44 protein-coding genes (1 of these 44 only partly in view) are annotated in these 52,957 nt (G+C 64.5%); 13 read left to right on the plus strand and 31 right to left on the minus strand.

What is annotated here, in order from left to right; translation table 11 throughout:
- Together QP997_RS01090 and galE are read left to right on the plus strand one after the other, a co-directional pair.
- Positions 1-407: the 3' portion of an iron-dependent transcriptional repressor DtxR gene (locus QP997_RS01090; protein WP_070760723.1), read on the plus strand. 313 nt of this gene lie to the left of the window's left edge; 407 of the gene's 720 nt are visible here — the last part of the coding sequence; its start codon lies off the left edge, out of view; its stop codon occupies positions 405-407.
- A gap of 62 nt (positions 408-469) precedes the next feature.
- The gene (gene galE / locus QP997_RS01095; RefSeq protein ID WP_284845938.1) at positions 470-1,486 is read left to right on the plus strand and encodes a UDP-glucose 4-epimerase GalE; all 1,017 of its coding nucleotides are present in this window, start codon (positions 470-472) and stop codon (positions 1,484-1,486) included.
- Here the strand turns inward: galE and QP997_RS01100 are convergent.
- Positions 1,483-2,799, minus strand: a complete 1,317-nt coding sequence (locus QP997_RS01100; protein WP_284845939.1) for a DUF4192 family protein — start codon at positions 2,797-2,799, stop codon at positions 1,483-1,485. The genes galE and QP997_RS01100 overlap by 4 nt on opposite strands.
- 213 nt (positions 2,800-3,012) lie before the next feature.
- On the opposite strand from QP997_RS01100, the gene QP997_RS01105 reads away from it, so the two are divergent.
- Positions 3,013-4,047: a PAC2 family protein gene (locus QP997_RS01105; protein WP_502870415.1), complete on the plus strand. Its 1,035-nt coding sequence runs from the start codon at positions 3,013-3,015 to the stop codon at positions 4,045-4,047.
- A complete protein-coding gene (locus tag QP997_RS01110) occupies positions 4,047-6,605 on the plus strand; it encodes a DEAD/DEAH box helicase (RefSeq protein ID WP_284845941.1) in 2,559 nt (852 codons plus the stop codon). The genes QP997_RS01105 and QP997_RS01110 overlap by 1 nt, the downstream gene beginning before the upstream one ends.
- Here the strand turns inward: QP997_RS01110 and QP997_RS01115 are convergent.
- Entirely contained in the window at positions 6,589-7,557 is a 969-nt protein-coding gene (locus QP997_RS01115; RefSeq protein WP_284845942.1) for a hydrogen peroxide-inducible genes activator, read from the minus strand. The genes QP997_RS01110 and QP997_RS01115 overlap by 17 nt on opposite strands.
- Before the next feature lie 130 nt (positions 7,558-7,687).
- On the opposite strand from QP997_RS01115, the gene hrpA reads away from it, so the two are divergent.
- Positions 7,688-11,806 (plus strand): ATP-dependent RNA helicase HrpA, encoded by a 4,119-nt coding sequence (hrpA, locus tag QP997_RS01120; protein WP_284845943.1) that lies wholly within the window; start codon positions 7,688-7,690, stop codon positions 11,804-11,806.
- 52 nt (positions 11,807-11,858) lie between these two features.
- On the opposite strand, the gene nrdR is transcribed toward hrpA, so the two are convergent.
- Positions 11,859-12,332 carry a transcriptional regulator NrdR gene (gene nrdR / locus QP997_RS01125; protein WP_070760735.1) on the minus strand — a complete coding sequence of 158 codons (474 nt, stop codon included), beginning with the start codon at positions 12,330-12,332 and terminating at the stop codon, positions 11,859-11,861.
- A 106-nt stretch (positions 12,333-12,438) separates the two neighbouring features.
- A complete protein-coding gene (locus QP997_RS01130; protein ID WP_070760737.1) occupies positions 12,439-12,888 on the minus strand; it encodes a cell wall hydrolase in 450 nt (149 codons plus the stop codon).
- 338 nt (positions 12,889-13,226) lie between these two features.
- Here QP997_RS01130 and lexA point away from each other — a divergent pair, with 338 nt between their 5' ends.
- Together lexA and QP997_RS01140 are read left to right on the plus strand one after the other, a co-directional pair.
- On the plus strand, positions 13,227-13,976 hold the full coding sequence (gene lexA / locus QP997_RS01135) for a transcriptional repressor LexA (RefSeq protein WP_070759013.1): 750 nt from the start codon (positions 13,227-13,229) through the stop codon (positions 13,974-13,976).
- A 32-nt stretch (positions 13,977-14,008) separates the two neighbouring features.
- A complete protein-coding gene (locus QP997_RS01140; RefSeq protein ID WP_284845944.1) occupies positions 14,009-14,809 on the plus strand; it encodes a DeoR/GlpR family DNA-binding transcription regulator in 801 nt (266 codons plus the stop codon).
- Positions 14,810-14,941: 132 nt separating this feature from the next.
- Here QP997_RS01140 and QP997_RS01145 read toward each other — a convergent pair whose 3' ends face one another.
- Together QP997_RS01145 and hflX are read right to left on the minus strand one after the other, a co-directional pair.
- Entirely contained in the window at positions 14,942-16,318 is a 1,377-nt protein-coding gene (locus tag QP997_RS01145) for a uracil-xanthine permease family protein (protein WP_284845945.1), read from the minus strand.
- Between the two features lie 63 nt (positions 16,319-16,381).
- Positions 16,382-17,902: a GTPase HflX gene (hflX, locus tag QP997_RS01150; RefSeq protein ID WP_284845946.1), complete on the minus strand. Its 1,521-nt coding sequence runs from the start codon at positions 17,900-17,902 to the stop codon at positions 16,382-16,384.
- Between the two features lie 179 nt (positions 17,903-18,081).
- Here hflX and QP997_RS01155 point away from each other — a divergent pair, with 179 nt between their 5' ends.
- Positions 18,082-18,906: a hypothetical protein gene (locus tag QP997_RS01155; protein ID WP_284845947.1), complete on the plus strand. Its 825-nt coding sequence runs from the start codon at positions 18,082-18,084 to the stop codon at positions 18,904-18,906.
- Between the two features lie 2 nt (positions 18,907-18,908).
- Here QP997_RS01155 and miaA read toward each other — a convergent pair whose 3' ends face one another.
- On the minus strand, positions 18,909-19,895 hold the full coding sequence (gene miaA, locus QP997_RS01160; protein ID WP_070759018.1) for a tRNA (adenosine(37)-N6)-dimethylallyltransferase MiaA: 987 nt from the start codon (positions 19,893-19,895) through the stop codon (positions 18,909-18,911).
- Positions 19,896-20,036: 141 nt separating this feature from the next.
- Between miaA and QP997_RS01165 the strand changes: the two genes are divergently transcribed.
- Positions 20,037-21,431 (plus strand): DUF349 domain-containing protein, encoded by a 1,395-nt coding sequence (locus tag QP997_RS01165; RefSeq protein ID WP_284845948.1) that lies wholly within the window; start codon positions 20,037-20,039, stop codon positions 21,429-21,431.
- Positions 21,432-21,488: 57 nt separating this feature from the next.
- Here the strand turns inward: QP997_RS01165 and QP997_RS01170 are convergent, their stop codons facing one another.
- From QP997_RS01170 to QP997_RS01190, 5 genes are all read right to left on the minus strand, one after another.
- Entirely contained in the window at positions 21,489-22,253 is a 765-nt protein-coding gene (locus QP997_RS01170) for an Rv2732c family membrane protein (protein WP_284845949.1), read from the minus strand.
- Complete coding sequence (miaB, locus tag QP997_RS01175) at positions 22,246-23,799, minus strand: tRNA (N6-isopentenyl adenosine(37)-C2)-methylthiotransferase MiaB (RefSeq protein ID WP_502870416.1); 1,554 nt, start codon at positions 23,797-23,799, stop codon at positions 22,246-22,248. Before miaB ends, QP997_RS01170 begins: the two co-directional genes overlap by 8 nt.
- 81 nt (positions 23,800-23,880) lie before the next feature.
- Positions 23,881-24,522, minus strand: coding sequence for a recombination regulator RecX (gene recX / locus QP997_RS01180; protein WP_284845950.1), 642 nt, complete (start codon positions 24,520-24,522; stop codon positions 23,881-23,883).
- An 8-nt stretch (positions 24,523-24,530) separates the two neighbouring features.
- Positions 24,531-25,646 (minus strand): recombinase RecA, encoded by a 1,116-nt coding sequence (gene recA / locus QP997_RS01185; RefSeq protein ID WP_284845951.1) that lies wholly within the window; start codon positions 25,644-25,646, stop codon positions 24,531-24,533.
- Between the two features lie 410 nt (positions 25,647-26,056).
- Positions 26,057-26,263, minus strand: coding sequence for a DUF3046 domain-containing protein (locus QP997_RS01190; protein WP_070760753.1), 207 nt, complete (start codon positions 26,261-26,263; stop codon positions 26,057-26,059).
- A 43-nt stretch (positions 26,264-26,306) separates the two neighbouring features.
- Between QP997_RS01190 and QP997_RS01195 the strand changes: the two genes are divergently transcribed.
- From QP997_RS01195 to QP997_RS01205, 3 genes are read left to right on the plus strand one after another with little or no spacing between them, the layout of a single operon-like run.
- Complete coding sequence (locus QP997_RS01195; RefSeq protein WP_070760755.1) at positions 26,307-26,939, plus strand: biotin transporter BioY; 633 nt, start codon at positions 26,307-26,309, stop codon at positions 26,937-26,939.
- Positions 26,940-26,952: 13 nt separating this feature from the next.
- On the plus strand, positions 26,953-27,660 hold the full coding sequence (locus QP997_RS01200) for an energy-coupling factor ABC transporter ATP-binding protein (RefSeq protein ID WP_148811661.1): 708 nt from the start codon (positions 26,953-26,955) through the stop codon (positions 27,658-27,660).
- Positions 27,657-28,283 (plus strand): energy-coupling factor transporter transmembrane component T family protein, encoded by a 627-nt coding sequence (locus QP997_RS01205; protein ID WP_284845952.1) that lies wholly within the window; start codon positions 27,657-27,659, stop codon positions 28,281-28,283. Before QP997_RS01200 ends, QP997_RS01205 begins: the two co-directional genes overlap by 4 nt.
- A gap of 18 nt (positions 28,284-28,301) precedes the next feature.
- Here the strand turns inward: QP997_RS01205 and QP997_RS01210 are convergent, their stop codons facing one another.
- From QP997_RS01210 to QP997_RS01270, 13 genes are all read right to left on the minus strand, one after another.
- Complete coding sequence (locus QP997_RS01210; RefSeq protein WP_070759028.1) at positions 28,302-29,168, minus strand: PspA/IM30 family protein; 867 nt, start codon at positions 29,166-29,168, stop codon at positions 28,302-28,304.
- 107 nt (positions 29,169-29,275) lie between these two features.
- Positions 29,276-29,572 carry a helix-turn-helix domain-containing protein gene (locus QP997_RS01215; RefSeq protein ID WP_371260070.1) on the minus strand — a complete coding sequence of 99 codons (297 nt, stop codon included), beginning with the start codon at positions 29,570-29,572 and terminating at the stop codon, positions 29,276-29,278.
- 166 nt (positions 29,573-29,738) lie between these two features.
- Positions 29,739-30,275, minus strand: a complete 537-nt coding sequence (locus QP997_RS01220) for a CinA family protein (RefSeq protein ID WP_284780295.1) — start codon at positions 30,273-30,275, stop codon at positions 29,739-29,741.
- A gap of 21 nt (positions 30,276-30,296) precedes the next feature.
- On the minus strand, positions 30,297-30,911 hold the full coding sequence (gene pgsA, locus QP997_RS01225) for a CDP-diacylglycerol--glycerol-3-phosphate 3-phosphatidyltransferase (protein WP_070759031.1): 615 nt from the start codon (positions 30,909-30,911) through the stop codon (positions 30,297-30,299).
- 10 nt (positions 30,912-30,921) lie between these two features.
- Complete coding sequence (locus QP997_RS01230; protein WP_148811655.1) at positions 30,922-32,037, minus strand: TerC family protein; 1,116 nt, start codon at positions 32,035-32,037, stop codon at positions 30,922-30,924.
- A gap of 243 nt (positions 32,038-32,280) precedes the next feature.
- Positions 32,281-35,559, minus strand: a complete 3,279-nt coding sequence (locus QP997_RS01235; RefSeq protein ID WP_284846014.1) for a DNA translocase FtsK — start codon at positions 35,557-35,559, stop codon at positions 32,281-32,283.
- A gap of 204 nt (positions 35,560-35,763) precedes the next feature.
- A complete protein-coding gene (locus QP997_RS01240) occupies positions 35,764-37,983 on the minus strand; it encodes a ribonuclease J (protein ID WP_284845953.1) in 2,220 nt (739 codons plus the stop codon).
- Positions 37,984-37,992: 9 nt separating this feature from the next.
- Positions 37,993-38,895 carry a 4-hydroxy-tetrahydrodipicolinate synthase gene (gene dapA / locus QP997_RS01245; RefSeq protein ID WP_070759035.1) on the minus strand — a complete coding sequence of 301 codons (903 nt, stop codon included), beginning with the start codon at positions 38,893-38,895 and terminating at the stop codon, positions 37,993-37,995.
- 107 nt (positions 38,896-39,002) lie between these two features.
- Complete coding sequence (gene thyX / locus QP997_RS01250) at positions 39,003-39,767, minus strand: FAD-dependent thymidylate synthase (RefSeq protein ID WP_070759036.1); 765 nt, start codon at positions 39,765-39,767, stop codon at positions 39,003-39,005.
- A gap of 19 nt (positions 39,768-39,786) precedes the next feature.
- Positions 39,787-40,533 (minus strand): 4-hydroxy-tetrahydrodipicolinate reductase, encoded by a 747-nt coding sequence (gene dapB / locus QP997_RS01255; protein WP_070759037.1) that lies wholly within the window; start codon positions 40,531-40,533, stop codon positions 39,787-39,789.
- 139 nt (positions 40,534-40,672) lie between these two features.
- Entirely contained in the window at positions 40,673-42,946 is a 2,274-nt protein-coding gene (locus QP997_RS01260; RefSeq protein ID WP_187441024.1) for a polyribonucleotide nucleotidyltransferase, read from the minus strand.
- A 210-nt stretch (positions 42,947-43,156) separates the two neighbouring features.
- Complete coding sequence (gene rpsO, locus QP997_RS01265; RefSeq protein ID WP_070759039.1) at positions 43,157-43,426, minus strand: 30S ribosomal protein S15; 270 nt, start codon at positions 43,424-43,426, stop codon at positions 43,157-43,159.
- A 96-nt stretch (positions 43,427-43,522) separates the two neighbouring features.
- Positions 43,523-44,551, minus strand: coding sequence for a bifunctional riboflavin kinase/FAD synthetase (locus tag QP997_RS01270; RefSeq protein WP_148791875.1), 1,029 nt, complete (start codon positions 44,549-44,551; stop codon positions 43,523-43,525).
- On the opposite strand from QP997_RS01270, the gene truB reads away from it, so the two are divergent.
- Positions 44,543-45,553 (plus strand): tRNA pseudouridine(55) synthase TruB, encoded by a 1,011-nt coding sequence (gene truB, locus QP997_RS01275; protein ID WP_070759041.1) that lies wholly within the window; start codon positions 44,543-44,545, stop codon positions 45,551-45,553. The two genes, QP997_RS01270 and truB, sit on opposite strands and share 9 nt — an antisense overlap.
- Here the strand turns inward: truB and QP997_RS01280 are convergent.
- The 6 genes from QP997_RS01280 to QP997_RS01305 form a co-directional block, all read right to left on the minus strand.
- Positions 45,550-46,296 (minus strand): 4'-phosphopantetheinyl transferase family protein, encoded by a 747-nt coding sequence (locus QP997_RS01280; protein ID WP_070759042.1) that lies wholly within the window; start codon positions 46,294-46,296, stop codon positions 45,550-45,552. The genes truB and QP997_RS01280 overlap by 4 nt on opposite strands.
- 3 nt (positions 46,297-46,299) lie before the next feature.
- Positions 46,300-47,244, minus strand: coding sequence for a metallophosphoesterase family protein (locus QP997_RS01285; RefSeq protein ID WP_284845954.1), 945 nt, complete (start codon positions 47,242-47,244; stop codon positions 46,300-46,302).
- Positions 47,245-47,411: 167 nt separating this feature from the next.
- On the minus strand, positions 47,412-48,782 hold the full coding sequence (locus QP997_RS01290) for an MATE family efflux transporter (RefSeq protein ID WP_015381565.1): 1,371 nt from the start codon (positions 48,780-48,782) through the stop codon (positions 47,412-47,414).
- 89 nt (positions 48,783-48,871) lie between these two features.
- The gene (gene rbfA, locus QP997_RS01295) at positions 48,872-49,303 is read right to left on the minus strand and encodes a 30S ribosome-binding factor RbfA (RefSeq protein WP_012360101.1); all 432 of its coding nucleotides are present in this window, start codon (positions 49,301-49,303) and stop codon (positions 48,872-48,874) included.
- A 149-nt stretch (positions 49,304-49,452) separates the two neighbouring features.
- Positions 49,453-52,248 (minus strand): translation initiation factor IF-2, encoded by a 2,796-nt coding sequence (infB, locus tag QP997_RS01300; RefSeq protein ID WP_284845955.1) that lies wholly within the window; start codon positions 52,246-52,248, stop codon positions 49,453-49,455.
- A 188-nt stretch (positions 52,249-52,436) separates the two neighbouring features.
- Positions 52,437-52,796, minus strand: coding sequence for a YlxR family protein (locus QP997_RS01305; protein ID WP_148811648.1), 360 nt, complete (start codon positions 52,794-52,796; stop codon positions 52,437-52,439).
- Between the last annotated feature and the right edge of the window lie 161 nt (positions 52,797-52,957).

The raw sequence follows: 52,957 nt of genomic DNA on the forward strand, positions 1-52,957 counted from the left end.
AGCACGTCATGAGTGACGAGGTCGAGCAGCGCCTCGTTGAGGTTCTCGACGAGCACGACACCTCCCCCTTCGGCAACCCCATCCCGGGGCTGAATTTCCTGACCGAACAGGCGGCGGACGGCACGGATATCTCCCAGACGGCCGTGGCGGAAGACCCGAATTCGGTCCGCGCCGCCGACCTGGCCACCGGCGAGGAACACGAGGCCGTGGTCACCAGCTTTAACGAGATCGTGCAGGTCGAGGGCTCGTTGATGAAGCGGCTGCGCGAGGCGGGCATTCTCCCAGGTGTCGCCGTCTCCGTCATCCCGACTGAGGATCACCTCATTCTGCGTGGCGAATCCGCTGAGGTCGTCATCCCCAGCGAGCTGGCGCACGCGGTCCGCGTACGCAACGTGTCGAACGCTTAACCGCCTCGACGCCTCCTGACCCCGCCAGACCTCGCATTCCTCGATTGAAGAAAGCCCCCACAGTGACTGAATACAACGCAATTGAACCTGGCAGCAACGTCCTCGTCACCGGTGGTGCGGGCTACGTGGGTAGCGTGTGCACGGCTGTCCTCGTTGAAAACGGATTCCACGTCACCGTCGTGGATAACTTGAGCACCGGCAATCGGTCCGCGATCCACCCGAAGGCGAACTTCGTGGAAGGCGACATTGCCGATGTGGCCAGCGAGGTTTTGGCGGATGGCAATTTCGCCGCCGTCTTCCACTTCGCCGCGCGATCTCTCGTGGGCGAATCCGTGGAGCAGCCGGATGCCTACTGGCACCACAATGTCGTCACAACCCTCACGCTGCTGGACGCGATGCGCGAAGCAGGCGTGAAGAACATCGTCTTCTCCTCCACCGCTGCCTGCTACGGCGAACCGGAGCAGGTGCCCATCACGGAGGACATGCCCACGGCCCCGACGAACCCCTACGGCGCCTCGAAGCTGACGATCGACTACATGCTCTCCTCCTACGCCAAGGCTTACGGCCTGGCGGCGACGAGCCTGCGCTACTTCAACGTCGCGGGCGCCTATCAGCAGTTCGGTGAGAACCGTGAGGTGGAGACGCACCTGATCCCGATCGTCCTGCAGGTCGCTCTGGGGCACCGCGAGTCGATCAGCATCTTCGGCTCCGATTGGCCCACCAAGGACGGCACAGCAGTGCGCGACTACATCCACATCAAGGACCTCGCGGATGCGCACGTGCTGGCTGCGACGTCCAACGTGGCCGGCGAGCACCGGATCTTCAACCTTGGTAGCGGTGACGGGTTCAGTGTCCGGGAGGTCATCGACACCTGCCGGGAGGTCACCGGGGCCAACATTCCGGCGATCGAGGCGCCTCGGCGCGCCGGAGATCCAGCAGTGCTCATCGCCTCGAGCGCGAAGGCTATCGCTGAGCTGGGATGGGAGCCGAAACTCTCGGATCTGAAGACGGTGGTGTCGGACGCTTGGCGGTTTACCTCCGCCCTGGGCGATGCGGCCCACTCCGCTCCCCGTCCTTAAGGTTTCGCGAGCTCACCTCCCTCGGTGTCGAGGTGACGTAGGTGTTCAACGGCGTCCCAGTCAAGCACCCGCATGAGGGCCTCCCGCGTGTCGGCCGGGACGTGTTCACGCGGGTTCTTCCCGTTCAGGACCTCTGTGGCGATTGCGACCTTATCCTTGACGATCTGGAGCGCGAGGCCGGTTTTCAGGGCTATGACGAGCACCTGGTTATCTTTCCATCCCATGGTGCTGGTCGCCTCGCAGACTGCCCGGCGCGCGGTGTGGAATGCGACCACTCCTTCCCCATTCCCGACGAGTACCTGGGTGAGCACGTAGAGCACATTGCTTCTCACGTCGCCGGCTGTGTGGCGCGCAGTTGCCGCGAGCAGTGAACGGATGACGGGCGAGGGCATGCCGATTGATGTGGTGATGAGAAAGGCCTGGCTGCGGGGCTCGCCACAGAGCTCGGCGATCGCGGTCAGCAGCGCCAGGTCTGCCATTGCATGCTCCACCGTGGTGAGCCCATCGAGTATCTCTTCTGTTTTGGCCAACAGGTGACGGAGGGCAGCATCCAGGCACCGCGGGTTCGGCGGCCCTGCCAGGGATGGGTTCTGTTGGTCCAGCCAGCATTCCATGTCCCCGCGAGCTGCGAAGTTCAGGGCATTGGTCACCCCCGCGTGGAGGGCTACTGGGTTGGCGCTTTGTACCGGGATGGTCCCCTCGTCCACCCATAGTTGGGTGTGGAGGTCGTATGTCGCCCACTCTTGGTGGTCTGCGATCTCCTGAGCCCAGTGGCTGGTGTGCACGGGGATTCCGGCCAGGGCGAGTTGGGTGCGTGTGTCAGTGAATACGTCGACGGCGCGGGCCGGGGTGCCACCGATAACGAGGATGATCGCCTGCGGGCATTGATCCGTCGGCACGGTGTCCGAGATGGGAGCCCCCAGTGCGGCACAGAAGGTGTCGAGGGCCTCCACGGTGCTATCGCCGTCCAGGTCGGCTCTCACGACGGGGCCTACCTGAAAGGTGACGGTGGCGTGTGTGGTGGCGCGGTCACCCGGGTTGCTGCCTCGAGGTGGCCCGTCCTTGCTGACCGGTTGGAGTCCGATGAGCACCAAGGAGTCCTGCGGTGTGAAACCGAGCATGGCTGGTAGGCCTGCGAGCAGAGCCCCGGGGTCGGCTCCCAGGGAGATGCTGCGATGCCCAGCTGGTGCTGTGCTGTGCCCTTGGCAGCCCCGTAGCCTGTTGTCGGATGGTGGGGCCTGCGCGGCGGTTGTCTCGTGGGGAATATTGCGATGGTCGTTGTGGTTGGAATGACGTGAATCGTGTGATCTCATGAGCAAAGTGTGCTCGATCACCCGGTCAGCCCCAGCGCAGCAGCGTTGGTCTGCGGAGGAGAACCGCCAGGGCCCTGTGGACACGCAGTGGACTGTGGATAACTTCCCCACGCCGGAGCCCGCCACGTGTTTTGGCTGGCCTGAACTCGGTTAATGCCGAGATCTCCGGCCCGCTGCCCCGCAGTCGTTGTAAAGAAAGGGAGCGCAAAGACGATGCCTCAGGACAATTCTTTTAGCCGCCGTCCCCGGAACACCATGTATGAGATGGAATATCCCGTTCCGCTGGAGGCGGATTCGCCGGACGAAGGTATTCCGATGCTGATCGCGCTCCAGGGCTATGCCGATGCGGGCCAGGCCATCGCAGTCAGTGGAAATCACCTCCTGGAGGCTCTGGATAGCTCGGTTGTCGCCAGCTTCAACCTCGATGATCTACTGGATTACCGCGCACGGCGCCCCAGCATCACGATCGACCAGAATCGTATCACCAAGTCCGACAAGCTCAGCCTGGACGTGCGCATCGTCAAGGACGTCAACGACCAGCCGTTCCTGCTGGTCGCCGGCCCAGAGCCGGACCTGAAGTGGGAGGCATTCGGGCACGCGATCATGGAGTTGGCGCAGCGAGCGAATGTCTCCCGGGCGATTTCCTTCTATGCTGCCCCGATGACGGTGCCGCACACCCGCCCGCTGGTGATTTCCGCGCACGCTTCGGACCCGTCCCTGGTGCGGGATTACCACACGTGGGACGCACGGCTGGTGATCCCGGGGGCCGCTGCGCTCGAGACCGAGATGCAGCTGTCTGCCGCGGGATTCGACGCCATTGGGCTCACGGCCCATGTGCCGCACTACATCGCGGGTTCAGAGTACCCGGAGGCCAGCTACGCGCTGCTGAAGGCCTTCGGCGACCTTGCCGACCGCGAGCTGCCGTTGAAGGCGCTGGAGAAGGATATGTCGCGCGTACAGCAGCAGCTCGCACAGCAGACGGAGGAGTCCCACGAGATCGCTACCGTCGTTGGGGCCCTCGAGCAGCAGTACGACAAGGAAGTCCGTAGGCTTCGAAAGAAGAAGAGTTCGTTGCTCGAGCCAGGACAGGACATCCCTACTGGCGAGGAGCTGGGCGCCGAGTTCGAGGCATTCCTGGCCCGCATGAATGACGCGGCGGATACCGATTCCGCGGCCGGCGGGGAGGATCCGGCGGATCCCACCCATAGCAACGACCCACACGACGACGATGAAGGAGACTCACAGTAGTGGGAATCGCTGCCCAGCTGGCCGACCTACTCCCCGACCTCGACGAGGTCCCTGAAGGGCTCGTTGACGACGCCGTGTTGGCGTCCTTCCTGCGGTGGACGGAAGACCGCGGGATCAGCCTCTACGAGGCGCAGAAGGAGGCAGCCACGGCGTTGGTCGCCCAGGACCACGTCATCCTGGCGACCCCCACGGGGTCCGGGAAGTCGATGGTGGCCCTGGCGGCCCACTTCGTGGCGCTGGCGCGCGGGCAGCGCAGTTTCTACACCGCCCCAATCAAAGCCCTGGTCAGCGAGAAATTCTTCGACCTCTGCGCAACCTTTGGCCCTGAGAATGTGGGCATGATGACCGGTGATGCGACCGTCAATGGTGGTGCCCCCATCATCTGCGCCACCGCCGAGATCCTCGCCAATATCGCGTTGCGCGACGGGAAGGACGCGCAGGTCGACCAGGTGGTCATGGATGAGTTCCACTACTACTCCGAGCCCGACCGTGGCTGGGCCTGGCAGGTGCCCCTCCTGGAACTCCCCCACGCCCAGTTCCTGCTGATGAGCGCCACGCTGGGAGACACTGCGTGGCTGGAGAAGGATCTGACCGACCGCACCGGCAGGCCCTGCACCCACGTTTCTGGCTCCGTCCGCCCGGTTCCGCTGAGCTTCGACTACGTCTACACCCCGGTACACGAGACGATCGAGGAGCTGGTCAAGGACGGCAAGGCCCCGGTCTACGTCGTACACTTCACCCAGCGCGAGGCCATCGAGCGCGCTCAGGCGCTGACGAGCCTGAGCTTGGTCAGCGAAGAGAAGAAGAAGGCGATCGCCGAGGCGATCGGGAACTTCAAGTTCACCACCAGCTTCGGCAAGACACTATCCAAACTGCTGCGCCGCGGGATTGGTGTCCACCACGCCGGCCTGCTGCCGAAATACCGGCGCCTGGTGGAACAGCTCGCCCAGCAGGGCCTGCTGACCGTCATCTGCGGCACCGACACCCTGGGCGTGGGAATCAACGTCCCGATCCGCTCTGTGCTCATGACGGAGCTAGCGAAGTTCGACGGCGAACGCCACCGCATCCTGAAGTCCCGGGAGTTCCACCAGATCGCCGGACGAGCAGGACGCGCAGGCTACGACACGGAAGGCACCGTCGTCGTCCAGGCGCCGGAACACGAGATCGAGAACTTCCGGCTCCGCCAGCGCGCTGGGACGGACCCGAAGAAACTCAAGCGGCTGCGCAAGAAGTCCGCACCACAGGGCCGAACCACCTGGTCCGAGTCCACGTACGAACGCCTGCTCACCGCGGAGCCAGAGGAGCTGGTCAGCCAGTTCACGATGAGCAACTCGATGCTGCTGAACATCGTCGCTCGCAAGGAATGGACCTTTGCTGCCCTCAAGCGTCTGCTCCGCAGCAGCCACGAGACCCGCGCGAAGCAGAACACTCACATCCGCACCACGATCGAGCTCTACCGTGGCCTGCTTCGGTCCGAGGTGGTCGAGGAGTTCGCGGCGGACACGCCGTCCGGGAAGGACGCCCGACTAACCCAGGAACTGCAGCGAGACTTCGCGCTCAACCAACCGCTGGCCCCGTTCGCGCTGGCTGCTCTAGACCTGCTCGACCCGGAGTCCCCGGAGTTCACCCTGGACGTGATCTCCACCTTCGAGGCGGTTCTCGACGACCCCCGTCAGGTACTCAGCGGCCAGCAACGCGCAGCCCGCGATGAGGAGCTCGCCGCGCTCAAGGCGGAGGGCGTCGACTACACCGAGCGGATGAACATCCTCGAGGACGTCACCTACCCGCAGCCGCTGGCCGAATCCCTCGACAATGCCTTCGACATCTTCTGCGAATCCAACCCCTGGGCGAAGGACTTCGACATCTCCCCGAAGTCCGTTCTGCGCGACATGATCGAAAAGGGCATGACCTTCTCGGACATCATCGCCACCTACCGTTTGGGGCGTTCCGAGGGCGTGGTGCTGCGCTACCTCACCGACGCGTGGCGCACCCTGGACCATTCGGTGCCACAGAGCTACCGCACGGAGGAGCTCGAGGACATCATCGAGTGGCTGGGCGAGCTCATCCGCCAGGTGGACTCCTCCCTGCTGGATGAGTGGGCCACCCTCTCCGACCCGGATGCTCCGCTGACCGAGGAGCAGGTCACGGAGCATGCCTTCGGGGTCACCGATAGTTCCGCGCTCTCGGCCAACAAGCGAGCACTGCGGCGGATGGTACGCAACCACATGTTCCGCCACGTGGAGCTCTTCGCCTTCGAGAAGGAGGAGCAGCTGGCGGAGCTGGATTCCTACCTGGAGGACGCCCCCGATTGGCCCGCCGCCATGGACGATTACTTCGAGGAGTATGCGGACCTGGGGGTTGACGCCGACGCGCGTTCCAACTCAATGGTGCTCATCGACGAGAACCCGGAGGCTGCGCCCGGCCAATGGCGGGTGCGCCAGATTCTGGATGACCCGGAGAAGGACCACGGCTGGGCCTTCGAGGGCATGGTGGACCTGGCCGCTACCGACGAAGCCGGAGAGGTGCGCCTAGCCAGCCTGGTTATTCACCAAGGCTAGCGGCCAGCTCCGCCCGGGCGGTTTCCTGCACCGCTGCAAAGGACTCAGAGAGGATGCGGCCGAGCTCCTCATAATCCTCGGTACGCACGCTGCTGGAGCGGTGGGCAATCCCCACCGTGCGGCCAGCCGCCTTCTCCTCGGGGTGGAAGGTCGCCAAGCCGATGCCCGGGCGCTGGCACTCACTGGGCACCGCACTCAGCGGAACAAGGGTCGCGCCCTGCCCGGCGGCAACGAGGTGAACCACGGTGGACAGACTCGTTGCCCGGGTCACCGCCAGCCGGGGGTCATGGCTCATATTCACCCTGCGGCACAGGTCCATCACCTGGTCCCGCAAACAGTGCCCCTCGTCGAGAAGCAGGAGGTCGAGTTTTTCGAGGTCGGCGCCGCGCAGGTCGCGGCGACCGGCCATCGGATGGCCTTCTGGGACGACCACCACGAACTCCTCCTCGTAGAGGGGAATCGTGGTCAGCCCGGCGTCCTCAAACGGAAGCCCCAACACCGCGACGTCGATGCGCCCCTGCCGAAGGGCATCCACCAGGTGGTGGGTCTTCTCCTCCACGATGCGGGGGGCATCCCCAGCCTGCGGTTCGTCGAGGGCGCGCAAGAAATCCGGGAGCAGGAATGGGGCGATCGTCGGGATCATGCCCACGACCAGGGCACTGCCCAACCCTCCTTTCACAGAATTGGCGTGATCAACGAGGGCGTCCACGCTCTCCAGCGTGGCGTGGGCGAAAGGCAGCAGCGAGCGCCCCATCGGCGTCACGATGACTTTTCGGGTGGAGCGCTCGATCAGCTGCACTCCGAGCCCCTGCTCGAGGGTCGCGAGAGCCTGCGAGAGCGATGGCTGGGAAATGCCCAGGTGCGCCGCGGCGGTGCCGAAGTGGCCGTGTTCCGCGATCGTCGCGAAGGTCCGGACCTGCGCAATGGTCGGCCGATACTCTTTGTGGGTCACAGCTACCTATCAATGTTTCAACAATGCTGAAGCCTTATCCTACGCGAGCTGGCCGGGTGGTTTTAGCCAAAAGCTATGAATGGCTCCCGGCTACAGGTGCCAGCCACAGAGTTGTTAAGCTGGAGCCCTAATGAGCAGGGAAAATAGCGATAAGAGCACGCAAAAATCAGCGCAACAGCCGTCGCGGCACGCCAGAAACGGGCGTCACCGCAACCGCGGGGGCAAGTCGCGCCGCCGGGGACGCAGCGGCCGACAGCGCCGGGAGCGCACGGCCGGCGTCAATCTGCCCCAGCAGGACCGGGTCTTCCCTCAGATCCACTTCCCTAGCGAGCTGCCCGTCTCGGAGCGCCAGGCGGATATCGAAAAGGCTATCGCTGAAAATCAGGTCGTCATCATCGCCGGTGAGACTGGCTCCGGTAAGACCACGCAGATCCCGAAGATGTGCCTGAACCTGGGTCGCGGCAAGCGGCAGCGCATCGGGCACACCCAGCCCCGGCGCATCGCCGCCCGCAGCGTGGCGGACCGCATCGCCGAGGAGCTCGGATCGAGCACGGATAAGCCGGATTCCCTGGTCGGTTACAAGATCCGCTTCGACGATAAGACCAGCGAGAACACCGCGGTCAAGCTCATGACCGACGGTGTGCTTCTCAACGAGATCCAGCGCGACCGGCTACTCCGCGAATACGACACGATCATCATCGATGAGGCGCACGAGCGCAGCCTGAACATCGACTTCCTGCTGGGCTACCTGAAGAATCTGCTGCCGAAGCGCCCGGATCTGAAGCTGATCATCACCTCCGCGACGATCGATCCCGAAAGCTTCGCGGAGCACTTCGCCAGCGCCGATGGCACACCCGCGCCGATCGTCGAGGTCTCGGGGCGAACCTACCCGGTCGAGATCCTGTACCGCCCGCTGGAGCGAAGCTATACCGACCCGGACAGTGGGGAGATCACCACCCACGTGACGGACCCGTTGGACGGGCTCATCGAGGCCGTCGACGAGCTGTGGAGCTTCGGCAGCGGCGACATCCTGTGCTTCTTCTCCGGGGAACGCGAGATCCGCGACGCCGCCGAGGCGCTGGATAAGCATCTGAACCGCGACCGGCGCGGGGCACGCGTCGACATCCTCCCCCTGTTTGGGCGACTGTCGAATGCGGAACAGCACCGCGTGTTCAACCCTGGCCAACGCCGCCGGATCGTGTTGGCCACGAATATCGCCGAGACGTCCCTGACCGTGCCTGGCATCCGCTTCGTCGTGGATACCGGCTATGCGCGCATCTCCCGCTACTCCAATCGCACGAAGGTACAGCGACTGCCGGTCGAGGAGATCAGCCAGGCCTCCGCGAAGCAGCGTTCGGGCCGTTGTGGCCGTGTCGCCGACGGTATTGCGATCCGGCTGTATTCGGAAGAAAACTTCGAAGCCCGACCGGAGTTCACCGACCCCGAAATTCTGCGCACCCACCTGGCCAGCGTCATCCTGGCGATGCTTGCTCTTGGCCTCGGTGATATCCAGAAGTTCCCCTTCCTGCAGGCCCCTGACTCTCGCGCGGTGCGCGACGGCGTGGCCCTGCTCAGCGAGCTGGGCGCGATCTCCGGAGGCGACCGGCACGCGTTGACGGACGTGGGACGGGACATGTCTCGCATCCCGACCGACCCCCGCTTGGCGCGCATGATGGTCGCCGCCCACCGGCTGAACATCCTGGATCAGGTCACCGTCATCGTCGCTGCGCTATCCATCCAGGACGTCCGGGAACGGCCGCTGGAGAAGCAGCAGCAGGCCGATGAGCTCCACGCGCGTTTCAAGGCGAACTCGGACTTCATCTCCACCTTGAAGCTGTGGAGCTACCTGCAACAGCAGCGCGCCGAGCTCAGCGGTAACCAGTTCCGCAAGCTCTGCCAGCGGGAGTTCATCCACTACTTGCGTGTCCTGGAGTGGGCGGATCTGGTTCGTCAGCTGCTCAATATCGCCAAGGAGCTGCGCTGGTCCGTGCCGAATATTCGGCATGTCCGGCAGCTGACCTTCGACGGCGAGCCCATCGCCGAAGATGATGTCCACCGAGCCCTGCTGGCCGGGCTGATCAGCCACATCGGCATGCGGGAGGGCGAGAGCCGCCAGTTCACCGGCCCCCGCAATTCGCACTTTGTGGTACACCCGAGCTCCCATGTGGCGAAGAAACCACCGCAGTGGATCATGGCCGCGGAGCTGGTCGAGACATCCCGGATTTTCGCCCGAACGGTGGGGCCGATCCGCCCGGAGTGGGTGGAATCAATCGCGCCCCACATGGTGAAGTACACCCACTCGGAGCCGCACTGGTCATCGAAGCGGGGTGCGGCGATGGTCTACGAAAAGGCCCTCCTGCTTGGACTCCCCATCGTCACGGAGCGACGCGTCAACCTGGGTCGTATCGACCCGGAGCTGGCGCGGGATATGTTCATCCGCAAGGCGCTGGTCGAGGGCGACTGGGAGACGCGCCACAAGTTCTACCGCCACAATCAGGAGCTTCTTGAGCAAGCCGAGAAGCTGGAGGATAAGGCCCGTCGCCGGGACATCGTGATCGACGATGATGCCCTGTTTTCTTTTTACGACGCCCGCCTGCCCGCAGACATCATCTCCAGCCGACATTTTGATTCCTGGTGGAAGAAGGCACGCCACAAGAAGCCAGACCTGCTGGATTTTTCGCTCGACGCGCTCATCGATTCGCACGAAGGGGCCGCGGAGGCCAATGAGTTCCCGGATACCTGGCGGCAGGGCAGCCTGGAGTTCGACCTGGAGTATGTCTTCGACCCCACCGATCCGCGCGACGGCATCACCATGCAGGTTCCACTGCCCCTGCTGGCGAACATCGACCCCGAAATCACGCAGTGGTTGGTTCCGGGCATGCGTCACGAGCTAGCGGTGGCGCTCATCCGTTCCCTGCCCAAGGCGATCCGCAAGTCGGTGGTCCCGGCAACGGATTTCGCAGCACGGGCGCTGGAGGCCATGACGCCCTACGACGGGGCGATCGATGAGTCGCTGGCCGATGCGCTGCGCTCGCTGGGCGGTCGGGGCATCAACGCCACGGACTTCGACTGGACCAAGGTGCCCGACCACCTGCGCATGAATTTTGCGGTTATTGACCGCCGCGGCAATGTGGTGCGCACCGGCCGGGACATCGTCGCACTCCAGCGGGAGCTGGCCGGTGATGTCCGCCAGGCAATTGCGGCGGCGAGTGCTCGGTCCCTGCGTGGTGGCCAGGGTTCTACGGCTGCCAGCCCGCTGGACGCCAAGGTGCACCAGAAGGGTGCGGGCGCAGCTGGCAAGAAGGGCCGTGGCACTGGCGGGAAGCAGAAGGCACCTCAGGGCGGGGCCGGCGTGGGTGGCGTGCTTCAGCACGCTGACGAGTGGTCGGCCGAAAGCATCGGCGATATCCCTGAGTCCATCGAGACCGTCGTCGACGGCCAGGCCGTGAACGCTTTCCCCGCACTGGTTGCCAGCTTCTCCGCTGGCAAGACGGGTCACCGCAGCACGCGTTTCGAGCTCAAGGCCTTCCCCACCGAGCACGCGGCGAAGGCTCAGCAGTTCTCGACGGTGCTAAGCCTGATGGCCGAGGCCACCCCGATTTCCGCCGGACAGATGCTCAAGGGGCTGCCGTTGCGCCAGCGCGTGGCGCTGGAGAACTATCCGAACGGTGGTATTGAGGCGTTGGTGGACGATGCGCGCACGGCGGCGTGCCGCCAGCTTCTGGAGAAGGTTGGCCCGGTGATCAGAACCCCTGACGAGTGCGAACGGGCCTGCCAGACGGCCCGCCAGCAGGCTCCTGGTCTGGTGCGCCAGATCCTGGTTGCATTCGCCCCTGCTGCATTAGCCATCCAGGACATCTCCTCGGAGCTGGAGCAGTGGGATGGTCCCGCGATTGCGGAGATGAAAAAGCAGGTGCAGTTGTACGCCGCGGACCACAGTCTGGTCACGTGGGGCATTCAGCGCCTCCGGCACGTCCCCCGGTACGTCGAGGCTATGAAGGAGAGGCTGGCACTGCTGGAGCGGGATCCTGATCGCGAGGCGGAGCTGGCGGAGGAGCTGGCGGAAGCGATGAAGATTTATCAGCAGACGGTGGATCGCCTGCCCAGCGCCCGGCAGGCTTCGCCCCAGGTCAAGGACCTGCGTTGGCTGATCGAGGAGCTCATGGTGGCTCTGTTTGCCCAGAATTTGGGCACTGCACGCAGCGCATCACTGCAGCGGGTTCGCAAGGCTGCCGGTCAGATCCGCTAGTCCGTGGTGCACCGGGAGCGTGAGCGCCGGGGACGGCGCTATGGTCTCGGTTTTAGTTGCCCGGGTGCGGAGGGTTGCCCTGGTGCTGGCTGCGCAGCAATGCGATCTCTGCCTCGAAGTCCTCGGAGGAGCTGAAGGACTTATACACGGAGGCGAAGCGGAGGTAGGCGACTTCGTCGAGTCGGCGCAGCGGAGGCAGGATCGCCAGGCCAATGTCGTGGGCGTTAACCTGGGATCCGTAGTCCGCACGAACGCTCTGCTCAACCTCGTGGGCGAGCAGCTTGAGGTCGTCATCTGACACATCGCGTCCCTGGCAGGCTTGCCTTACACCCTTGATGACCTTCTCGCGGCTGAATTCCTCCGTCACCCCGTTGCGCTTCGTTACGAGAAGGACCGAGCGCTCCATGGTGGTGAACCGAGTGAGGCATTGCAGGCACTCCCGGCGGCGGCGGATGGCAATTCCGCCTTCGACAACTCGGGAGTCCACAACACGGGAATCTTCACAGCGACAACTTGGGCACAGCACGCCACTAGTTTATGCCCAGCACGCAGAAAAAGCGCCCCCGCGGATTCCACAGTTCCCCCCAATTCGATCGCCACGGCACTACTCCGCCAACCCGAGCGGAAGATGGCTAGTCCGCCGCCTCGGCTGACGCGATCTCAGACACGGCCGCGGTGGCGGCAGGAGCCTGCTCGTCACCACCCTGGCCCATCGCCAACGGAGACAGTCCAAGGCTGAGTACCAATGCAATTCCACTCAGCAGCACCCCACCCCGGGAAGTGGCCACCCGGTTGGCAATATCCATTCCACGGCGAAGTGCAGAGGCCTGCGAAGCCATGACCCGCTGGGAACGAGCATTCGCTACCGGGTGAGCGAAGCGACGCTGCTGCACGAAGTTCGGAGTGAAGGCCCGCCCCTCACCATGAGTATTCGAACGTACATTCTTGCCGACGCCAGGTGAAACGACCCCGGAAAGCGACTCGGAACCTTCGAACAGGACCCGCTCAGTTGGAATAGCGACGCGTCGACCGGCGCGAGACGCAGCCGCAGGGGCGTGGGAAACGTTCTTAACGAGAGTCATAGTAGATTCCTTCCTCGTTCGAATTCCGATCATCAGCGCTGATCTTTCCGATGAATCACCGGTAACCAGCCGTTGGATAGGAGTGAATCATCCGCTAGGGACAGCGCCCCAACACCGCCTCACATGTATCGAACGGGTGTTCTAGGCGGCCACATCGAAAATATAGCACGCACGTTCGAAGAAAGTCGAGCGTTTTACCCCAAATATCGAACATGCAGGTGATACAGTGGGTGCCAGCGCGGTCGAGGCCTCCCTCGAACGCGGGAGCATAAGTTTTCAATCACAAGCCAGGTGGCACACGCAGCTGACTGCCGCCCGGGCCGCAAGGAGAGTTCACCGTGACGACGTCCCCCGAGTCCCCCCGTCGGCGCCCAGGCCGCCCCAAGAAGAGCGCTGCAGATGCGAAGATCAAGGGCAACCTGAGCTCCCGCCAACGCCGCATCCTGGAGGTCATCAAGGACTCCACGGTTCTCCGGGGCTATCCCCCAAGCATCCGCGAAATCGCAGATGCTGTCGGTCTCCAATCCACATCCTCGGTGTCCTACCAACTCAAGCAACTTGAGGAGAAGGGCTACCTGCGCCGGGAGGACAACAAGCCTCGCGCATTCGATGTTCGAGGCTACGAGGACCACACCAACCCCGGCCTCGTGAAGCCCGTGCCGCGGAAGCAGCCCAAGACCACCCCCGCTCCCGTCTCCGACGACCGCCCCGCAGCGACGTACGTGCCCGTCGTCGGCCAAATCGCCGCCGGCAATCCGATCCTGGCGGAGCAGAACGTGGAAGCGCAGTTCCCACTCCCCGCCGAGCTGGTCGGTACTTCCGACGAGCTTTTCCTCTTGCAGGTGGTCGGCGAGTCCATGCGCGATGCGGGCATCTACGACTCCGACTGGGTTGTGGTCCGCTCGCAGCCGACCGCAGATCAGGGTGACTTTGTCGCCGCCATGATCGACGGGGAGGCCACGGTCAAGGAACTGCACCACGATGAGGACGGTGTGTGGCTGCTCCCCCACAACGATCTGTTCGAACCAATCGCCGGCAATGAAGCGCAGATCCTCGGTAAAGTCTCCGCGGTCCTGCGCAAGATCTAACCCAAGTTTTTGGATTAAGTGGGTATCTAAGCGTGCTTTCAGCTCAGCGTCGTCGACAAATCACCTCGCTTGCCGCCGTGCAGGGCAAGGTCACCGTCACCGAACTCGCGGCCCAGTTTGGGGTCACGGCCGAAACCATCCGTCGGGACTTAGCCCAGCTTACGGCCGAGGGCAAGCTCTACCGGGTCCACGGCGGGGCCGTCCCGGCACGGCAGTTCCAGACCGACTACGTCCCCCTGGAGACGCGGAAACACTCCGCCGCGCTCGCCAAGCAGGCGATCGGCAGGGCCGCAGTGCAGTTCGTTCCCCTCGACGGCGGAACCATCTTCCTGGACTCCGGAACCACGACGGCGATGATCGCCGAGGCCATCGTCGAGCATGCCGAGAGCATCGACAAGAACTACTCCCTGTCCGTCGTGACGAACTCGCCGCACAACGCACTGCTACTTTCTACCGACCCCCGCATCAAGGTGCAGCTGCTGGGTGGCAAGATCCGCGCCCAGTCGCAGGCGGTGGTGGGAGATGTTGCCCTTCAGACATTGGCGCTGTTGCACGCCGATGTGGCGTTCATCGGCACCGACGCCTTCACCCTCACGCACGGGCTGTCCACCCACGACGCGGCCGAGGCCGCCATTAAGCGCGCGATGATTGCCTATTCGGACAAGGTGGTCACCCTGTGCGATTCGACGAAATTCGGCCTGGACTACATCGTGAGCTTCGCCGAACCGGAGAAGATCGATGTGGTCATCACCGATAGCTCCGCCCCCGAGGGCTTCATGGCCCAGCTCAATGACACTGGCATTCAGACGGTGGTCGTCGACCAGCAGGGGTAGCTGCCGGGCTCCCGAACTCCCACACGCACCGGGGTCGGCAGCCCCGCCCCCTGCTTCGCCCAGGCCAAGCCTCCGCCGCAGGCAGCTCCCATCCGTTCCGCAACGACAGGCACCCTCTCACGGGACTTAGCGCTACGAGATGTAGCGCCCCTCGCCGAAGTTGTCGTAGAGGTAGCGCAGCACCGGGTAGCCCAGGATGATGCCCACCGAGCCCCAAGCAATGCCCTCCATCGGGATGGAGCCCACGTTCAGAGTCAGGTTGCCGATGCCGACGATCATCGCCACCGCAGCAGCGGTGAGGTTCACCGGGTCCGTCAACGAGACCTCGTTATCCATCCAAATGCGCACCCCGAGCAGGCCGATCATGCCGTAGAGCACGAGCGTTGCCCCGCCCAACACGCCCACCGGGATGGTAAGAATCGCGGCGCCAAACTTCGGGATGAAGGCCAGCACGATCGCCGTTGCGGCCGCCACCCAGTACGCGGCCGAGGAGTACACCTTCGTCGCCGCCATCACGCCAATGTTCTCCGCATAAGTGGTGGTACCGGAGCCACCACCGGATCCAGCGAGCACCGTGGACATGCCGTCGGCCATCAACGCCTTGCCTGCAAGATCGTCGAGGTTACGGTTAGTCATCGTCGACACGGCCTTCACATGGCCGACGTTCTCAGCGATGAGGACGACCACCACTGGCAGCGTGATCGTCACGGCGGTCACCGTGAATTCCGGGGTCTCGAAGTGCGGGAAGCCGATCCACGCGGCCTCACCCACGTGCTGCCGCGCCTCCTCAGAAACACCGCCCGAAAGGAAGGCGAAGCCCCAACCGGTCAGCACGCCCAAAAGAATTCCGAGTCGCGCCACCATTCCGCGGCCCATCACTGTGAACAGGAGGATCCCCAGCAGCGTCACGCCGGCGATCAGTGGCTGCTCCTGGACGTTTCCCGTCGAGGTGGGAGCGAGGTTCAACCCAATCAGGGCCACGATCGCACCAGTCACGGCCGGTGGCATCACGGCATCCAGCACCTGGCGTCCGGCGAGCTGGACCACGAGACCGATCACGAACAGCAGCGCACCGGTGGCCACAATCCCGCCGAGCTGTGCTGCGAAGCCCTCCGCCTGGGTTGCCGCCAGCGGGGCGAGGAAGGCGAAGGAGGAACCGAGGTAGGACGGCAGTCGGTTGCGGGTCACCAATAGGAAGAGGATCGTCCCGAGTCCGGAGAACAGCAGGGTGGTGTTCACCGGGAAACCCGTGATCGTCGGCACCAGGAGGGTCGCACCGAACATCGCGATGACGTGCTGCATACCCACGCCGATGGTGCGTGGCCACGAGAGGCGCTCCTCAGGCTTAACGACCCCACCCGGTTCGATGTCGCGGCCGTTGCCGTGCAAATCCCACCCGAAGAACGAGCCGCGGTGCTCCGCCTTCTCTCCTGGCCCGGGCGTGCCCGGCTCCGAACTACCTGCTTTGTTCTGCGCGTTGAGCGCCCCATTGTCCTTAGTCACGGCCATAACACTACTGCAGCTAAGGAGGGTTCAGTGCGTCAGCTCCGCGTCCCGCGCGCTGCGGGCGGATTAGCTGGTCGCGGCGCCGTTGACGTCCAGATCGTCGTGGTGTCGGTCAGTCACGCGGAAGGCGTCCAGTTCCCGGGCGAGCTTCTTCGGGACGCGAGCGGTGAGGACGGTGCCGGTGGCGTCGTATTCCTCCTGTGTGACGGTACCCAGGTCGTGAATGCGGGAGACGACGTCGCCCCGGTCGAACGGGACCGCGAACACTCCCGTCTCGTCCAGTGAGTTTAGGAAGAGCTCGAGCCTGGTCTCCAGCTCGTCGATGCCCTCCCCGGTGTGTGCGGAGACGAACACCACGTCGTTGAGCTTGTGGCGCAGCTCGGCGAGGACCAGCGGATCCGCCTTGTCGATCTTGTTGACCACCATGATCTCTGGCGGGGCGTCCTGGCCACTCTCGGCGACGATCTCGCTGATCACCGTGTTCACCGAACGGATCTGTTCGAGTGGGAAGGGGTCGGAGCCGTCGACGACGTGCAGAACGACGTCCGCGGCCATGACCTCCTCCAGCGTGGAACGGAAGGCTTCGACCAGCTGCGTCGGCAGGTGGCGGACGAAGCCCACGGTGTCGCTGAAAATCACGCTGCGCCCATCGGCGAGTTCCGCCTTGCGGGTCGTGGGGTCCAGGGTGGCAAACAGCGCGTCCTCGACGAGCACACCCGCGCCAGTCAGCGCATTAATCAGCGAGGACTTTCCTGCGTTGGTGTACCCGGCGATTGCGACCTGGGGAACCGCAGAGGCGTCGCGGCGCTGGCGCTTGGTATCGCGGGAGGTCTTCATCGCCGCGATTTCCTTGCGCAGGCGTGCCATCTCGGCACGCAAGCGGCGACGGTCGGCCTCGATCTTCGTCTCACCCGGGCCACGCAGACCCACGCCACCATTGGAGCCAGCCCGGCCACCGGTCTGTCGCGACAGCGAAGTACCCCAGCCGCGAACCCGGTTGATGAGGTACTCCATCTGAGCCAGGGAGACCTGGGCTTTGCCCTCGCGGGACTTCGCGTGCTGCGCGAAGATATCGAGAATCAGCATGGTGCGGTCGATGACCTTCGCGTTCAGCGCGTTCTCCAGGGCGATCATCTGTCCGGGGCTCAGCTCACCATCGCAGATCACGGTATCCGCACCCGTGGATTGGATGATCTCTGCGAGCTCGCTGACTTTGCCGCGGCCGATATAGGTGCCCGGGTCCGGCTTATCGCGCTTCTGGTAGACCGTCTCCAGGACCTCGGAGCCAGCGGTCTCAGCAAGGGCAACTAGTTCCTCCAGGCTCGCTTCGATCTGCGCGATTGTTCCCTCGGTCCACACCCCCACGAGGATCACCTTCTCCAGGCGCAGCTGGCGGTACTCGACCTCAGTGATCTCGGATTGATCGTCCGTGTAGCTGCTGACCCCTCTGGTCAGCCGCCGGAGGCTGGAACGCGCCTCCAGATCGAGCTCACCGATGGTCGGACTCTGCTGAGATTCGAGGTCGAAATCCGCGCCTTCCGACGGGTCTGAAAAAAGATCGACAACATTATCTGAATTTGAAGCCATTGCCTTCCAGTTCTACACTGTCACCTGCATAAAAGAAAGTAAATAGCGGGCTTATCCGGGGCGTAAACCCCGGCGGTGTCCCCACTCGCTCATGCTCCTTTCACCGGCTGTGGGCCGGGACGCTGAGCACGTGTCAACCCCGCTATCCCGCTCCCCGATTTTTAAGGCGTTGGTTCCCCATGGCTACTGCATCCCACAAGGAGATTCCCGAACTCAGCAGCGTTGGATTGGCCTATCCCCAGTGGCAGGATGCCCTCGAGGCTGCTTATGCTTCCGGCCAGCTCTCGGTCATCGGAGAGGTATCGGGCGGCCAGGTCCTCCAGTACGCGGACGCCTCCGGGGCGACGCTCACGATCCTCGCTGCCCCGCCGTATGGCTCCTTCGTGGGTCTGCACCCGGCTGGTCAGCTGTCCACAACGGGGCACGTGACGATGGTCAACGACCTCATCGGGATCGTGGACATCGTCGCCGATAGCCCGATGCTGCAGGTCAGCGGGGCAAGCGCCCCGGTCATCGCCTCCTTCACTGCGACGGTTGGTCAAGGTCCCATGATCGCTGAGCAGGAGCCGCTGGAGTACCAGCCACTCTCGATCTCCGCGTTGGCCACGGATGTCCGCATCTTCCCGGACGCTGTCGCCTTCGCCGAGTCCGGCGGCACCGAGGTCGGCTCTGTGAGCTCCCGGGGACTATCCGAGCTCAACAACGGCTCTACCACCCCGCACGCCCAGGCCACGGTCGCGGTCGAGGTTTCCGAAGCGGAGTTGAAGACGAATGAGCTGAACGGCCAGCAGTTCTGGGCGTTGACCTGCCGCCGCCCGTTCGAGTTCTGCCTCGCGGTCGCCGCGGATCACCCCGACCTTCCGACGGACGCCACCCGCCCACCGTTCGCCACCCCTGGCGCTGTCATCAGCGGGGACGTCCAGTTCGCCATCAGCATTAATGATCCTGGTGCCTGTAGCCCCGACGGCTGCGGCAGCGGGGATTGTGGCTGCGGAGGCCACTAGCTTTAGGTGTTTCCCCGCAGCTCGTCGATGACCTGGTCGGCGAGCAGGCCAGGGTCGGCGAGAGTCGCATCCAACCAGTGGATCCGCGGGTCACGGCGGAACCAGCTGCGCTGGCGGCGGGCATAGCGACGGGTTCCCACGACCGTATCCTCCCGGGCCTGTTCCATGCTGCACTCGCCCGCCAGCGCGCTTAAGACCTGGGCGTAGCCAATCGCTTTGCCGGCCGTGGATTCCCGACTCAGCCCAGCTGCGGCCAGTCCCTCGACCTCCGCGACGAGACCAGCGGCAAACATACGATCGACGCGAGCCTCCAGCCGGGGGTTGAGCCAATTCCCCGGGGCGTTGAGCCCGAAGATCCTCGTCCCCCACCGGGTTGGGACATTCTTCGGCGGTTGCGAGGCCGCGAAGGGTTTGCCCGTCAGCTCGATGACCTCCAAGGCGCGGACAATGCGGCGCGGGTCCTTTTGCTCAATGATGTCTGCCGCATCGGGATCCTTGGAACGCAACACCTCATGGAGCGCTTCCACCCCGATGCGATCCTGTTCGGCCATCCACTTCGCCCGCACCGCCGGGTCGGTCGGCGGGAACTGCCAGTCGTCGACCAGCGCCTGCAGGTACATCATCGAGCCGCCGACGATGATCGGACGGGCACCGCGGGCCTGGATCTGTTCCACCGTCTCCCCCGCCATCGCGCGGTACGCAGCCACGCTGGCCGTGTCGTCGACGTCCAAACAGTCGAAGAGGTGGTGCGGGAATTCGGCGCGTTCAGCGCGGGATATCTTGGCGGTGCCGATATCCATGCCGCGGTACATCTGCATCGAATCGCCGTTGATAATCTCCACCGGCTGATCCAGTCTGCGCGCGAGTTCGAGGGAAAGCTCGGATTTACCGGAGCCTGTGGGCCCCACGATCAATAGTGGACGCAGGCTGTCCGCTGCGGTTACCCCGGCGGGTGCGGTGAGCGGCGAATCTGTTTGAGAGTTATCCATGGCTATCACCGCCAAATCTTAGTCTCCGGACGCCTTAAAGCCTCAGTTGGCCGCGGTCTTGGCCGGGGCATCTGCCATAATGAGTCCGCAACGAGTATTTCCGCTCGCGGAGCCGGTGACTGACGTGCAAAGGAAGAAAGCATGACCGACAAGCAGCAGAGTTCCCAACCCCAGACCGGGGCTGCCCGCCCGAAGCCGGGCCCACGCCCAGGCCCGGGTGCCATGCCCAAAAAGGTGAAGCCCACCCCGGGGATGAAGGCGCAAGCTCCTGTGTCAGTACACCCGGTCAGGTCCAATCCAGCGGACTTCGGGCGAGTCGACGCCGACGGTGCGGTGTGGCTGCGCCGCGAAGGCCATGAGAACCGCGTTGTCGGGCAGTGGCAGGCTGGGGCTCCCGAGGAGGGGCTCAAGCACTTCGGCGCGAAATTCGATGACCTCGCCACACAGGTCGCCACGCTCGAAACGCGGCTGAGCACTCAGCCGGAGCAGGCTGCAACGATCAAGGCCTCGGCCACCGAGCTCCTCGACGGACTGGATGATGCGGAGGTCGTGGGTGATCTCAATGCCCTGCAGACCAAGCTTGAGGCGTTGCTGCGGGACTGCGACAAGGCGCACCAGGACGTCGCGCAGGCCAAGGCGGAGCGCAAGGACCGGGCCCTCCGGGGTAAGAGGGCACTTGCCGAGGAGGCTGAGAAGCTGGGCGAAAGCTCGACCGAGTGGAAGGCAACGGGAGACCGTTTCCGCGCGATGGTCGACGAGTGGCGAGGATTCCGCGGCCTTGATAAGAAGACCGACGATGAGTTGTGGGAGCGTTTCTCCCGGGCTCGCGAGCAGTTCAATAAGCGCCGTGGGGCTCACTTCGCAGACCTCGATAAGCAGCGCGAGGTGGCACGCCGAAAGAAGGAAGAGCTCATCGTCGCCGCGGAGGAGCTCCAGCACTCCACCCGCTGGGCGGAGACGTCGGCAGCCTACCGCGATCTGATGGACCAGTGGAAGGCCGCCGGGCACGCCCCGCGCAACGTCGACGACGAGCTGTGGGAGCGCTTCCGCGCTGCGCGCGAGGTATTCTTCAACGCCCGCAAAGCGGATCAGGATGCCCGCGACGAAGAGTTCGAAGAGAATGCGACCAAGAAGCAGCAGCTGCTCGACGAATACTCCTCCCTGATCGACCCCAAGGCTCACCTCGAGAACGCCCAGCGCCTGCTGCGGGAGCTGCAGGAGAAGTGGGACGAGATCGGCTTCGTGCCGCGGGCTAAGATCCGCGAATTCGAGGACAAGATCGGGGCGATCGAAAAGCGCGTCACGGACGCGGTTGAGGAGAAGTGGCGCCAGACCGATCCGGAGCTGCAAGCTCGCGTCGACCAGTTCTTCGCCAAGGCGAAGGATCTGCAGCAGCAGGCCAATGAGGCCAAGGAGGCTGCGAAGGATAAGCTGGCCGCTACGCTGCAGGAGCAGGCCGATCAGTGGCGGCAGTGGGCGGAGACCGCACAGGCCTCCACGAAGTCCGAATCCGACTCCGAATCCGAGGAAAACTAAAAGAGGGGGCTCGAAGCCCCCTAGCCCTAGCTCTTTGTCAAGAGCTAGGGCTTGTCTTTAGCCTTCTTGGCCACCGATGTTCTTATCGCCGTCGGTTTTCCGGCGGCGCTGCTTAGCGCGAGCGCGGCGATCATCGACGATGTCCTCGAGCTCAGCCTTGGGCCATTCCTCGACGCCCGTGCGTAGGCGCTGCTGGGCGGCCTGAGCCTCCGCAGAACGGTGCGCCTCCTCGCGACGGGCGGCCGCGAGCGCGCGCTGCAATGGATTACGGCGGAACAGCACCCACGTGATCATCACGAACAAGATCGTCATGCCGATCGCACCAATGACCAAGCCATAAGAAGGCGGGCCGGCCGGGTCGGTGACCGGGCGAGATTGGCGCATCCAAATCGCGAACACGCTATACCACCAGCCCACGCCTGCGAAAGCCCAGTTGACCCACGCAACCAGCCAGGATCGCGAGACGATCGTTCCGATGGTCAGCATGACGCCGCCCAGGACGGCGAGGGTGGCGTACACCCGTTCCGGCATGGTGATTTGGAACCTCTGTGCGGTCGGCGAGTTGAAGAGCACATCGATGCCCAGCACGTCCCGGGAGTGCGGCAGGAAGAGGGAGACGAGCACCAACATGAGACCGAGAGCCATGAACGGCAGCTGCTGGCGGTAGTCGACCATTTTCGCAGCCTTCTCCTCGGCAGCGGTGAGGTCACCCCGGTAGGCGGCCAGCGGATCCTTGCCCTGCTTGTCCTCGGTGGCGCCGGCTACGCCGGGCTTGCTTTCCTGCGGCGAATCGGCGGGATTCGCGTCGTTCTTTTTAGTCACAGCCACACCCTTCGTGGACGTTCTTGGGCGCCGCGGTTGCATCAGCCTGGGGCCTAATACCGATGGTTGGCACGCCGAGGCTCACCCCGATCGGCGCGGTGGTCGGGGTCTGGCCAGCACCCGACATGTCGCCGGCCTTGGTCAACCGGTGGTTGACGAGTGGGCCGTCCGCAATGAGGAAGAACGGACGGGCGTCGGTAATCGTGACTTCCACTATATCCCCAGGACGAACGTCCTCGCTTGGGGTGAAGTGCACGAGCCGACCGTCCCGAGCACGGCCCGACATGCGGTGGCGCTGGGCGTCCTTGCGGCCACCGGTCTCCTGGACCAGCAGTTCCTGGGTCGTTCCCACCAGCTCCTGGTTGTCCTCGGCCTGGATGCGCTCCTGCAGCGCGATGAGGCGTTCGTAGCGCTCCTGCACGACGGCCTTGGGGATCTGGTCTGGCATGCTAGCTGCCGGGGTGCCGGGGCGTGGCGAGTACTGGAAGGTAAATGCGCTGGAGAAACGCGCCTTCTCGACGACGTCGAGGGTCGCCTGGAAGTCCTCCTCCGTTTCGCCGGGGAATCCCACGATGATGTCGGTCGTGATGGCCGCGTGTGGAATGCGTTCGCGGACCTTGTCCAGGATCCCCAGGAATTTCTTCGAGCGGTAGGAGCGACGCATCTCCTTGAGGATGCGGTCGGAACCCGACTGTAGCGGCATGTGTAGCTGGGGGCAGACGTTGGGGGTCTCTGCCATCGCATCGATGACGTCGTCGGTGAATTCAGCAGGATGTGGGCTGGTGAAGCGCAGCCTCTCGAGACCTTCGATCTCGCCGCAGGCGCGCAGCAGCTTGGCGAATGCGCCCCGATCTCGTTGCAGGTCCTCGTCGGCGAAGTTCACGCCGTAGGCGTTGACGTTCTGGCCCAGCAGGGTGACCTCCTGCACGCCCTGGTCCACCAGCGCCTGAACCTCAGCGAGGATCTCCCCCGGCCGGCGGTCCTGCTCCTTGCCTCGGAGAGAGGGCACGATGCAGAAGGTGCAGGTGTTATTGCAGCCCACGGAGACCGATACCCAACCCGAGTAAGCGGATTCCCGCTTTGCCGGGAGCACGGAGGGGAATTCCTCGAGGGAGTCGAGGATCTCGACCTCTGCCCGCTGGTTGTGGGCGGAACGCTCCAGCAGAGTGGGCAGCGAGCCGATGTTGTGGGTGCCGAAGACGACGTCCACCCAGGGGGCGCGGTCGACCACCGCGTCCTTGTCCTTCTGCGCCATGCAACCGCCAACGGCGATCTGCATGCCGGGATTGCGATCCTTCATGGGCTTGACCATGGCGAGCGTTCCGTAGAGCCGGTTATCCGCGTTCTCCCTCACCGCGCAGGTATTGAAGACGAGGACGTCTGGTTCCTCACCGTCCGCCGCAGGTTGGTAGCCCGAGTCCTCGAGGAGCCCGGAGAGGCGCTCGGAATCGTGAACGTTCATCTGGCAGCCGAAGGTGCGGACCTCGTAGGTGCGCTGTTCGGGCTGCTCAGATGCGGAAGTTTTCTTCTCCATAGCGTGAGTCACGTGTGCAGATCCTACCCCCAGGGCGGGGGCGAACACGAACCGTGTCACGTTCGTCACTGCCCCGCCCGCCGGCACCCCGCGCTAACTAGATTTGAGCTCGGCGAGCTGCTGATCCAACGCCTCACGGGCGTAGGCCAGGCTGGTGCCCGCGGGAAAACCGCGGCGGGCGGCGACCCCCACCACTCGCTTGAGGAATTTATTGTATTCCGCGCGGTCCGCAGGAACGGCCCGAATGCTCGCGGCCTTCTTGTCGATCAGTCCACGCATGATCGCGTCCTGATCCTCCTCGTCGACGAGCTCCACAGCAGCCTCGATGTGTTGCTCGGCGACCCCCTTATCCCGCAGTTCGCGGCGCAGCACAGCGACAGATTTCTTTTGATTCCTGCTTCTTTGCTCGACCCAGAGCCTCGCGAACTCGCCGTCATCGAGTATGCCGTTGCGCTGGCAGCGCTCGACGACTTCCCTGACGAGTTCCGGGGCATAGTCCTGCTTGAGTAGCCGCTCCTCGAGCTCCGCCACCGAGCGCGGGCGATGGTTGATGAGGCTTTGCGCCCGGTTGACCACCGGGGCGAGAGCCTCCTCCTTCTCCCGATCGACGAGCTGGCTACCGCTCCCCTGCGTCCAGGACTCGATTGCCCGCCGCAGCGCGGCAATCTTCTGCTCCCGGCTTTCCGGGGCACCCCCGGCTGTAGCCCAATGGTCGGCTGCGTTGCCTTCAGTCACAGCGGGGCCTAGTTCTCCGGCTCGCCGTCTGGGTCATCGAAGTTGGGAACCACGTCGATGGGCTTATCCTCATCGGCGATGGGCTCGTCCTTCGCCTTGGCGTAGGGGCCAACCTTGAGCTCTTGCATGATGCGATCCTCTAGCTGTTCGGCCAGCTCGGGGTTGGACTTCAGGAACTCGCGGGCCTTTTCCTTGCCCTGGCCGAGCTGTTCACCCTCATAGGTGAACCAGGACCCCGACTTCTTGATAATCCCGGCGTCTACGCCGAGGTCGAGGATCGAGCCCTCCCGAGAGATGCCCTCGCCATAGAGGATGTCGAATTCCGCGATCTTGAAGGGTGGCGAAACCTTGTTCTTCACGATCTTCAACCGGGTGCGGTTACCCACCACGTCCTGGCCGTCCTTCAGTGCCTGGATGCGGCGGATGTCGCAGCGAACGGAGGCGTAGAACTTTAGGGCCTTACCACCGGTGGTGGTCTCCGGAGAGCCGAACATTACGCCGATCTTCTCACGCAGCTGGTTAATAAAGATCGCGGTAGTGCCGGTCTGGTACAGCGCGCTGGTCATCTTGCGCAGCGCCTGGCTCATCAGTCGAGCCTGGAGACCCACGTGAGAATCTCCCATTTCGCCGTCGATCTCCGCCTTGGGGGTCAGCGCCGCCACGGAGTCGATGACCACCACGTCGATGGCGCCAGAACGCACCAGCATGTCCGCAATCTCAAGGGCTTGCTCGCCCGTGTCCGGCTGGGAGACCAGCAGCGCATCCGTGTCCACACCCAGAGCCTTGGCGTACTCCGGGTCCAGCGCGTGCTCGGCGTCGATGAAGGCTGCAATGCCGCCGCCCTTCTGGGCTTCAGCAATGGCGTGCAGCGCGACGGTGGTCTTACCCGAGGATTCCGGCCCGTAAATCTCTACGACACGGCCACGCGGGAAGCCTCCGATACCCAGAGCAACATTGATGGCGATATTGCCCGACGGGATTGCGCTAATGGGTGGGCGATTGTCATCGCCCAGTCGCATGATCGCCCCCTTGCCGAAATCCTTCTCGATCTGGGCCATCGCCAGATCAAGCGCCTTGGAGCGATCCTTCTGTGCCGCCGTGGTGGCCTTCTTCTTTGGTGCCATGACACCCTCCTCGTTTTCGCGTCTGTGTTTTCGTTCTTGTCTTAATCAGTTCAAGCCGACAACGTGGCGTCACCTCGCCGCGCGGACGCGGGGCGAGGGCGAAAGCTATTGTCTTCCGCTTGGGGCTAGTTCTATCACCCGCAGCGGACACCGACCTCGCCCACCGGCGCTCGCTGTGGGCAGTTGTCGTAGCTATCCACAGGAACATGAGGTACTGGCACGTTGTTCGGATTTAGTTATAGGACACCGGGCAGACACGCAGCGCGCCACCCACTACCTCGAACCACACTACACGAACCTTTGTTCGATTTATTCGAACGGCGCGCCGCGATCTTTCGCGGGTTCTCCGCACCCCTTAATCCCCCGTTAAGCAACGCACATGAGCCAACAATCTTCCCCCTCCCGAAGGCTCAGTCATCCTCCCCGAGCATCCGCTCTTCGGGAATGTCGAAGTCGCGGCAGAGCTCCCACCACACATTTCGTGGCTCTTCACCAGCCTCGATCGCCTCCTCGGCGGTCTTCCCCAGCCTGGACAACACGTGGCTTTCCACGATCCAGCCACCGTAGGTGGCGCCAAACTCACCCGCGATAAGCCGGTCAAACTCGGTTCTCCTCATGCTCGGACGCTAGCACAAAAATAGTTGAACAAAATGGGAAGCTTTGTTCAATGACTTGTTAATATGTCCATCGATGAAAACTCTCAATGTTCGCGATCTGGGCGCGATCGTCGCATTCGCCGCCCTGACCATCGCACTAGGCGCAGTAACCATTCCAGTCGGCTTCACCGGTGTGCCGATCGTCCTCCAGAACATGGGCGTGATCCTCACCGCCATGATCCTCGGCTGCCTCCGTGGCGGGCTATCCATCAGCCTGTTCGTCGGCGTCGGCCTCGTGGGCGTGCCGAACCTCGCTGGGTGGAGCCCGACGATTTCCGCGATTTCCGGCCCCAGCATCGGCTACATCGTGGGCTATATCTTCGCAGCCTTCATCGTTGGTGCAATCTCTCAAGCAATCCTCGGCCGCTGCAACCGCACTGATCAACCCGGACAGAGCTGGTCTTCCATCGTCGGGCTGACAATCGCGGGTGTGATCGGTATGGCCGTGATGTACCTTTTCGGTTCCGTCGGGCTGATGTTCCGGCTCGGCCTGGATTTCCCGGGCGCCCTGGTGTCCAACACTCCGTTCATCCTTCCCGACCTGATTAAGTGCGTCGCCGCGGCTGTCATCACCTTCGGTGTCTTCCGCGCGGTACCTCACCTGGTTCCGGCCGCGAACCTGCGCTCCCGCAACTAGATTTCCCTCCCCCATGCCTCTCATCGAGTTCCGCGACCTTACCTTGCGGGGTATCGGCCGCTCCCCCGACGCCCCGCCCATTCTCGATTCGATCAGCCTCCGGCTCTCCGAACACCGCATCGGCATCATCGGCGCCAACGGCTCCGGGAAGTCTTCGCTGGTGCGGTGCATCAACGGGCTCAACATTCCCGACGAGGGCGAAGTCACCGTCGATGGACTCTCCACCGCCAAGCGCGCCGGCGAGATCCGCCGCCAGGTGGGCTTCCTGTTCTCCAACGCGGATAACCAGATCATCATGCCCACCGTTGCTGAGGACGTCGGGTTCTCCCTGCGCGGCAAGAAGCTGAGCCGCCAGGAGAAGCGCGCCGCGGTGGCCGAGATTCTCGACCAGCTTGGGCTGGCGGGCAAGGAAGAGCAGTCGCCCCACACCCTCTCCGGCGGAGAGAAGCAGCTCCTTGCGCTGGCGTCGATCCTCGTGATGAACCCACGTCTCATCATCGCCGATGAGCCGACCACGCTACTCGATCTGCGCAACCGCCAACGTATCGCCCGCACGCTGGCGTCATTGGAGCAGCAGCTGATCGTGGTGTCGCACGACCTGGAGCTCTTCGAAGGCTTCGATCGGGTCATTTGGATCGACGATGGTCGCATTCGGGCCGATAGTGCCGACGAAGATTCCGTCACCACTGTGCTCTCGGATTACCGGACGTGCATGCTGTGAGACTGCCCCGCATCAATACCGCGGCCCCGGTTCTGTACATCCCGACGGGCTCGGTCATTCATAGGCTTCCCGCCGGAGCGAAGCTCACTGGTCTCATTGCTTTTCTCGTGCTCGCCGCCATCTTCGCCAAGACTCTGGTGGCTGGCGCGGGCTGTGTGGTGGCCGCGGTTGTCGCTTACGCTCTGGCGAAGATCCCCTGGCGCACCGCGCTACGCCAGCTCATCCCGATTCTCATCATTCTGCTGGCTTTCGGCGCGCTGACGTGGTGGCGCAGCGGTCTGAACGAAGCCCTGGTGCGTTTCCTAGTGCTGTGGGCCTCGGTCTCCGTAGCCATCCTGTTGACGATGACCACCAAGGTCTCCGACCTCCAGCGCGCCGTGGAACGGGCACTCGCCCCGGCTGCCGCCATCGGCCTGCCGGTGGACAAGATCTCCCTGGCCATCAGCCTGACGATCCACATGATCCCCCTGCAGCTGCGCACCATCAACGAGGTCGTAGAAGCACAACAGGCCCGTGGCGGAAAGTTTTCCGCCCGAGCCTTGGGCATCCCCCTGGTGATCCGCACCCTGCTTCGCGGCCGGGAAGTCGGCGAGGCGCTGCAGGCGCGCGGGGTGGGCGACTAAGCGCCCACGAGGAAGGGTTTAGTTGCCTTCGCGCAGCTGGCGCATGCGCTCGGCAACGGCGTCCGCATTCGGCTGCGCCTGCTGGTCGGCAGACTGTGCAGTGCCAGCCGACCCGGAAGTGCTGGCGTCGATGGACTTCTGAGCCGAACCGCTGATCTGCCCCTGCTCCTTGCGCATCTCCGAGCGGATCTGTTCCAAACGGGAGTGCCCCGCGAGCTGGGTGCTGGCTTGGTTGATGTCCGCCATGCGCCCCTGCACCGAGTTCTGGGCGAGTTCCGCCTGCCCCAGCGCACGTGCGTAGCGGCCCTCGATCTTCTCCCGCACCTGGTCGAGGTTCGGCGAGGAACCGGATACGGCCTGGTTCATCGACTGCAGGGATTCCGCGACCTTCTCCTGCATCTTCGCCTGCTCCAGCTGGCTGAGCAGCTTGGTGCGCTCGGCCACCTTCTGCTGCAGCTGCATGGCGTTGCGCTCAACTGCCTGCTTGGCCTGGTTGGCCTGCTGCAGCGACTGGTCGTGGAGGCCCTTGAGATCCTCTACGGACTGCTCCGCTGTCACCAACTGGGCGGCGAAGGCCTCAGCGGCGTTGTTGTACTCCGCAGCCTTGGCCGCGTCGCCATTGTTCTGTGCATCGTCCGCCAGCTTCAACGCCTGGCGAGTATTGTCCTGGAGCTTCTCCACCTCAGCCAGCTGGCGGTTGAGCTTCATCTCCAGCTGGCGCTGGTTACCGATGACCGCTGCTGCCTGCTGAGACAGCGCCTGGTGCTGGCGCTGAGCTTCCTGGATGGCCTGCTCGATCTGGATCTTCGGATCCGCATTCTCTTCAATCTTGGAGTCGAAGAGAGCCATGAGGTACTTCCACGCCTTAGTGAAGGGATTTGCCATGCGGCCTGCACTCCTTGGGGATAACTATCGACAAAATTTTTGCCCGCCCCGTGGGAGACGAGCCTCATCTGCGCTAATTTTAGCAGCATCCGCGCTGCCAATAGTGCTTAGTTCACGCGCACCATCGACGAAGCCAGCTCTGCCGCTGCCGCGTCAAGGGTCATCATGGACGCCGCTTCGAGGATCGCCGAAGCAACGCTGATTCCCATAGCGTGGCACACGCTCGCGAGCAGCTCGGAGGAAACTTCCTTACGCCCCCGCTCCAGCTCCGAAAGATAACCGGGGCTGACGTTGGCGAGCTTAGCCAGCTCGCGGAGGGTGAATCCTGTCTGCCGACGCGTATCCCGCAGCGTCGCGCCGAGAGCTTCGCGCAGCAGCGGCTCGTCACTGGGTGCCATCGGCATGGAGGCATCCCAGTTCTGCTCCAATACGTGTTCCGCGCTGAAGTCATCCAGCTTGTCCGCCGAGTGGGCTCGCTGAGCGCTCCCGCGGGAAGTCTCTGGACTGCGCGAGGGGGAATCTAGCAGCAAAATATTTTCTACCATCATTACCTCTAACGATCCTGGCGAACTATTTGTTCCCGTCGCCGGCGATCCCGAGGATCATCTCCAGCGCACCATTCACAGCGAGCTGTCGGATCACGGCGCGTGACCGGGTTCCGAGATCCAGGGTACGTACGGTCGTTCCCCCGGCTCCTGCGGGCGCTGACAACCCGATATGCACCTCGCCGACCGAATGGCCGTCCTGCCCATCCGGCCCCGCCACACCGGTCAGCCCGATGCCAATGCTCGCCCCGCAACGCTGCGCCGCACCCTTGGACAGCTGGACCGCCACCGCAGGGTCGACGGGGCCGCGCTTGCGCAGCAACTCCCGGTCCACCCCCGCCAGCGTGGCTTTGAGGTCTGTCGCGTACACCACCAGGCCACCGCGCAGTACAGCTGAGGCCCCCGGAGTATCGGCGATGCATGCGGCGAGCATTCCCGCAGTGAGGGATTCAGCGGTGGCCAGTGTCCAGCCTCGTTCCCGGCAGGTGTCGATCACCTGGGCGGATAGCTCCGCCGCCTGCGCGCGGAGCGCTTCCAGCGAGTTTTTCCCAACCTGCTGCACGATCCTGCCCAGCCCTCTCGACTAGTTCTGTTTCCGGGAGTCCACCATGTACTGCAGTCCAGTCACCACGGTGACCGCGACAGCCACGGCCATGACCCCGTGCCCGATCCAGGCGACGGCACCTGCCAGCGGCATGATGTACAGCGCGACGGCAAGCGTCTGCAGCACGGTTTTGAGCTTCCCACCCTTGGAGGCCGGGACCACCAGCCCGCGCCGGGCGAGAACCAGCCGCCACAGCGTGATGCCGAGTTCGCGGACGACGATGACCGCAGTGACCGTCCACCACAGTTCGCCCAGCAGGTTGAGGCTGATGAAGGCCGCAAGCATCAGCAGCTTGTCGGCGATCGGATCGGCAAGCTTTCCGAAGTCCGTGATCACCTCATACTTGCGCGCGAGGTACCCGTCCAGCTGGTCGGTCACCATCAGCAGCAAGAAGACGACAAGCGCCCACCAACGGTCCGCCCGAGCGGCGGCCTCGTCCGGCCACGCCCCTGTGCCCGCGATCGCCCACAGGAAGATGGGGATCAGCAGGATGCGAATGGTCGTGAGAACGTTCGGCACGTTAAAGCGACGCACAAAACGACCAAATGCGCTCAGCGTATCTGGTTGCGTGTTCCGCTCCACTGTTGTCTCCACGCTGGTAATTCTACCTACCTGCGGGATCTTTACCGAAACCGGCATCGCTTGCATGCGTAGGTGCTGGCTCCTCGGTCACCCCGGCCTGTTTCTGCTGGGCCTTCTTCCCCACCGTGAGGCTCAGCACCGTCGTAATGGCCAGCGTCAACACGATGAAGATCAAGGAGAACTCGACCGACACCTCCGGGACGGAAACGTTGCCGCCACCGTTGATGAACGGCAAGTTATTTTCGTGCAGCGCGTGCAGTACCAGCTTCACGCCGATGAAGGCGAGGATGATGGACAGCCCGTAGGAAAGGTAGACCAGCTTCTCCAGCAGCCCATTCAGCAGGAAGAACAGCTGTCGCAGCCCCATCAGAGCCAGTGCATTGGCGGTGAAGACGATGTAGGGCTCGCTGGTGATGCCGTAGATCGCGGGAATCGAATCCAGCGCGAAGAGCACATCGATGAAGCCGATGGCCAACAGCGCGACGAACAGCGGGGTCACCACGAGGCGCCCCTTGCCGGAAGACTTCTTCTTTCCTTCGACGTCGCCGGTCGCACCGCCCTCCCGAACGAAGAGGCGGTCCGAATGAACCTTGTCCGTCACCGGCACTGCCTTGCGCAGGATCCGGATGATCTTCATGTCGTTGAGGTCGGTCTCCTCGGCGCCGGTGACCTCGTCGTAGGCCAGCTTCGCGGCGGTCCACAGCAGGAAGATGCCGAAGAGATAGAACACATCGGACCAGCGTGCGATCGCAGCCGCGCCAAGCCAGATAAAGATGCCGCGCAGGGCAAGTGCCATAAGGATGCCGGCGAGCAGTACCTTCTGCTGGTACTTCCGCGGAATCTTAAACGTGGTCAGGATCAGCGAGAAGATGAACAGGTTATCGACGCTGAGCGCCTTCTCGGTGATGTAGCCGGCGAAGAACTCCAGCCCGTGTTGGTGAGGATTGCCCGGCTCGCCCCAGGTGAACCACAGGAACACCCCGAAGGCCATCGCCAGGCCGACGTAAAACGCCGACCAGAGTGCGGACTCCTTCAGCGTCGGCTCGTGCGGTGTGCGCACGTGCGTAAGAAAATCGAAAACAAAGAATCCGAGCACCACGACAATCGTGATGATCCAGGTTAAGGCGTTAACTTCCATTGGTTCCTCCGGCCCTTAAAGCGTGTTCAATGACCGGAGGTCTCCCCCGCCAGGCGTCAACGCGACCTGACCGGAGTGGCCGGGTGAGCGCCACGCCGGCAGGGTTGAGGCCTGCTCGCCGCCGCTCCGCCGTGTTGACGACCGACTCCGTGGATTGGGGTACTCCCCTCCATCGGGAGCAATGCTACACCAGCGAGCAGACAAGGTCCGCACCACCCGCCGGGGCGTCCCCGCAGGCGTGCCTTAGAAAGCCCCCGAGGGCGGGCTGGCGGGAATGACGCGCGTCTGAGTGTCGTCGTCGCCGTCGTTACCAGCCGAATCCTCGCCGGACGTCGTCGGCGGTGCCGCGTTCTCGGGGGCCTCCGCACCTTCGTCCTCGTCGAGCACGTCCTTCGGGGCATCCTCTGGGTCGGCGCCCTTGATCATCCAGATGATGGTCTCGAGCTCCTCCGGCTTGACCAGCACCTCACGTGCCTTCGAGCCCTCGGATGGCCCAACGACACCGCGGGTCTCCATCAGATCCATGAGGCGGCCGGCCTTGGCGAAACCGATGCGCAGCTTGCGCTGCAGCATGGACGTCGAACCGAACTGCGACGTCACGACCAGCTCGACTGCCTGGATGAGGTCCTCGAGGTCGTCGCCGATGTCGGCGTCGATGTTCTTTTTTGCCTCGGCGGACTTATCCTCGGTGACTCCCTCCGTGTAGTCCGGCTCAGCCTGCGCCTTAGCTGCCTCGACGACAGCGAAGATCTCCTCGTCGGTGACGAAGGCTCCCTGCATGCGAATGGGCCGCGGAGCACCCTGCGGGATGAACAGCCCGTCGCCCATGCCGATGAGCTTCTCGGCGCCTGCCTGGTCGAGGATCACGCGGGAGTCCGTCAACGAGCTCGTCGCGAAGGCCAGCCGCGACGGCACGTTCGTCTTGATCAGGCCCGTGACGACGTCCACGGACGGGCGTTGGGTCGCCAAAACCAGGTGGATGCCGGCGGCTCGCGCCTTCTGGGTGATGCGGACGATGGCGTCCTCAATCTCGCGCGGGGCGGTCATCATGAGGTCAGCGAGCTCGTCCACCACACAGACGATGTACGGGTACGGACGGTATTCGCGCTCCGAGCCCAACGGGGTGGTGATCTCCCCGGACTTGACCTTGCGGTTGAAGTCCTTGATGTGACGCACGCGGGTGGCCTTCATGTCCATGTACCGCTGCTCCATCTCCTCCACCAGCCAGGTCAGCGCGGCGGCTGCCTTCTTCGGCTGGGTGATAATCGGAGTGATGAGGTGCGGGATGCCCTCGTATGGAGTCAGCTCCACCATCTTCGGGTCGATGAGGATGAGGCGGACATCCTCTGGCGTGGCGCGGGTGAGCAGGGAGACCAGCATCGAGTTCACGAACGCGGACTTACCCGAGCCGGTGGAACCGGCAACCAGCAGGTGTGGCATCTTCTGCAAGGAGTGCCCCACGAAGTCGCCCTCGATGTTCTTGCCCAGGCCGATGAGCATCGGGTCCTGGTTGGCCACGACGTCCGCGGAACCCAGCACGTCGCCGAGGCGAACCATCTCGCGGTCGGAGTTCGGCACCTCGATGCCGACGGCGGATTTACCCGGGATCGGGGTCAGCAGCCGGACGTTATCCGTGGCCACCGCGTAGGCGAGGTTGGACTGCAGATTCGTGATCTTGGAGACCTTCACGCCGGGGCCGAGCTCGATCTCGTAGCGGGTGACCGTCGGGCCTCGCTGGAAACCGGTGACGTGGGCGTCGACGTTGAATTCCTCGAAGACCTCCGTGATCGCGTCGATCATCCGGTCGTTGGCGTCGCTGCGTTCCTTCGCCGGCTCGCCCGGGATCAGCAGTTCGGTGGACGGCAGGACGTAGCTGCTCTCTGCCCCCTGCGGTGCGGCTGGGGACGAGGACGCCTCCGACGCGGTGGCGTCCCCGTTTTCGTTCTGCTCCTCGGTCTTACCCGCAGCCAGTGCGGCAGCGTCGATGCCGGAGCGAGCGACGATAGCCTGGCGCATGGCCTCGCGGGACTGGTTGACAGCCTTGTCTCCTGCCTCGCGCTCTTCGGCGTGGCTGCGCCCGGCAGCGGGCTCGGCCTGCGGAGATTCCTCGCGCGCCGCGGGGATCGCGGAACGCTGTTGGGCACGAGCGGGCTTGCGGCGTGGCGTGCCCTCCTCCGGGCTAGCGGCGACATCGAGCACCGCGGTCTCATCCGTATCGGAGACCAGTGGGAGTGGCTCATCGATATCATCCGGCACAGCTGGCTCGGGCTGCCGTGGCGCGGCGGCGCGCGGCGCCGGGGCACTGCGGCGGCGGGCTCGGCGGGCAGGCTGCGCGGGCTCCTCCTCCACCGGGTAGTTAGCCGCCGGGGATTTCTTACGGCTGCGGGTTGGCAGGAAGTAGTCGTCTTGATCCACGGCCTCATCGAGGCGCTGGTCGATTTCGCCGTACGGATCGTCGTCGTACTCCTCCGAATCCCGGGAGAAGCGTTCACGCAGCGCGTCGAACGTGCCCTCGAGCCCCAGCCAGGAAACGGATCCGGCGAAGAACTCGGCGACCGTGCGGCCGGTGAGCTGCAGGGCACCGTAAATCATGATGAGGAACAGCAGCGGAACGGCAACGTAATTACTGAAGCCCACGGACATCGGCGTGCCGATGAACTGTCCGACGATGCCGCCCGCTCCAGCCTTATCCGCGGTGCTGGTCGGAAGACCAGCGAAGATGTGAATGATCCCCAGCAGGGATCCGGCGACAAGACCCACGCCGAGGCCGCGGCGCAGGTCAGAGCTCTGCGTCGTGCGAACTCCGAACATCAGGATCCAGGCAAGCCCCAGCAGGACGACCGGGACGATGTACGCCCCCACACCGATAGCCCAGGTCAGCGCGTAGGCGATGCCTTTGCCGACCGCGCCAGCAACGTTGAACCACAGGGTGGCGGCGAGAATGATCGCAACACCGCCGCTGACGAGCGCCGGGCCGTCGAAACCGCCGCCGATCTGGCGTGGCCCCTCCTCGTCGAACTCATCGCCGTCGAACTGCGTGTCCTCGACCGGCGCCATCTCCTTCGCCGCCTGCTTCTTGCGTCGGGGACGCCGCGGCTGGGTGCCGTCTTCGTGCTGCTGAGAGGCCAAACCTTCTACTTTCTTCTTTGACGTGCGGGCTTGTGGTCGGTGCGCGGCGAATTCGGCTGCGTCTGAGTCCTCGCTCTCATGCCGGGGGCGCCGGAGCGCGCCACCGATTCCGCTGGCTACCGAGTCCGCGATCGTTTTGATGCTTCCGCCCACGGCACGGTAGGCACTGCCCGTCCTACCAAACTCCATGTCGGAGGCCGAACTACCCGATCGCGCGGTCTTGGCCGTCGACGCACCGGGGTCGACGGAGAGGTCCTCGTCGATCCCCATGCGTGGGGCACGGCGCCTCGCAGCTGGGCGAGAATCCCGCTGACCGGGGCGGGAGGGAGAGCGCCGGGAGCGGTTGCGGGAGGGCGACGTGCCGGGACGGTTTCTGACAGACATGTCCGCCATATTAGTCCCAGTAGTCACATGTTTAACACTTTCAACACGCCTCGCAGTGGGTTTCCTGGCGAGAATCCCGGTTATCCGGGCACAGAGCTCCCCTCCCCCACCGCCCCGCGGGGCGACATAAGGACGGGGACGAAAAAGGAAGACCGGGCCGTGGGTCACCGCGTGTGTCACGGCGAGCCCCGGCCCGGTCAGCCAGTTCAGTCGTTATTGAGCAGGCACGGACGGTGCGTCCTCCAGCTCCTCAACGATCTCGCTAGTCATCGGAACCACGGTCGGAACGATGAGCGGCTTGCGGTTCCACTTATCGGAGACGTGGCGGGCGAGACGACGACGCAGGGTCTGAGCCATGCGGTAAGGGTTATTCTCCCCCTCACCGGCCAGATCCATCATCACGTCGTCGGCGATCTCGCCGAGCTCCTTGAGCAGGTCCTTGGCATCCCCAGAGAAGCCCTTGGCCTGGATGTGCGGGGCCTCCAGCGGACGGCCGGTGCGGTTGTCGATCACCACGGATACGGCGATGAGGCCACCCTCGGCCATCGCGGTGCGGTCCTCGAGGGTATCCGCGTCCACGTCGCCCATGCGGGTGCCGTCGACGTACAGGTTGCCCACGGTGATCTGACCCACGACCTTCGCGTGCCCGTTGTGCAGGTCCACGACCACGCCGTTCTGGGCGAGCGGGACGTTCTTCGGGTCCACGCCGGTGGAGATAGCCAGATCGCGGTTGGCGCGCAGGTGGCGCCACTCGCCGTGCACCGGCATCGCATTGCGCGGGCGCGCTGCGTTGTAGAGGAACAGCAGCTCCCCTGCCAGGCCGTGACCAGAGGTATGGACGTTGGCGTCGCGGCTGGTGACCACCGTCGCGCCGATCTGCGACAGCATGTTGATCACGCCGAACACCGCCTCCTCGTTACCCGGGACGAGGGAGGAGGAGAGAATGATCAGGTCGCCGCTGCGGACGGTGATCTGGCGGTGCTCCCGGCGTGCCATGCGCGACAGCGCGGCCATCGGCTCGCCCTGAGTACCGGTGGTGATGAGAACCACCTTGTGCGGAGCCATGCGGGAGGCCTCGTCCATGGAGACGATGGTGCCGCGCGGGGCGTTCAGGTAGCCCATGCGCTCTGCGATCTCCATGTTGCGGATCATCGAGCGCCCGGTGAAGGCCACCTTCCGGTTCGCCGCGACCGCCGCGTTCACGGCGGACTGAATGCGGGCCACGTTGGAGGCAAAGGACGCCAGAATCACGCGCTGCTTCGCGGCGCGGATCAGTCGGTTCAGCGTCGGGGCGACGTCCGCCTCGGAACCGGAGAATCCCGGGGTTGCGGCGTTGGTCGAGTCGCAGAGCATGAGGTCCACGCCCTCGTCGCCGAACCGGGACAGCGCCGGCAGGTCCGTCGGACGGCCGTCGATCGGGGTCTGATCGAGCTTGATGTCGCCGGTGTGGATCACCAGGCCGGCCGGGGTCTTCAGCGCGATGCCCAGGCAGTCCGGGATGGAGTGGTTGACGTTCCAGAAGCGCAGGTCAAACGGGCCGTAGCTCACGTGCGACTGGTCGTTGACCTCGACGATCTTCGGGCGCTGGCGGTGCTCCTGGGTCTTGGCCTGGATGAGCGCTGCGGTAAAGCGAGAGGCAACAATCGGGATGTCCGCGCGCTGCTTGAGCAGCCACGGGATCGCACCGATGTGGTCCTCGTGACCGTGGGTGATCACGAGAGCCTCGACGCGGTCCCACTTATCGTCCAGGTAGGAGAAGTCCGGGAGGATCAGGTCCACGCCCGGCTCGCCGCTGGATGGGAAGAGCACGCCACAGTCGATCAGCAGCAGGCGACCGTCGTACTCGAAGACGGTCATGTTGCGGCCGATCTCGGAGATACCGCCGAGGGCAACGATGCGCAGCCCACCCTTGGGCAGGGCCGGTGGCTCTGGGAGGCGCTTGGTCAGGTCTGCACCCTGCATGGCCTGCAGCGCACCGCGACGACGGTCGCCACCGCGGCCACGGCGGTTGTTGCCATTGCGGCCGCCGGACTTGGACTTGTTTCCGCCGCGACCGGAGTTGTTCTGGCCACCGCGGTTATCGCCGCCCTGCTTATCGCCGTTGTTGGAGCCCTTGGAACGGCCACGGCCACGGGAGCGGCGGTTGCGGGAACGGCTCCCGCCGTTCCCGCCGTTGTTATCGCCACCGTTGTCGCCGCCGGAGCGCTTGCCGTCCTTGCCGGAGCCCTCGCTGGCGCCGGAGTTCTGGGCTGCCTGCTGGCCGCCGTCGTTGAAGACGGTCGCGGCCTCAGCGTTACTCACGCGGTTCTTGTCGGCGCGTTCGCGCTGCTGCTCAGCGCTCGCGTTCCCCGCATCGGATTGTGCAGCAGTTTCCGCGCTCGGCGGAGCCGCCTTTCGGGTTACCTTGCGTCCCTGAGAACGATTTTCAGTCATATTATCCTTTTAAACCCCTGCGTCCTGCAGGTCTTGTTCCAGCTGATCCAGTTCGGCTGGGTCTACTTCCAAAATTGGTAGGCGCGGTGCACCAACGTCCTTGCCGCGCAGCTTCAGAGCCGCCTTCACCATCGTCACTCCCCCGAGGCGCCCCTGGGCCCGCTCCAGCGGGGCCAGGCTCGCCGCGATCTGCTGAGCGCCCGCCAGGTCGCCCTGGTCGTAGGCCTCACGCAGAGCCCGCAGCTTGTCCGCGGCCAGGTGCCCGATCACGGAGATGAAGCCCGTCGCACCGACCGAAAGGAACGGCAGGTTCAGCGGGTCATCGCCGGAGTACCAGGCCAGGTCCGTGTTCTGCAGCAGCTGCAGCGCCTCCGGAAGCTTGCCCTTGGCATCCTTGACGGCCTGAATATTCTCGTGCTCCGACAGCCGCTGGATGGTGTCCATCTCGATGGGGACGACCGACCGGGACGGAATGTCGTAGAGGCAAATCGGGAGATCGACGCTGTCCGCGACCGCAGTGAAGTGCTGAAACAGCCCCTCCTGGCTCGGTCGGGAGTAGTACGGGGTGACGACGAGCAGCGAATCTGCGCCGGCGTCCTGCGACAGCCGGGAGAGTTCGATGGTGCTCGCGGTGTTGTTCGTGCCAGTGCCAGCGATCAGCGTGACGCTATCGCCGAGTTCAGCGCGAACTGCCTTGAGTAGGTTGATCTTCTCCTCGTTGGTCGTGGTTGGAGATTCTCCGGTCGTACCAGCGAGAACGAGAGAATCGCAGCCTTTATCAACCAGGTGCCCGGCGAGCTCGACGCCCGCCTTCAGGTCGATAGTCCCGTCCTTGTGGAATGGCGTCACCATTGCCACAGAGACCGTTCCGAAGTGTTCAGCACCACGAATTGCTGCATTACCTGTACTCATAGGTGTAAAGATTACCTTTCTTCACCAGGTTTGTGGTTATTTGCCGCTCCCCGTGTCTCGTTTCGGGGAACACGTTTTCCTGTTTCCGACGACTCCAGCACCGCGAACTAGATATCGCTGACGTAGGGACTTGTGGCGATCTGGGTCTTATCCCGCAGCTCGGTGATCGAGAAGTCTTCGAAAACCTCCGGGGCGATCGACTGGAGCTCAACGAGGCACGCAATCGCCACCCGGCGAATCTCCGGATCGGCGTGCTCGGTTGCCCGCATGGCGATGAAGTGTCGCCAGCTGCGGAAGTTACCGGACATGACGAAGCGGGTTTCCGCCGCGTTGGGCAGGACAGCACGTGCCGCCTGTCGGGCCTGTTTGGCGCGCAGCGCGGCATTCACCCTCGCGCTCGCTCCGTCATCGAGATTCTCGTTGAGGCTATCCAGGATTTCGGTATAGGCGCCGTGCGCGACGTCCGCCGCCTGGAGAAAGAGTCTCTCCAGGTCGGGGTTTTCCTGCACGCTGCGTGGCACAACCACCCGCGCCTCGTCATCCGGGACGTAGCGCTGGGAAAGCTGGCTGAAGGAGAACATTCGGTGCCGCATGACCTCGTGGGCACAGGAGCGAGACACGCCACGCAGGTACATCGTGGCGCTGGAGTGCTCCAGCACCGCCAGGTGGCCCACGTCCATGATGTGGCGGAGGTAGGCGGCATTCGTCGCGGTGTGCGGATTGGGCTTATCCCAGGTCTCGTAGCACGCGCGCCCAGCGAATTCGAGGAGAGCGGACGGGCCATCGGTATCCGTTTCCCAGTCGATATCCGGCGGCGCGTGGAATTGGGTGTGCCCGATGAGCTGGACGTCGAGTTCCACCGGTGTTGCCATAGCGTTCGTCGCCCGAGCCCTAGTCCAGACCCAGGAACTTCTCGAGGCCGATCGTCAGCCCAGGGTTCTCGGCGATCTTCTCCACGCCGATGACCACACCCGGTACGAAGGACTCGCGGTCGTAGGAGTCCTGGCGGATGGTCAGAGACTGCCCGCGGGTACCGAAAATGACCTCTTCGTGCGCCACCATGCCGGTCATGCGGACCGCGTGGACGGGCACCCCCTGGACGTCGCTGCCTCGTGCGCCGTCGAGGGACTGGGCGGTGGCGTCCGGCTGCTCCTCCAGCCCGGCCTCGCCGCGAGCTCGGGCGATCCCCTCGGCGGTGTGCACCGCGGTGCCGGAAGGAGCGTCAAGCTTATTCGGGTGGTGGAACTCGATGACCTCGGCGGATTCGAAGAATGGTGCGGCGATTTCGGCGAACTTCATCGTCAGCACCGCGGAGATGGCGAAGTTCGGGGCCACCAGCACACCGACCTTCGGGGCATCCTGCAGCAGGCTGCGGACCGTCTCATAGCGTTCCTCGGTCCAGCCGGTGGTACCGACGACCGCGTGGATGCCGTTGCGGATGCAGAACTCCACGTTGCCCATCACGGAGTCCGGCTGGGTGAAGTCCACGACCACGTCGGTCTTGGTGTCCACGAGCTCCTGGAGGTCATCGCCGTGGTCCAGGGCGGCGGAGAGTTCCAGGTTCGGGTTCTGCTCCACCTCGGCGACGATGGTGGTGCCGACGCGCCCCTTGGCGCCAAGTACTCCTACGCGGATCATAACCTTTCCTTCCTGCCGAAGCGTGCTTGGCAATAGTGTCTGTGAAGCCCCGACCGGTGGCCGGGCGTTGCTGATATCAAGACTAATAAGACGAAGCGGGCACCGCGTGATGTGGTGCCCGCTTCAAGCGTCTAAGCGCTTAATCCTCGTCGACCGGAACCAGGGAGATCTTGCCCCGGTTGTCGATATCGGCGATCTCGACCTGGATCTTGTCGCCGACGTTGAGCTCGTCCTCAACCTTCTCGATGCGACGGTCGCCGCCGATGTTCGAGATGTGCAGCAGGCCGTCGCGTCCCGGCAGCAGGGAGATGAAGGCACCGAAGGCGGTGGTCTTCACAACCGTGCCGAGGAAGCGGTCCCCGACCTTCGGCTGCTGCGGGTTGGCGATCGCGTTGATCTTTTCGATCGCAGCCTCGGCGGCCTCGCCACCCACGGCGGAGACGAACACGGTGCCGTCGTCCTCGATGGAGATGTTGGCGCCGGTCTCCTCCGTGATCTGGTTGATGGTCTTGCCCTTCGGCCCAATGACCTCACCGATCTTGTTCTGCGGGATGGAGATCTTCGTGATGCGTGGCGCCAGCTCGCTCATCTGGTCCGGCGTGTCGATGGCATCTTCCATCAGCTGCAGGATCTCGAGGCGGGCGCTGCGCGCCTGGCCGAGCGCGGAAGCTAGCACCTCGGAAGGTAGGCCGTCGAGCTTGGTGTCCAACTGCAGGGCGGTGACATACTCGGAGGTACCGGCGACCTTGAAGTCCATGTCGCCGAAGGCGTCCTCCGCACCGAGGATGTCGGTGAGGCTGACGAACTTCTCCTTGCCATCGACGAGGCCGGAGACCAGGCCCATCGCGATACCGGCCACCGGCGCCTTCAGCGGCACGCCGGCGTTGTACAGCGAGAGCGTGGACGCACACACGGAGCCCATGGAGGTCGAGCCGTTGGAGCCCAGAGCCTCGGAGACCTGGCGGATGGTGTACGGGAACTCCTCGCGGGACGGCAGCACCGGGGTCAGGGCGCGCTCCGCCAGGGCACCGTGGCCGATCTCGCGGCGCTTCGGGCTGCCCACGCGGCCGGTCTCGCCGGTGGAGTACGGCGGGAAGTTGTAGTGGTGGATGTAGCGCTTGGAAGTCTCCGGCCCCAGGGAGTCGATGGTCTGCTCCATCTTCAGGGTGTCCAGGGTGGTCACGCCGAGGATCTGGGTCTCGCCACGCTCGAAGAGGGCGGAGCCGTGGGCACGCGGCAGCAGCTGCACCACGATGCCCAAGTCGCGAATCGAGGTGTGGTCGCGGCCGTCGATGCGGAAGCCGTCCTCCAGGATGCGCTGGCGCACGATGGTGCGGGTCAGGTCATTGTGAGCCGCACGGATCTCAGATTCACGCTCCGGGAACTGCTCGATCAGCGCATCGACGGTCTCCTGCATGTTCTCTGCGAGGGACTCGTCGCGCTCCTGCTTATCGGCGATCGTCATGATCTGCGCGACGTCAGCATCGCACTCGGCCTCGACGGCAGAGTAGACATCCTCGTCGAACGGTGGGAAGAGCTCGAACTCGCGGGACTCGGTGTCCACCGCGTCACGCAGCGCGTCCTGAGCGGCGCAGAGGGTCGCGATGAACGGCTTAGCGGCCTCAATGCCCTCGGCCACCACTGCCTCGGTCGGCGCCGGAGCACCTTCGGCGATGCGCTCGACGACATTGTCGGTAGCCCCTGCCTCGACCATCATGACGGCGACATTCGGCTGGGACTTCTTACCCCGGCCGCCCTTCGCCGGTTCGGTCACGCGACCGGCGACGACCAGCTCGAAGACGGACTGGGACACCTGCTCGCGCGTCGGGAAGGCCACCCACTGCCCCTCCGGGTGCTCCTCATCGACGACCAGCGCCATGCGCACGCCACCGACAGAGCTGGACACCGGCAGGCCGGAGAGCTGGGTGGATGCGGACGCGCCGTTGATGGCGAGGACGTCGTACATCTCGTTCGGGTCGATGGACATCACGGTGATGACGACCTGCACCTCGTTGCGCAGCCCCTTGACGAAGGTCGGACGCAGCGGGCGGTCGATGAGGCGGGCAGCGAGGATGGCGTCCGTACCCGGGCGACCCTCGCGACGGAAGAAGCTGCCCGGGATGCGGCCAGCGGAGTACATGCGCTCCTCGACGTCCACGGTCAGCGGGAAGAAGTCGATGCCCTCGCGCGGGGAACGGGAGGCCGTCGTCGTCGACAGCAGCATCGTGTCCTCGTCCAGGTACGCGGTGACGGCGCCGTCCGCCTGTCGAGCCAGCAGGCCGGTCTCGAGGCGGAGGGTGCGGGAACCAAAGTCGCCGTTGTCGATGGTTGCGGTTGCTTCCCAGATCCCTGCGTCCGGGTCGACCATCTCAACGGAGACGTTCTTAGGAAGATTATTTTTCTTGGAGCTCATAGCGTGTGTGCCACGGCCTTTCATCACAAGTAGCGCCCGTTGCAGTCTTCAGATCATCGGTGCCGAAGGGGCGCTTAGAAGTCGGTCAATATTTCACCGACGAGCCTAGCACGCGCGCAGCAAAAACCCCGCCCGCGTGTGACACGCAGACGGGGTCGGAAAGCTACTGAGAGCCTCGGGGGCGGAAACCACCTCCGGATGCGATCGCTCTTAGCGACGCAGGCCCAGGCGCTCGATCAGGGAGCGGTAGCGCTCGATGTCGGTGGAAGCCAGGTACTTCAGCAGACCCTTGCGGCGACCGACCAGCAGCAGCAGACCACGACGGGAGTGGTGATCGTGCTTGTGGTCCTTCAGGTGCTCGGTGAGCTGGGAGATGCGGGCGCTCAGCAGAGCAACCTGCGCCTCCGGGGAACCGGTGTCGGTCTCGTGCAGGCCGAACTCCTTGAGAGTTGCTGCCTTCTCGTCCTTGGACAGTGCCATGGATAACTCCTTGTTATTTCAGTCCGCGCTAAAGATTCTTAAAGACTGCCCGAAGGCAGTCCGCGCGACTACCGCGAACCGCAGTCGCTGACCGAGTTACCCTAGCACAGCCTTGCGGGTAGCTGCCACATCGCGGTCAATGGCGGCGATGAGCTCGTCGAGGGAGTCGTACTTCTCTTGGCCACGGATTCGGGAGACGAAGCTGACGCGGACCTCGAAGTCGTAGAGATCGGCTTCGTGGTCGAGAACGAAGGATTCGACGCTGCGCGGCTCGTGGCCGAAGGTCGGGTTCGTGCCCACGGAGATCGCCGCGGGAAGCTTGGTCCCCACCGGCATGGTGCCCACCTTGTCGCTCAGCCCCTGGTGGGACAGCTCTGCTTGATTCGGCAGGATCTCCAGGTAACCGGCGTACACCCCATCGGAGGGCAGCGCGTAGATATCCGGGAAGTACAGGTTGGCGGTAGGAAAGCCCAGCGCCCGGCCGCCCCGGCCCGCGCCGTGGGTGACCACGCCCTCCACGGAAAACGGACGGCCCAACGCCTCCGTCGCGGACTCCATGTCCCCCTCGGCGATGCGCTGGCGGATCCAGGTGGAGCAGACCGTGTGGTCGTCCTCCGAAAGCAGCGGAACCACGTCTACCGTGAAGTCCCGGTGCTGGGAGACCTCACGGAGCGTGTCGGGGGTGCCGGAGGCCTTGTGGCCGAAGGTGAAGTTCTCCCCCACCACGACATGCTTGGCCCGCAGCGTGTCGAGCAGCGCCCGGTCGATGTATTCCTCTGGGGACCAGGAAGCGATTTCCGGGGTGAAGGCCTGGACGACGACGTGGTCGATTCCGAGGTCCATCGCCAGCTGGGCGCGCTCCTCCACCGTGCCCAGCAGCTTCGGAACGAATTCCGGCTGGAAGACCACGGTTGGGTGCGGGTCGAAGGTAAACATCACCGCGGGGACGCCGAGCTCCTTGGCCTTGGCCACGGCTCGGTTAATCAGCTCTTGGTGCCCGCGGTGCACGCCGTCGAACACGCCGATTGTCACGGCTGCGCCTTCGAGGTTGTGGGGAACACGATCAAGCCCGTACCAGATACTCACGTTGGGGATCTTAACCCATAGACTGGCGCCATGGCTCAAAAGCACTCCCCTTCCGAAAGCACCCAGGGTTCTGGCGACGAGGCGGCCCGCGCCACCGACCGGCCGTCGGGATCCCCTAGCCTGCTCGACCGTTCCGGTTTGATCATCCTCGATAAGCCCGCTGGGGCGAGCAGCCACGACATGGTCGCGAAAGTTCGCCGGGTCATGGGCACCAAGAAGGTCGGCCACTCCGGCACTCTGGATCCCATGGCCACCGGTGTGCTGGTGCTGGGCATCGAGCGGGGCACGAAATTCCTCGCCCACGTCGTCACGCACGACAAGCGTTACGAGGCAACGATGGCCTTCGGGGCTAGCACCGTCACCGACGACGTCGAAGGCGAGGTGCTGAAGACCGCGGACCCGACAAAGATCGATTCATTCACCGTCGAGGCAATGACCACACGGCTCGGCGAGATCTTCGCAGATTTCCAAGGGGAGATCATGCAGCGGCCGACCTCCGTGTCCTCCATCAAGATCAATGGACGCCGAGCCCACGAGCTGGTTCGGGAGGGCAAGGAGGTCGACATTCCTCCTCGCCCGATCACCATCCACTCGTTGAGCTTCTCCGATGTCCGTCGCGAAGAGACCGCCGAGGGACCTCGCTGGCTGGTCGATGTCAGCGTCCACTGCAGCTCCGGGACGTATATCCGCGCCATCGCCCGCGACGTCGGCGAGGCACTAGGGTTGGGCGGTTATCTCACCGCGCTGCGCCGCACCAGCGTGGGGCCGTTCGATATCGCTGAGGCCGTCACCCTCGAAGAACTTGCCGACACCCCGGAGCTGAGCTTGAGCCTCGATACTGCAATGCAGGTCTGCTTCCCCACCCGGCCGATCACCGAAGAGCAGGCAGCGAACCTAGCCCTGGGTAAGTGGCTGGAGCCAATCGGGTTGAAGGGGGTTCACGCTGCTGTGGATCCGCAGGGCCACGCGATCGCACTGATTAAGGAGAAGGGTCGGCGTGCGGCCAGCGAGTTCGTCGCCCGCCCCCACGGGTTGGTTTAGGCGCGCACGCCCGCCATCGTCAGCGCGTAGCCTTCAGCTGCTGACCACAGGCCCTCAATGGCGGGAACCGGAGCGTTCCCGACGAGCAACCGGGCCTTAAAGCTCCCGTCCTCGCGGAGTTCGATGCGTGCCTGGTCGAAGTCCAGGAACTGCTGGGTCAGCGGGTACCAGGCCTTGTACACCGCCTCCTTCGCGGAGAAGAGCACCACTCCCAGGGATCCCTGGCCACCGTGGCCGCGGCCCAGGCGGCGGGACAGTCGCCGCAGGCCTGCACGCTCCTCCGGGCTCGCGATCGTTGCGAACACTCCCTCCGGGAGCGGAGTGAGCGGCTCGGCGTCGATGCCTAAGGAACTCCAGCGGCTGGCGCGCCCCACCACGGCCGCCCGGTAGCCGGTGGTGTGCGTCATCGAGCCGACAACCGGGGCTGGAAACTCCGGCATCCCCCGGTGGCCACGAAGAATCGGTTGGTCCGGGATGAACTGCTCCATCGCGCGGTGGGCACACCACCGGGAGTCCCCGAATTCGGCCTTGCGACGGTCCACCGCGGTGGCGACGAGCTCCTGCTCCACGACGGGAAGACCGTGGTAGTTGCGCAGGTTTTCGGCCGAGGAGTGGTACTCGACGCACCGCACCCCGCTCAGCAGGCGCCCGGGTTGGAGCAGGGAGGGCACCCGCTGGAACTGGTGGTCGTAGGCCTGAATCGGCTCCGTCTGATGCGATGAGATCACAACGTCATTCCACATTGCCTACTTCCCTCCTCGCCTTTCCTCGAAACCAGCTTGTGGACCAGATGTGTGCGGGACGCGGATGACTGGATAGGGCCACAGGTCAAGCTTTTGCCGCGGGGGCAAGCTGCGCTTCCGTTCCCTCGGATAGCCCAGGGAAACTTCCACATGAGGCACACCATCAACTTCAACACCTAAAGGTATGTGAAGATGCCCGTGAATGACAGCTGCCGCGCGATAACGCCTACCCCACTGCTGGGTGTGCCGGGTGCCGGAGAACAGCCCGATCTCGGGGTATCGCACGCGCCGCAAGGATTCCTGCGCCAAGGGCCAGTGGTTCACGAGCACGGTGGGGCCAGTGACCTGCCCCAGGCGGCGCACCGAATAGGCCAGGCGCTCCCGGCACCACAGCGGGACATCCACGAAAGGCCGGATCATGTAGTAATCACTCAAGACCAGACCTTGCGCGTGCGCCTTGGCAATCGCTTCCTCCGGGGTGTCGATCAGATCGCGCCAGGAGTGATCGTAGAGAGTGAACAGGGGGACGATGGTGTGCCCAGCGAACTGTTGGTACGGATCCTCCGGAGTGTAGATCCCAATGCGCCGGCAACGACGGATGAGCTCCTCGTATTTCGCTTTTCCCACCGGCCCGTGCCCTGCACGGGCGTAGAGCTCATGGTTCCCGGGCGCGTAGATCACCTTGGCGAAGCGCTGCCGAAGCTCGGCCAGCACGTCGATCACCACGTCCAGGTCTTCGGCGATGTCGCCTGCCACGATCAGCCAGTCCTCGGGGTTGCGGGGCCGCACCAGGTCGACGACGAGATCGCGGTTGCCGCGCGCACCCACGTGCAGGTCGCTGACGGCCCACAGAGTCACCGCATCCCGGGTCTCTTCCTCCCCCGCACCGCCGGCGACGGCGGCGGTGTAGGCGAGCTGCGCTGCCAGCGAATCATCTGCGCCCTGCATGCCCACCACCTTCATCGTCCGTCGTTATCCGGCCCGCGACTTTATCGTCGTCCAGCCACGCTTAAATCATATTGCCGAGGAAAGTTCCTAGAAAACTCAACCCTACGTTGCCTCACCGTGGCTTCAAGAAAGAGCAAGGTCAGCCGCTTGGGCCTCTCTCCCCTCCCCTAGGCTGCCGTGGCGCCCTGGGTGCCTCGCTCCTCCCGCTGATCAGCGCTCACCGTCCAGGCGTCACCGCGGTAGCGCCACAGAACCGCGCCGAAACGGATCAGCATGAAAGCAGCCAACCCTGCCCATACCCCGATCAGGCCGACGTCGAAAGCGAGGCTCAGCCAGACCAGTGGAATGAAGCCAATGACAGCCGCCGCGATGCTGGCATTGCGCAGGAATGCCACGTCCGCGGCTCCCAGCAGCACCCCGTCCAGTGCGAAGACGGCTCCGCCGATCACGATGATGGAAACGAAGACCCACCACGGTCCACCGATCTGATCGAGCACGGGAGCGTCGGCCGTAAAGAGCTGGGGAACCGCCCGCGACCCCAGCCCGAAGAAGACCGCCAGCACCACCGAAGCCCCCAGCGAAAACTTCAACACCTGGCGTGCCACGGAGCGGGCCGCTCGCGCCGAACCAGCGCCCAAGGCGGCCCCCACCAAGGCTTGGGCAGCAATCGCGACGCTATCCAGCAGCAGAGACACGAGGTTCCACAGTTGCAGCAGAATCTGGTGAGCGGCCAGCGCCGGGGCTCCGATCCGCCCGGCCACCGCCGCTGCGGAAAGGAATGCCGCTTGGAAGGACAGAGACCGGGCGATGAGGTCACGCCCCATCGCCAGCTGCGTGCGGATCACCCTCCCGTTGGGGCGCATCGAGCGGTGATCCCCGAACTTGCGCCAGTGAAACACCAACGCCCCCAGGAAACACGCGGCGATGATCAGCTCACCGGCGACGTTCGCGATCGCGGATCCCACAAGCCCCCAGCGGCGTACGGCCAGTGGGACAGTCACAGCCATGGGGATGACCCCGGCCAGCGTGAAATAGAGCGGGAGCCGCGTGTTGGACAGTCCCCGCAGCCAGCCGTTACCCGCCATGATGAACAGCGCGGGAATCACCGACAGGCTGGTGACTTTAAGCCAGTTGGTGGCCTCGGCCGCCACCTCGGCGTCTCCGGATAAGGCAAGGGAAATGGTCGGGGAGAAAAAGAACAGGCCCACCGCGAGCACCGCCCCAACGCCGAGTGCGATCCAGGAGGCCTGAATGCCCTCGTAGACAGCATCGGTGGTGCGCCCTGCCCCGAAGTGCCGCGCGGCGCGGGCTGTGGTGCCGTAGGAAAGAAAGGTCAGCTGCGTGGTGACGGTGCTCAGCACCACCGCACCCGTCGCGAGTCCAGCCAGGGAGGTTGCCCCCAGGCGCCCGACGACGGCGGTGTCCAGCAGCAGGTACAGCGGGGTGGCTGCCAGCACGATGAGCGCCGGCCAGGCCAGCGCGAGGATCTTTCGGGTTCCGACGTCCTCGAACTCCCGCAGCGTTGTGGGCTCCTGCACCGTGGCTTTCCTTCAGATCCTCTTCTCGGCGAATTTTCTTCCGCGCGCACCCGGCACCCGGTCAGGGCGCTGGGGCTGCGCAGGCAGCGCTAGTTGCGCTCCTTATAAGGGTTAGCCTCGCCCGCCGGCTTGGCCTGGGCAGCCTGGGCACGCACGGCCTCGTCCTTCGCGCGAGCCTCGGCGAGCAGCTTCTCCATGTGAGCGGACGCCTCCGGGACGGTGTCGTGCACGAAGCTCAGGGTCGGCGTGAAGCGGACGCTGAGCTGGTCGCCCACGATCTTTCGGAGCTGCCCCTTGGCGCTCTCCAGCGCGGCGGCAGCCAGCGGAACATCCGGCTCCTCGTCGATGGATGCGCCACGGACGGTGTAGAACACGCTGGCGTCGTGCAGGTCGCCGGTCATCCGGGTGTCCGTGATGGTCACGTACTCCAGGCGCGGGTCCTTGATCTCCCGCTCGATGGCGACGGCGACGATCTGTTGGATGCGCTTGGCCATGCGCGCGGCGCGAGCATTATCAGCCATGATGTGGCACTCCTTTTCGGGCGGGGCCTTCACGGTCCCGCCGGGTAGTGATGTAAAAACGGCAAAAGCCGGGCGCTGCCCCGCCGCCCCCGTTTCCGGGATTGCGGCGGGCTAGCAATCGCCCAGCTTAGCTAACCGGTGTTGACCAGTTAGTCGCGAGGGACCTCGACCATCTCGTAGGCCTCGATCCGGTCGCCGACCTCGATGTTCGGGTAGGACAGCACCATACCGCACTCGTAACCGTGCGAGACCTCGGTGACGTCGTCCTTCTCCCGGCGCAGCGAGTCGATCGTCGCGTCCTCGGAGATGACCTTGCCATCGCGGACAAGGCGAACCTTGGCGTTGCGGCGAACCTTGCCGGTCTCCACCATGCAGCCTGCGATGAGGCCGACGGCGGAAGCCTTGAAGATCTGGCGGATCTCCGCGGTACCGATCTCCTTCTCCTCGTAGATCGGCTTGAGCATGCCCTTGAGGGCAGCCTCGATCTCCTCGATCGCCTTGTAGATGATCGAGTAGTAGCGGATGTCCACGCCTTCGGCGTTGGCCGCCTCGGTGGCCTTGCCCTCGGAGCGGACGTTGAAGCCGATGATCACAGCGTCGGAGGCCGCAGCCAGGTGGACGTTGGTCTCGGTGACAGCACCGACACCACGGTCGATGATGTTCAGCGCGACCTCGTCGTCGACCTCGATCTTCAGCAGGGCGTCCTCCAGTGCCTCGACGGTACCGGCGTTGTCGCCCTTGAGGATGAGGTTGAGCGTGCTCGTCTCCTTGAGCACCTCGTCCAGGTCCTCCAGGGACACGCGCTTGCGGGAACGGGCTGCCAGCGCGTTACGACGGCGGGCGTCGCGGCGGTCCGCGATCTGGCGGGCCGTGCGGTCCTCGTCAACAACGAGGAGGTTATCGCCGGCACCGGACACGCTCGTCAGGCCGAGAACCTGGACCGGGCGGGACGGGCCAGCCTCCTGGACGTCGTTGCCGTGCTCGTCGATCATGCGGCGGACGCGGCCGTAGGCATCGCCGACGACGATGGAGTCGCCGACGCGCAGGGTACCGCGCTGGACGATGATCGTCGCGACCGGGCCGCGGCCACGGTCGAGGTGCGCCTCGATGGCGACACCCTGGGCGTCCATGTCCGGGTTAGCGCGCAGATCCAGGGACGCGTCCGCGGTCAGCAGGACGGCCTCCAGCAGCTGGTCGATGTTCTGGCCCTGCTTCGCAGAGATGTCAACGAACATCGTCTCACCGCCGTACTCCTCCGGCACGAGGCCGTACTCGGTGAGCTGGCCACGGATCTTGTCCGGCTGTGCGGTCGGCTTATCGATCTTGTTCACCGCGACCACAACCGGGACGTCCGCAGCCTTGGCGTGGTTGATCGCCTCGACGGTCTGCGGCATCACGCCGTCGTCAGCAGCAACGACGAGGATCGCGATATCCGTGGACTTCGCACCACGAGCACGCATTGCCGTGAAGGCCTCGTGACCCGGGGTATCCAGGAAGGTGACCGGGCGCTCGACGCCCTCCATGTTCACGCTGACCTGGTAAGCACCGATGTGCTGGGTAATGCCACCGGCCTCGCCGGAGCCAACGTTCTCCTTACGGATGGTGTCCAGCAGGCGGGTCTTACCGTGGTCGACGTGACCCATGACGGTGACGACCGGCGGGCGCTGGGCGAGGTCTTCGTCGTCGCCCTCGTCCTCACCGAACTGCAGGTCGAAGGACTCGAGCAGCTCGCGGTCCTCGTCCTCTGGGGAAACGACCTCGACCTTGTAGTCCATCTCGTCGCCCAGCAGCTGCAGGGTCTCGTCGGAGACGGACTGGGTGGCGGTCACCATCTCACCGAGGTTGAACAGCGCCTGCACCAGTGCTGCTGCGTCAGCGTTGATCTTGTCCGCGAAGTCGGCCAGGGAGGCGCCGCGAGCGAGGCGAATCTTCTCACCGTTGCCGCTCGGCAGCTTAACGCCACCCACGACCTTCGGTGCCTGCATTGCCTCGTACTCATTGCGCTTCTGGCGCTTCGACTTGCGGCCACGGCGCGGTGGACCGCCCGGACGGCCGAATGCACCTGCGGTGCCGCCACGACGTCCGCCGCGACCGCCACGTGGTCCCGGACCACCTGGGCGGCCTGGACCGCCTGGGCGACCGCCACGGCCACGACCGCCGCCGAAACCGGCTCCGGACTTGGCGGGCATCTGACCCGGGCTCGGGGTGGCTGGCATCATCGCCGGGGATGGGCGACGGCCGCCGCCCTGGCGTGCTGCCCCCGGCTTCGCGGTGCCCTGGCCACGGCCCTGACCCTGGCCCGGGCGAGCGCCCGGGCGTGGTGCCTGGCCACGGCCGGCGCCGCCACGGGTGCCGCCTGGGCGAGGCATGTCGCCAGGGGTGGCTCCGCCACGCGGGCGCGGTGGGCGCTCGGTGGTGGAGGAGAACGGGTTATTAGCAACCCGCTGCGGGCGCGCGCCCGGCTTCGGACCCGGCTTCGGGCCCGGCTTGCCTGCGGCGCGAGCTGGCTTCTGTCCCGGCTTCGCAGCCGGCTTCGGTGCAGCCTGGCCCGGCTTTGGCGCAGCCTCAGCCGGGGTCGGGGTCGCCTTCGCGGCCGGTGCAGCCTTCGCTGCAGCAGCAGGGCTTGGCTTCGCGCTTGGCTTGGCTGCCGCGGTACCCGGCTTCGGTGCAGCCTTCGGCTTCGCCGCAGGCTTGGCACCCGGCTTCGGACCACGCTGGGTGCTGTCCGGAACACTGCCAGCCTGCGCCAGCGGGGACGGCGGCGTCGTCGGCTTGGACTCCTGCGCGACGCCGTAGAACTGCTTCATCTTCTTGACGACAGGGGGCTCCACGGTGGAGGAGGCTGTCTTAACGAATTCTCCCTGTTCCTTCAGGGTTGCAAGGAGTTCCTTGCTGGTCACACCGAGCTTCTTCGCAAGCTCGTGTACACGTAGCTTTCCGGCCACTACTCTCCTTCGATATCTCGGAGCCGGTGGCCTTATGCGGAAAGGCTACGTCCGGCTCCCTTTAACGTTTCTGGTTCATCGCTGATGCCGCTTCATCGTGCGCTCATCAGTTCAGAGTGCTTTCAAACATGTCGGGCTCCGTCAACTGATAAATCGTTAACTGTCCATGGAACGTTCAACGCGACGGGTCAATGTTCTTGAGATCCCTCGCGTCCCAGCACCGCCCATAACTCCTCGAAGTCCGGCGTCACTGAGCCCAATCGCAGGGCGCGGTGGAATCGCCGTTGTTCGATGGCCTTCTCGAGGGCCTCTGCGGTGGGGCTAAGCCACGCGCCGCGGCCCGGGAGCCGACCGTGAAGATCTGGCACGATGCGGGTTGTCCCGTCGTCGCTGTGCTGGGCTACACACCGGAGGAGCTCGGCGGTGGGCTTCACCTTTCGCGTGGCGATGCACGTGCGCAGCGCGACGTGCGCCGTGGTCTTCCGCGCGAGCGCCGGGTCCGCAGCCGATTCGGCGTGCGAGCCTTCGCGTTTCGCTCGGTCCTCCACAAGCTCACTTTCTCTCGAGCACAACAAATGCGTGGTCCAGCACGTTGACCAGCCCCCAGTCTACGTGAAAAGCCTGTTAGGGGTTAACCCACCCCCATTTCAGCGTTGTGACAGCTCCCTGCGCTGATCCCCGTTATCCCACCCCTCAATGACTCGTGGCC

Source organism: Corynebacterium sp. MSK039 (assembly GCF_030232315.1).
In the GTDB taxonomy this organism is placed as follows: Bacteria; Actinomycetota; Actinomycetes; order Mycobacteriales; family Mycobacteriaceae; genus Corynebacterium.

Excerpts from the sequence above, each read along its gene's own strand:
- QP997_RS01100 (WP_284845939.1), bottom strand. The coding sequence starts at position 2,799 with ATGAGATCACACGATTCACGTCATTCCAACCACAACGACCATCGCAAT.
- QP997_RS01105 (WP_502870415.1), top strand. The coding sequence starts at position 3,013 with ATGCCTCAGGACAATTCTTTTAGCCGCCGTCCCCGGAACACCATGTAT.
- hrpA (WP_284845943.1), top strand. The coding sequence starts at position 7,688 with ATGAGCAGGGAAAATAGCGATAAGAGCACGCAAAAATCAGCGCAACAG.
- QP997_RS01130 (WP_070760737.1), bottom strand. The coding sequence starts at position 12,888 with ATGACTCTCGTTAAGAACGTTTCCCACGCCCCTGCGGCTGCGTCTCGC.
- QP997_RS01145 (WP_284845945.1), bottom strand. The coding sequence starts at position 16,318 with ATGGCCGTGACTAAGGACAATGGGGCGCTCAACGCGCAGAACAAAGCA.
- hflX (WP_284845946.1), bottom strand. The coding sequence starts at position 17,902 with ATGGCTTCAAATTCAGATAATGTTGTCGATCTTTTTTCAGACCCGTCG.
- QP997_RS01155 (WP_284845947.1), top strand. The coding sequence starts at position 18,082 with ATGGCTACTGCATCCCACAAGGAGATTCCCGAACTCAGCAGCGTTGGA.
- miaA (WP_070759018.1), bottom strand. The coding sequence starts at position 19,895 with ATGGATAACTCTCAAACAGATTCGCCGCTCACCGCACCCGCCGGGGTA.
- QP997_RS01165 (WP_284845948.1), top strand. The coding sequence starts at position 20,037 with ATGACCGACAAGCAGCAGAGTTCCCAACCCCAGACCGGGGCTGCCCGC.
- recA (WP_284845951.1), bottom strand. The coding sequence starts at position 25,646 with ATGGCACCAAAGAAGAAGGCCACCACGGCGGCACAGAAGGATCGCTCC.
- QP997_RS01190 (WP_070760753.1), bottom strand. The coding sequence starts at position 26,263 with ATGAGGAGAACCGAGTTTGACCGGCTTATCGCGGGTGAGTTTGGCGCC.
- QP997_RS01200 (WP_148811661.1), top strand. The coding sequence starts at position 26,953 with ATGCCTCTCATCGAGTTCCGCGACCTTACCTTGCGGGGTATCGGCCGC.
- QP997_RS01210 (WP_070759028.1), bottom strand. The coding sequence starts at position 29,168 with ATGGCAAATCCCTTCACTAAGGCGTGGAAGTACCTCATGGCTCTCTTC.
- QP997_RS01215 (WP_371260070.1), bottom strand. The coding sequence starts at position 29,572 with ATGCCGATGGCACCCAGTGACGAGCCGCTGCTGCGCGAAGCTCTCGGC.
- QP997_RS01230 (WP_148811655.1), bottom strand. The coding sequence starts at position 32,037 with ATGGAAGTTAACGCCTTAACCTGGATCATCACGATTGTCGTGGTGCTC.
- QP997_RS01235 (WP_284846014.1), bottom strand. The coding sequence starts at position 35,559 with ATGGCGGACATGTCTGTCAGAAACCGTCCCGGCACGTCGCCCTCCCGC.
- QP997_RS01240 (WP_284845953.1), bottom strand. The coding sequence starts at position 37,983 with ATGACTGAAAATCGTTCTCAGGGACGCAAGGTAACCCGAAAGGCGGCT.
- dapA (WP_070759035.1), bottom strand. The coding sequence starts at position 38,895 with ATGAGTACAGGTAATGCAGCAATTCGTGGTGCTGAACACTTCGGAACG.
- thyX (WP_070759036.1), bottom strand. The coding sequence starts at position 39,767 with ATGGCAACACCGGTGGAACTCGACGTCCAGCTCATCGGGCACACCCAA.
- dapB (WP_070759037.1), bottom strand. The coding sequence starts at position 40,533 with ATGATCCGCGTAGGAGTACTTGGCGCCAAGGGGCGCGTCGGCACCACC.
- QP997_RS01260 (WP_187441024.1), bottom strand. The coding sequence starts at position 42,946 with ATGAGCTCCAAGAAAAATAATCTTCCTAAGAACGTCTCCGTTGAGATG.
- rpsO (WP_070759039.1), bottom strand. The coding sequence starts at position 43,426 with ATGGCACTGTCCAAGGACGAGAAGGCAGCAACTCTCAAGGAGTTCGGC.
- truB (WP_070759041.1), top strand. The coding sequence starts at position 44,543 with ATGGCTCAAAAGCACTCCCCTTCCGAAAGCACCCAGGGTTCTGGCGAC.
- QP997_RS01280 (WP_070759042.1), bottom strand. The coding sequence starts at position 46,296 with ATGTGGAATGACGTTGTGATCTCATCGCATCAGACGGAGCCGATTCAG.
- QP997_RS01285 (WP_284845954.1), bottom strand. The coding sequence starts at position 47,244 with ATGCAGGGCGCAGATGATTCGCTGGCAGCGCAGCTCGCCTACACCGCC.
- rbfA (WP_012360101.1), bottom strand. The coding sequence starts at position 49,303 with ATGGCTGATAATGCTCGCGCCGCGCGCATGGCCAAGCGCATCCAACAG.